This window comes from Alteromonas sp. BL110 (genome assembly GCF_003443615.1).
Classification (GTDB): domain Bacteria; phylum Pseudomonadota; class Gammaproteobacteria; order Enterobacterales; family Alteromonadaceae; genus Alteromonas.
In genome coordinates this window covers 2075903-2133573 of the sequence record NZ_CP031967.1, presented here as the reverse complement: position 1 = coordinate 2133573, position 57671 = coordinate 2075903, and the positions used below count along the sequence as shown (strand labels likewise).

Genomic DNA, 57671 nt, shown 5'->3' with positions numbered 1-57671 from the left:
TGGGAGGCAGTGAGTCGGGAGATGAACTGTACGTGTTAACTAACCATCGCAGCGATAAAATCAATTTAAGACGCTTTAATATTCAAAATAAACAGTTTGATGGCATTATATTTGAGCACCCTAGCTATGATCTAAAAAGCGTTATAAGACACCCTGAAACCAAAGAGATTATTGGCGTATCTTTCCTTGAAAAAGGAATGGGCAAGCAACTCTACTTTTCCGATAATTACAACGAGCTAACCACTCGCCTAAAAACCATGTCTCAAATTGATGGTATTTACGCTATAGACATGGACACTTCGGGAAATAATATCCTTTTTGTTGCAGATGACAGCGCTAATCCAGAGCAAATCTTCCATTACAATCGCCAAAGTGACACTTTTACTCACCTAGTCGATTTATATCCTTGGCTTTCGAACAAGAAACTTGGCAAAACAGCACTATTGAAACTTCAGTCGGAAGACGGAGTAGGGTTGGAAGCCTTTCTTACATTGCCAGAGGTTCAAAACCCACCATTAGTTGTTATCCCTCATGGCGGCCCTATTGGCGTAAATGATTCTCGTCACTACTCTGGCAGCATTCAAGTACTGGTTGATGCCGGTTTCGCAACTTTACAAGTCAACTATAGAGGGTCGTCAGGTTACGGAAAATCATTTAAACAACAAGGCATGCAACAGTGGGGACGCCTTATTGAAGATGATATTGAACAAGCATTGTCATACGCCAAGACGCACTATGAAGTCGATGCAAACAATGTTTGTATTATTGGAGGCAGCTACGGTGGTTACTCGGCATTGTACAGTATTATTCGCTCTCCTGAACTGTATCAGTGCGCTGCCTCATTTGCCGGAGTTACAGACCTTGCACTGCAGTTTCAGCGAAGTGACGTACAAAACGACGATATTATGACGATATTAACCGAGATCATTGGTAACCCTAATACGCAAAAAGAAGAGTTATTTAAATACTCGCCTTTGTATCAATTCAAAGGTATCACTAAGCCTGTTTTTATCGCACATGGTACCGATGACACTGTAGTTGATATAGAGCACGCTTATCGCCTGCACTTTGCCTTGAAAGATAACAATATTACGCATGAGTGGATGGTTTTTGACGACGTAGGGCATGGTTTCGACTATGTAGAAGACGAAGCAAAATACTACAATGCGCTTATCAAATTCCTGAGTAAACATCTTAAAAAAGCCAACGCTACTGCGACACAAAGCTAGGCTAAACTCCCTATAAAGTGGTAGCGGTCTCTTTTACGAGCGCTACCACTAATCGTCACAGTCAATTAATTTCATCGCCATTTGCCTTGGTCTCTCGTCGAGGCATGGCTATAATCCACTCCCTATTTTTTTAAGCGACTTGGAATTTTACTATGCTCGGCAACCGTATTATGGCGCCAGAATGGCACGACATTGATGCTGTGATGTTGGCATGGCCGCACGCACAAACTGATTGGGCTCCATGGTTGGAAGAAGCAAGAGCGACCTACCTGAACGTGATTTCAGCAGTAAATCGCAATAACGCGGGTGTCATTTTATTGTGCGCGCCGAGTGACGTTGACGACCTTACGCCCCGTTTACCCGAAAATGCTCAGGTGCTTATCGTCGCCGCGTCGTTTAATGATACATGGATGCGCGACTACGGCTTTATTACGTGTAAAGACAATGAAGGTAATGGCTCGCCTGTAGAGTTTCGTTTTAACGGTTGGGGTAACAAATTTGACGCTTCTGAAGATAACCTTGTCAATCAGCGTTACCTCGCCGCCATGTGCAAATCTGCGCTACGCAGCAGCCCGATTGTGGCAGAAGGCGGTGCGTTAGAGATTGATGAAAATGGCCACTTATTAAGTACGGCACAGTGCTTACTTAATCCTGAGCGAAATGGCGATATGTCGCTCAGTGCTTACGAAGATGCATTTAAAGACATGCTAGGTTGCAGCAAGGTTACTGTATTACAGCATGGTCATTTAGAAGGCGATGATACTGACGGCCACATCGACACTCTAGTGCGCTTTACCCCGAATAAAGGCTTAGTGATTCAGGCGTGTAACAACCGTCCTAACGACAGTCACTTCGAAGGTTTGAAGGCATTATGCGATGAGTGCGCCCTTGAATTGCCAGAGCATGAACAATTTCATTTACCGCTGCCTCATATAGTAAACGATGAAGGTGATCGCTTGCCGGCGTCGTATGCCAATTACTTAATTTGTAATAAGGCTATTTTGTTGCCCGTATACGGTGAAGAAGAAGATGCCGAAGCTATTGAGACGGTGCAAAAAGCACATCCCAATCATATTGTTGAACCAATTGATTGTAGTGTACTCGTAAGACAATACGGCAGCTTGCATTGTATTTCTATGCAAGTACCCACAAATACGTTAAAAGATTCGATTATCACCACCTTAAAGAAAGGAGTGTCATTACATGCGCCCAGTTAAGCTAAAAGTTGGTCTGGTACAACAGGCCGTTGCCGACAACGACAAAGCAACGAACTGGAATAAAAGTGCCGAGCAAGTTGCCAAATTAGCAGCTGAAGGTTGCGAGTGTATTTTGCTTCAAGAACTGCACAGCACCCTGTATTTTTGCCAGCAAGAAGATACTGACGCCTTTGACTTAGCTGAACCTATACCAGGTCCAGCAACAGACTTTTTTGGTGAGTTAGCCGAAAAGCACAACATCGTGTTAGTCACGTCTTTGTTTGAAAAACGCGGCTCAGGTTTGTATCACAACACCGCTGTTGTATTTGACCGCAGTAAAGAGATTGCGGGTAAGTACCGTAAAATGCATATTCCTGATGACCCTGGCTTTTACGAGAAGTTTTACTTTACGCCGGGCGATATGGGCTTCACACCAATTGAAACAAGCGTTGGTAAACTTGGTGTTTTAGTATGTTGGGATCAGTGGTATCCAGAAGCGGCTCGTCTAATGGCGATGGCTGGGGCAGACTTGTTGTTCTACCCTACAGCTATTGGCTGGGACTTAACTGACACAGAAGAAGAGCGTACTCGTCAACACGGCGCATGGGAAACCATACAGCGCTCTCATGCTGTGGCAAACTCAGTACCGGTAATCGTGGCGAACCGCACTGGTTTTGAAGCGTCACCAGTTGAAGGCGACCCAGGTATTCAGTTCTGGGGTCAGAGCTTTGTAGCAGGCCCGCAAGGTGAGATTTTGGCAAAAGCTGAGGCTGATGGTGAAACAACGCTATCAGTAAAGCTTGATATGGAACGTACCGAGCAGGTTAAGCGCATTTGGCCTTACTTTCGCGACCGTCGCATAGACGCCTACGACGAACTAACTAAACGCTGGCGCGACTAACCCAAACAAAGGGGTCAGAGTACATTTTTTCGAAGCAGCGATAACTGTGAAATGTACTCTGACCCCATCTCAATTCTGCTAAAGGGGAAATGTACTCTGACCCCATTTTTGGTGGGCTATATTTTGAAGATTATGCCGTCACAGAGCATGAAAACCTGACGGGGCAGCTTGGGAAGAAGCGTTAGCATTACATCTTCGTCTATGTCTAACCCGCCGGTGAACTGCCCGAAGGCGGGCATTACAAATAGACTGTTGTTGTTGGTAAAGCATTTGCCCGAGTAACGGCGTCGAGAAATGGTGGTGCGCTTTTTAGGGTGATAGTGACCGATAACTTGCTCTCGCTTTTCGTTTAATTCCGGCTCATGCCTGAATACCATATTATCTAGCACTACTTCAAAACATGGCGTGCCTGGAATGCCCTCAGGCAAATCTGGGTCATGGTTGCCTTCTACCCACATCCATTCATTGACGTTATCAACAAGCCTACATAAATGCTCACGGTCCTCATTGGTCATACGGGACATGCTATGCTTATCGTGAAAACTGTCACCTAAGCTGATTACCCGCTTAGGCTTATAATCATCAATAATACTTTCCAGGCGTTTGAGTGTAGCAGTGGAGTCTAAGCTGGGTAAGGGGTTAGCATAGCTGCGTAAATAGCTGCCTTTTTCTAAGTGAAGATCGGACACAATAAGCCAGTCGCATACGGGTAAATACGCCACACCACGTGCGTCTAATAACCACAAGTAGTCTGCGTATTTCGTGATAGTGATTTGGCGCTGGCTGACTTTTTCAGTTAGCCACGCGTCGGTTATTGCCAAATTATCCCCTTGTTCTTTTCATTTGTGAGTTCATATTACCTAGTCAACGTTAGCCCCTGATAGCAATGCGCGAACTTCGTCTAACATGGTTTCAGCTTCGGCGTATAAATTAGCTTGTTCAATAACAGCCTGTGCCCCAGCGCCTTTTACTTGCTCACTGCGTACATCAAGCACAATAGGTATGGCCATGGGAGACGGTTTTTCAAGGTTCACTAATGTTGCTGAATCTACATATCGAATCAGTAAGTTAGCGAGGCGGCGTAAGTCAAGCAGCTCGCGCTCAGCATCAGCCCGCGCCACTTTAAGTAATATGTGGTCGCGGTCGTGTTCACGCAATGTATCGTAAATGAGGTCGGTAGAAAACGTTACTTGTTTCATGGTTTTTTGACTGGCGTGATAACGCTGTTCGGTCAACCCGCTAACTACCGCTACTTGCCTGAACGAACGCTTTAGCATTGGCGCTTGTAGCATCCAATCTTCTAGTTCATCACCTAATATATCTGGCTGAAATAGCTGCTGAAGCTGTCCTTGGGTGATGGCGTTCACTGCAGCTACCGACAAGCCATAATCCGTCACGCTGAAGCTCAACGGCTTAATGCCCATTTTTTCCATCCGCCGCGTTAACAACATACCTAAGGTTTGGTTCGCTTTGCGTCCGTCGAAGGTGTAGTACAAGGTATAGTGCGCCTGCCTAAATGGAAACTGCTCCACCAGCACCTTTTCAAGGCTAGGTAGCTGAGAGAACGCCTGCTGAAGATTAAGCCACTCTTGAACCTGAGCGGGCAGTGCCTTCCACAACTTTTGATTGGCCAAGATAGCCCGTACCCCTTCCGCTAAATAAGTAGAAAGAGGCATTTGCCCGCCCGCGTAGCTTGGTATTTTAGGCTCTTTGGCTTTTGCCGGCTTAGCGTGAAGCTGCATGTCTCGAATAGCTTCAAAGCGCAGCACTTCTCCGCCAAAATAAAAGGTATCTCCAGGCGTTAATTGCTGAGCGAAGTACTCTTCAACCTCGCCAATGATCTTGCCTTGATTGCCTCTTCGAATGCGCTTTACTTTTAAACGCCCTGCTTCAACGATTGTACCTATGTTTTGCCTGTGTCTCTGTATAACCCGGCGATTAGCAGGCGAGTAAGTACCATCATCATTTCTTGCCAGGCGCTGATACCGTTCATACGCATTAAGTGCGCTACCACCGTCTTGCGTAAAGCGCCACAGCTTGTCGAAATCGTCTCTATCTAATCCTTGATAAGGTGTGGCGGTAAGTATCTCTTGATACAAGGCATCTGGGCTATCAGCTTTGCTGCATAAACAGTTCAAGATAAACTGCGGAATGATATCTAGCGCGCCTGGCTGAGGGCTTTCACCATCAAGCTCACCTTTTTCAATAGCGGAAATGGCCGCTTGGCATTCCAGTGCTTCAAAACGGTTTGCTGGTACAAGCAACGCTTCGCTAGGCTCATCTAACCTGTGGTTCGCTCGCCCTATCCTTTGCAGCAGCCTGCTTACGCCTTTAGGCGCCCCCACTTGTATGACCTTATCTACATCACCCCAGTCAATGCCTAGCTCTAACGCAGAGGTACACACTATTGCTCTTAGCATACCGCTTGCCATCATGGCTTCGGTTTTGCGCCTTTGCTCTTTGCTCAAACTGCCGTGATAAAGCGCAATGGGAAGCGCTGCCTTGTTTGCTTCCCACAACATTTGAAATAGAAGCTCGGACTGAGCGCGTGTATTTACAAAAACGAGTGTAGTCTTTGCATTTTCTATGGCTGTATAGATATCATCAATGGCGTAACGGGCCATAAAGCCGCCAAAAGGCATACGTGCTTTAGAGTGCAGCATCTCAACTTTTGGCTTCTCCCCCGCTTTTACTTTGATGATATTGGCAACACTGTCACTGCCAGCCAGCCAAGCACCCAAAGTTTCGGGGAACGCTACAGTGGCTGACAAACCTATGCGTTTACAGCTTGGAGAAAGCGCGTTTAATCGTGCCAAGGCGAGTGATAAAAAGTCGCCGCGCTTATTCGCCATTAAGCTGTGAGTTTCATCGATGATTACGCGTTTTAGTTTGCCGAAAAGCTTATCGGCATCGGCGTAGCTTAACATCAGCATGAGGGACTCAGGGGTAGTAAGTAGAATATTAGGCGGCTTTTTACGCTGTCGCTGACGCTTATGAGAAGGCGTATCGCCAGTACGGGTTTCTGCCGTTATAGGCAGCGACATTTCTTCAATAGGCTGTAACAGGTTGCGATGAATATCTTGGGTCAGCGCTTTAAGGGGTGAAATGTACAAGGTATGTAAACCATTAAACCCACTCTGCTTACTCTTGTTTTCAGCGGAAACATCACGCTCATTGAGTTCACTGAGCTCTACCAAACTCGGCAGAAAACCTGACAAGGTTTTACCCGCCCCTGTTGGTGCTATCAGTAAAGTACAGTCATGTTTATCTTTTTCCACCAACATGGTCTGTTGATAATCACGTAGTTGCCAGCCTTTTTGCTTAAACCACTTAGCGAAAGCGGAGGGGAGTAATGTCATTTACAGTATCTGTTATGCCTTTTCCGCTTTATACGCCAATTTCTTAGTTAAGTTTATTTATACCAATGCCCTACGTCGTGCCTTTTTGATAACGCTTGAGGCTCAATGCATTAAAACTGTCTTTAAAAAGTAAGCCTCTCCTGGTCTTTTTATTTATTAGTAATTTAAAGTTATTAGTGATAGTTAATATTCGGATACACTTTAAACATCGACACCCCAAAAGCGATTACACTACACTCGTTAAACTACAAACTATTGTTACAGGGAACGTAAATGCGAATTCAATCCATAGATGCCATTAGAGGTTTAGCGATCCTTGGCATATTGTTTTTAAATATTGCATACCATCAAAATTTTCACACCGGCTACGCGTTTTTTGAAGAGCCACTTTTATCTGATGAGATTATTTCGACAGTTAGCGCACTTTTCTTAGATGGAAGATTTCGCACCTTGTTTTGCCTGTTGTTTGGAGCAGGTTTAGCTATTCAATTCGATGCTTGTCAAAAGCGTGGGCACAACTTTTTAGACTTTTCTAAATCTCGACTTAAATGGCTATTTTTATTTGGTTTAATACATGGTGTGTTTATATTTGGCGGCGACATACTGCTTTATTACAGTTTTTGCGCCTACTTTGTACTAAAACACTTAACGCTAGACCAAGAAGAGCTTCGTGCGAAAAGCGTTAAATATCTAGCCGTAGGAAGTATTATTATGCTTGTTTTTGGCATAGTGCTTACGCTTTCATTCGACTACGGTGGCGCATTGCCTCTTAGGTCTAGCGAAGCCTACGCCGAAGAGGTTACGGAATGGCAAAGTAGCTATTTGTTCCAAATTGGCGTTCAAGCTTCTTTTGTTTTCGCTACCATTATTGCAGCACCTTTTACCATGCTTTGGCAGTCGATGGGTCTTATGATGTTTGGTGCCTACCTTTATAGAAGCGGTTTCTTTAGCGTTGGGTTTTCTTCTGCTGTCTTCAAGAAAGTGGCCATTATTGCCATAGCAACATCTGTTATTACTGTTATTCCTCAGATAATGTTTGAGCAAGTAACCTCAGATGTTATTCCCATGTTCACCAGTATCCCCGCTATTTTCTGTGCTTTTGCCTACGCTCATCTGTTAGTTAAAGTGAAAAATACAACCGCCTGGTGGTATCAGTCGCTCATTAACTGCGGCAAGGTGGCGTTTACTCTCTACCTAACACAATCTATTGTTTTAGCTGTGTTATTTCGTGTGATTATGCCCGCCTACTATCCCGAGTTTGCCTATACCGTGACGCTGCTCGATTTAATGTTAATTACGCTTGCGCTCACAGCAATTCAAATTTTGCTGGCGAATTTTATTACTAAACATTTTGTTCAAGGGCCATTTGAGGCGGCGTGGCGAAGACTATATCTGCGCAGCTTTTATAAGAAGCAACAGAGCATGCAAGATGACAGGTTAGTTGCAGGACAAGAATTGACGACTGAGGCGAACAAAACCTCGTAGCTAACATCTGAACTAAACGAAGTTATATGATTCCGATTTAAGTAAAAGGACCAGGTAAAACCTGGTCCTGCAGCATATTGGCGTAACTAGCTAGAATCTTATAGTGCCTAGCAAAGTAGCCGAGTCTAATTGATTTTCATCCGTATCATAGCCTAATCCAAATTCAATAGACGAATGCGGGTTGAACCAATAGTGAGTGCCTAATTCAAGTGGTCGATTCAGGGGATTAAATACGTAGTAACAAGCATTCTCTGATTTAACAGGACTATGAGTAGTGCACCCATCAACTTGGCTAAAAGCTGACGATACTGGCCTTTATTGCGAGCCGGGTGAGTTTTATATCGACCCAATGAATGAAGTCGCCACCGCCCTTGTCACACACGGTCACGCTGACCATGCACGTGCAGGTCATAACAGTGTGTACGCAAGCTCAGAAACACTGGCAATTATGCAAACCCGCTACGGTGAAGATATGGCTATTCATCAGCACACTGTAGCTATGGGTGAAAGTATTACTTTTAACGATGTAAAAGCCACGTTTTACCCTGCAGGCCATATTCTTGGCTCTACACAAATTCTCATTGAATATGCAGGCTACCGCGTTGTGGTTTCCGGCGATTACAAGCGCCGACACGACCCTACATGCCCGCCCTTTAAAGTTGTCCCTTGCGATGTTTTGATTACCGAAGCCACCTTCGGGCTTCCAGTCTTTAAGCACCCGCCTATTGAACATGAAATTGAAAAACTTCTTCATTCGTTACGGGTGTTTCCAGAACGATGCCATCTAGTAGGCGCTTATGCGCTAGGTAAATGCCAGCGGGTTATATTAGCGTTACGAGAAGCAGGCTACATGAAGCCAATTTACCTGCATGGCGCGCAGCTAAAGCTGTGTGACCTATACAAGCAATTAGGTATAGACTTGGGTGAGTTAATTCCAGTATCTGAGGTTGCGAATAAAAAAACATTAGCCGGCGAGATAGTCATTGCGCCCCCTTCTGCACTTGCCGACAGGTGGTCACGAAGCTTGCCTAACGTGCGACCTGTTGTGGCGTCTGGCTGGATGCAAATTCGCGCTCGCGCAAAACAAAAGAATGCCGAGCTACCGCTTATTATCTCTGATCATTGTGACTGGCCCGAATTGCTGCAAACCATAGAAGAAGTTAACCCGAAAGAAGTGTGGGTAACTCACGGCAGAGAAGATGCCCTGATGTATCAGGCAGAAAAAATGGGGTTTAAAGCCAGAGCGCTATCTCTCGTCGGTTATGATGAAGAAGAGCAAGGAGGCGATTAGTGGAAGCATTCAGTCACTTACTTGAGCAGCTATATTTCACGTCGGGAAACAAAGCTAAAGCGCAGCTTATTGCCGACTACATTGCCAATACACCGGACCCTGACCGAGGCTGGGCAATTGCTGCTATGGCAGGGACATTGCGGTTCGATTTTTTTAAGCGCAATACGGTAAAAAAGCTTATTACCGAACATACCGACCCTGAGCTTTTTGCCATGAGCTATGACTATGTGGGTGAGGTTAGTGAAACTGTAGCCCATTTATGGCCCCATAGTAAGCCAACAAACTCGCTACCCACGCTTAGCGAGGTGGTAGAAACTTTCGCTTCAGTCAGTAAGCAGAAAGTTTCTGAGACGCTTGCCCATTACCTAACAATAATGACGCCAGCTCAACGCTGGGCATTACTAAAGTTGGGCACGCGGGGGTTGCGTATAGGCGTGTCGGCACGCTCTATAAAACAAATATTGGCTGACTATGGTAATAAAGACATTAAAGAAGTCGAGACACTTTGGCATGCAGTTACCCCGCCTTATGTCGATATGCTTAGCTGGCTAGAAGGAAAAGCTGACAAGCCTGATATTGAAAATGCCGTTACCTTTCATCCAGTTATGCTTTCTCATCCTATTGAAGATAGCGATATCGACGATTTCACCAAAGACACTTGGCAAATTGAGAACAAGTACGACGGTATTCGTGTGCAGCTTGTCGTTAAGTCAAATAATACTGTTCTTGCAAGGCTTGAAAATAGTAGTGAGGCCGATAACGACAAGCCCGAAAAAGCCCTTTTTTCCCGCACTGGGGATGATATTAGTCACTCATTTCCGGACCTGCTTGAGTCTGTAAGCGGCAGCATGGTGCTAGATGGAGAACTGCTGGTTATCCATAATGCAGAATATGGCTTACATCAATCTGGAGAATCGACTGCCCAAAGTATGGCTAGTCAACGCACGAGTAGTGATAAGCGCGGTAAACAGGCTTCATACGCCGCACAGCCAGACGTGGATACCTTTAATGCCCTTCAGCAGCGCCTTAATAAAAAGAAACCAAGTAAAGCACTACAATCTTCCGCGCCAGTTGGACTTATCGTTTACGATGCATTGGTGCTTAATGGTAAAAATCTAACAGACAAGACACTAATAGCACGACGCCACGCCCTTGAAGAATGGTTTAGCAAGACGAATAACAGCCGATTATTCCTTTCTGAAACACTCAATGCCACTTCACCTGAAACCTTACGCCAGCTTCACGCCCAAGTATGCCAAAATCGTGCGGTAGAAGGACTGATGATAAAGCGCCTAGATAGTAAATATGTACCTGGCAGGCCTAAAGGTCAGTGGTTCAAATGGAAGCGCGATCCGCTGGTTGTGGATGCGGTTATGATGTATGCCCAACGTGGGCACGGAAAACGTTCGAGCTTTTATTCAGACTACACCTTTGGAGCTTGGGAAGGCAGTCAGCTTCTGCCTATCGGAAAAGCCTATTCCGGGTTCACCGATGAAGAACTCAAAAAACTAGATAATTGGGTAAGACGCAACGCCGTGGGACGGTTTGGCCCGGTGAGAGAAGTGAGAAAAGAACTGGTACTTGAAGTGGCTTTCGACGCTGTACATCCTTCATCTAGGCACAAATCAGGGGTCGCGCTGCGCTTTCCCCGTATACATAGAATTCGTTGGGACAAGCCCGCCAGTGAAGCTGATACCTTAGCGAATGTTAAAGCGCTGATAGAAGGCTAAGCCAGCAAAAACACTTTCTTAGTCGTGTAAAATCGCAGAGAATGGAGCGAGATAGAAACAAGGCTTGCACCTTAAGAAAATAAAACAATAGGAAATCGCCATGCCTAAGGCTAGTGAAATTAAAAAGAATAACACTGTAGTATTTGACGGAAAAACTTGCATCGTGCGAGATATTGAGCGTTCGGTCCCTCAAGGTCGTGCTGGTGGCAGCATCTATCGCATGCGCATGTACGATGTAGTAACGGGCACCAAATACGATGAAACGTTTAAAGACTCAGACACCCTAGATATGGCTGACCTAATTCGTCGCCCTGCCATGTTTTCGTATATTGATGGCGAAGAATATGTATTCATGGATAAGGAAGACTACACCCCTTATCACTTGAACAAAGAGAGTATTGAGAACGAAGCTCTGTTTATTAACGAAGAAACCGATGGCATTCAAGTTGTCATAGTTAGTGAAGTACCGGTTGCCTTGGACTTACCAATGAGCGTGGAACTTGAGGTAGTTGAAACCGACCCGTCTATTAAAGGTGCGTCTGCGACTTCTCGTACCAAACCAGCCACGCTTTCAACTGGCCTAGTAGTACAAGTGCCAGAGTACATCAGCACCGGTGAATGGATAAAGGTTAATACCGAAGAGCGTAAGTTCCAAAGCAGAGCCGATAAACACTAAGCCCACTTAACCTATTAGCCTAAGCTACCATCATCGCCTAAGGTTGCTCGCGTGACTTTTAAATGGCAAAAGTGTTTTTTTAATGCACAAAAGGGTTCATATGAACCCTTTTTTATTGCCTGCTACACATTTTTTAAAACGTTTTTTTAATGCTTCCTATTTAGCGATATTTTCCTGCGTAGGTAGCGCGCTGAATGCGCCGTATTGCGTAACCGTGTAAGCACCGCAACGAATAGCAAACTCAGTGGCTTCGCTTACATTTTCAAAGTTATCCGCCCATGCATCGAACTCATCGGCGTTCTTAACTTTGGTCGAAAGGAAATATAGGAACCCACCGATAAATGAATCACCGGCGGCAGTGGTATCTTTTACGTCCATCTTTGGCGACGCCAATGTGCCGCTGAACGCCTTAGTAATATAGTGAATTGGCTCACCACCGTCGGTTACCAATACAACCTTAACCCCACTATCAAGCCACTGTTGTACTTTTGCATCGGCATTTTCTTCGCCGTAAAGCTCTGCAAGTTCCTCGCGACTTGCCTTCAATACAGAGACTTTCTTTGCCGCCTCATCAATACGCGCTGGTGCATTAGCAGTATCATCCCAAAACGCTGGGCGATAGTTAATGTCTAAACACACCATCATTCCGTTCTCCTTCGCCTTGTTTAAAATAAACTCAGTGCCGGGAATAAGTTCAGGGCCAGAAATTGAACCCGAGCAGAAGTGAAGTACTGTATTTTTGTCGCAATCAATCGTCGACAAATCTTGTTCTGAAATGTGCTTATGCGCGGCATTATCTACGTAGAAGTCGAACGAACGCTCGCCGTCTTCATCTAAATTTACAAACGCCAGCGCCGTATTGCCTTCTTGAGTCGTCCACACAAAGTCAGTGTTCACTTTATAGTGTTCAAGCATTTCTTTAAGAAACGCCCCAAACGTATCGTCACCGACTTTAGACACCATTGCGCTCTCGCCACCCAGTTGGGCAACAGCAACTGCCACATTAGCAGGCGCGCCACCAGCGTAAGGTTGGAAAGGCTTCATGGCTGGTATGTTGCCATCTTTGGGGGCTGCACCTTGGCTTAACATATCAATAAGCACTTCACCTAAACACAAAATTTTCATACCAGCCTCGCTCAAAAAAATGTAAATAAAGGACGTTTACCTTGTGCGCACAATGCGCAAGGTTAACGAATCGTTAATTAATTGGGGCATAGTATTGACGAACAAAACCATTAAATCAACCTAATTGATTTATATTTTTTTCAAAGAATTGTAGGATGTGTAGTTATTGCATTAGAAACTATAGACATTATTGAACAGAAGTGGGCATTATCTATGCGGATTGGTTTTGTTAAACTCACTTCACTTTTAACGGTAGATAGTAATTACTTTGAATATTGAATCGGCATTTCACCTGCCTTCACAAAACGCACCAGAGTTAGTTGATAATCGCTCAGCGAACGAGCGCGCGATCTTAACCTTAATTCGGCAACGCATTGCATTACCTAAAGCTGAAATTGCACAATTGACTGGGCTGTCGGCGCAGTCTGCAACTGTCATTATCAAGAAGTTAGAAACCGATGGCTTAGTTAAGCGCTTAACGCCTATTAAAGGTGGCGTCGGCCAGCCTAAGGTACCTTTCGGTTTGAACGCTAACGGGGCATTCAGCATTGGCCTTAAAGTTGGTCGCCGTAGTTTTGATATGACTTTACTCGACTTAAAAGGCAATGTTAAAGCAACACTTCACGAAAAATTCGCCTACCCCACAGTAAGCAATTTACTTAACTTTGCCGAGCGTGCATTCAATGTTTTAACTAAAAATTTAGATGCAGCGCAGCAAAACCTGGTTAGAGGGTTAGGCGTAGCCATGCCTTTTGAAATTTGGAGCTGGGCAGAGGAAGCAGGGGCGCCGAAAAAAGAGTTAGAAGAGTGGAAAGAGTTCGACCCCCAAACCGCGCTTGAAAGCTTAATAAAGCTACCCGTTTTTATTAAAAATGATGCCGGAGCAGCGTGCAGTGCGGAAATGTCCTTCGGTAATCCGAAGCAATACGATAGCTTTTTGTACATTTTTGTTGGTACGTTTTTAGGTGGCGGCCTGGTACTTAACAACCAGCTTATCAATGGCAAATCAGGTAATGCTGGTGCTATTGGCTCACTACCTTTTTTTAGCCAAAATCAGCAGCGCCAGTTAATAACACAATCTTCGCTTTATCTATTGGAAAGAGAGTTGGAAAAAGCGGGTGAAGATGCCAAGCACATTTATGAGTCACCCTCTTACTGGAAGTGTAATGAATCACTTGTGAAAAATTGGGTGAGTGAGACAGCCAAAGGGCTGGCGTTGGCTTCACAGTGCGCTATGAGCCTTTTGGACTTAGACGGCGTAATTATTGACGGCGCCATACCTAGCAACATAAAAGAGTTATTAGTTAAAGCTACCCAAAGTGCGCTAAAAGACTTGGATATGCGAGGTATTACTCCTGCTCAAATTAGCCCCGGTCACGTGGGCGTAAAAGCACAATCGATTGGAAGTGCAAACTTGGCGCTTCAGGCTAACTATTTTTAACTATTCAGATGTGCAGTTAAGGTTTTCATGACAGTAAGTAGCAAAGTGATTCATATTTTAGACGGTGGTATGGGTCGTGAACTTGAAAAGATTGGCGCGCCTTTTAAACAGCCGGAATGGTCCGCACTGGCATTAATGCAAACCCCTGAACTAGTGCGTAAGGTCCATACCCACTTTTTAAATGCTGGTGCCACTGTTATTACTACAAATGCCTATGCCCTTGTTCCATTTCATATTGGAGAAACCGCCTTTAACGAACGAGCATTTTCGCTGGCCGAGTCAGCGGCTAAACTAGCAAGGGAAGCAGTCGCTAGCCAGCGGAGAGGTAAAAGCAATAACTCGTCCGTCGCGGGCTGTGTCCCACCTGCTTTTGGCTCGTACCGCCCAGATTTGTTCGATGCAGAACGTGTGGCCGAAATTTTAACACCACTGATTAAAGCACAAGCACCTTTTGTGGATGTTTGGCTTATTGAAACAGCGTGCTCCATCGAAGAAGCTGAAGCTGTAGTTTCGCTAATAAAAACAATCTCTTCTCATCCCATTTGGCTGTCATTTTCTTTGCAAAATAGAGCGTCATCCAACGAGCCTGTGACTCTTCGCTCAGGCGAGCCGCTAGAAAAAATCGCGCCTTTGCTGGAGCATGTTGAAAGCGTACTTTTTAATTGTTCACAGCCTGAAGAAATGGAAAGTGCACTGGCAATTACGCGACAGTTGAATGAAAGCATTACTACTGGTGCATACGCCAATAGCTTCTCAGAAAGGAAGCGTCAGCATGAAGCTAACGCCCTTTTATCAGAGCTGCGTGACGATATAACGCCAGAGCGCTATGCGGATTACGCTCAATCATGGATAGCGGCGGGTGCCAGTATTATCGGTGGCTGCTGCGGCATAGGCCCTGAGCATATCAAAGCTATTGACACGTTTGTCCATTCTGACTCTTCGGGCAACTAAACCGTTCAGTGAAGCAGCAAGCGCTGCTTCAACCGCTATTTAGTAACCACGTTTTTGGCGCCTTTAAGTAATGCCTCTTTATCAATCTTATTAGGCACTTCAACGCCTCGCCGTGCGGCAGGCCTTGCCTCGATACTGTTTTTCCAGCGAATAAGATTGTCTAGTCCTTCAATACTTACACCTGACCATTCATAAGTACGCACCCAGCACCAGTTGGCCATATCGGCAATACTGTAGTCGTCTACCAAATATTCGCGATTTTCTAGCCTGTCATCTAGTACGGTAAATAAACGTCGCACTTCATTTTGATAACGCGCTATCGCTACCGGAATTTTTTCTTCTAGATAACGATGGAACACATTGGCTTGTCCCATCATAGGGCCAATGCCGCCCATCTGAAACATAACCCATTGCATAACTTGGCTTTTGCGCTTAGCGTCACTTGGTAGAAACATACCTGTCTTGTCTGCCAGATAAACCATGATAGCCCCCGACTCGAAAACAACGTGACCGTCGGCTTCTTTATCCACAATAACAGGTATGCGTCCATTGGGGTTCATTGCCAGAAACTCAGGTGTTTTTTGTTCGCCTTTCATTAAGTTCACCGCATGTACGGTGTACTCAAGCCCCATTTCCTCAAGCGCTACCGACGCTTTCCAACCATTCGGTGTGGCTGCTGTGTATAAATCTATCATTAGGCTTTTGCACTCCCTCGGTTACTTACTGCTTCATACCAGCGCGCTAAATTCACGTGGTCGTCGGTCATGCGAATTTTTACTACCCGGGCAAAATCCATAGCACACAATGCGGTTATATCGGCGATAGAAAATGTATCGCCAGCAATGAACTCTTTAACCCCAAGTCGTCGTTCTAAAATGTTGAGATATTTAGACGCGTTAATACCCGCTTCCCTGCCATATTCAGGTACCGGCGTCATACGGTCTTTAAAGTAACCTGTGGTGTGCTGAAAACACATGCCAATTTGCATCATAAATGCAAACTCAACTTGGCGCTGCCACATGGATATTGTCGCTTTTTCAACGGGCGTTGCACCCATTAACGGTGGGTCGGGCTGCAATGCTTCAAAGTACGTACAGATGGCGTCTGTTTCGGCAATACATGTGCCGTCATCAAGCTCTAGGATGGGTATTTTCCCTAACGGATTTTTAGCGCGCATTTCTGCACTTAAGTTTTCGCCTTTTTGAATGTTGACCTGAACGTAATCAACATCAATGCCCTTTTCGGCTAAAAACATGCGTACTCGGCGTGGGTTAGGCGCGGTTTTCGTTTCGTAGATTTTCATAATGATTGCCACAGACCTTATGACAGATTGTTAAATATAGGGTTCGTTCTAGATTAGTAACTGCACAAACCGCTTTCAAATCACTCTGCCTATGCATAGAACTATTCAGTACTTTTATGGTTATACCTCTGTGGTACATTTCGCTGTCGAAAGACAATACTTAGCTTGAAACGCCTACCTTGCTAGCTAATCACTACTTATAAGCTGGTTATCACCTTAAGGCGTTTGATTTCATTATCGGTAAAGCGTGCAAGCTGATATTCGCGCAGGGCGTCCTCTGCCTCGCTCGACGAAAGCGCCTGTTTCGAAAGGCTTTCGCGAAACGTCTCATAGTCGGCAACTTTGCTTTCCCATTGGGCCTGCTTTTCCCAGGTTTTCGCGAAGCGCTCTGCCACGGTACTACCAAACTCTGCCGCCACAGCGTTATAACGGTCCGTAGTATTGCTATAACTGCGTTTTATCTCGTTTATGCGATGCATATTAAGCGTTGGCTGAAAAGCTTTGCGTTCGGCTTCATTACCCGCCTTGATAGAAGCGACGATTAACACTTTTCTTTCTTCTCTGGGTAGCGTGCTTTCTTGAGCCACACGCAAGCGCTCCAGTGCGGCCTCATCTACCTGCGCTTCTTGGCTAAATAGATAATGGTATTCGGTGTCATTGAAGTACGTGCGTCTTATCCCTTCGCGCTCATCAAGCTTGTAAGACACATCCTGCAAGCTATGACTAGCTAGGTCAACCTCTACCTCAATGGAAGAAAGCGCCACTTTATAATCGACATAACGAGTAAATAAGTCAGAGGCCCGCGCTTGGGTAGTTAGTGTAAATACGGTGCCAACGTAGGTGTTATAGGCTAACTTAACAGTTTGTGGGTCTTCTGTCGTACGCGCAAATATAAAGCGGTCGAAAGCGTCTTTGGTTGTGTAGTCGAGTTTGAAGGAAACAAGGCTTTTATTTGCACTTCTTGCTCCGCTTTTAAAATGATGTCTTGCGCCTGCCTCTTTATGCGTTGTTGCATTCTCACCCAGTTCAATTTCGCTGTTTTCTATTTGCCTGCTAAGTTCTGAGTATTCGGCGGAAGACCCTGCATCAATTTTTTTGTTGTCAGATGCAAGTTGAATATAAACAATAGTACCCAATACCAACAGAGCAACTAGCCCTGTGAGTATTGGATACGCATAGCGTACTTTATCTTTCGTCACTACAAACCCAATCTCTTAAGGCGGTTAGCCTGACGAACAAACACATCTACCGGGTCGGTTTCAAACCAATGGGTTATGCCAAAACTCTGGTTCACCTCATCCATGTGGTTCATTTTATAGTTGTCTTTAAGCACCTTACCTAAATGGGAACTACAGGTAGATACTAGACCGTCGTTCGGCTCTTTGAACGCAGTACCTGTAATAGCAAGGAAAGGGTCAATGACGTCGAGAGGGTTGGTATAAGTCCTACCGCCACTCCAAGAAAAATAATACACGCCATTTTCAGCTAACATTTTACCGTCGTTGCGACAATAAGCGGTAGGCATGCCTTCGGGGTATTTTTGATTGAAAGCCACTGAGCCTGCAGTTGACAGAGAATCAAGCGCAGCGATTGAGTCGGTGGGCTTGTCACGTGGGTCTGATCCAGACGCAATTTCAATAATATTGGCAAATGCGTTAACCACAACGCCTGCAGCGCCCTCGCCCACTGAGCCCTCAGCGAATGCATCACGTAATTCATCTGCGACTTTGCTGCCCCAATTAACACCGGCAACAGAACTTACCGAGGCAACTTTGTCTGGCGCAACACTTGCGGCATAACGCGCGGTAGGGCCACCGTGGCTGTGCCCAATAAGATTTACTTTGTCAGCACCTGATAGGGCGAGTACTTCGTCGATATACTCAAGCAACTGCTCGCCACGCACTTCTGTGGAATTTGCTGGTGAAACTTCAGCAATGTATACCACAGCGCCATTGCGGCTGAGTTTATGCGGAACCTTATAGAAGTAATCGACAAAAAGTATATCTTCAAAGCCGAAAAGGCCATGGACTAATACTATTGGGTGTTCAGTTTTTGCGTATGTTCCAGCGAAGGCTTGTCCTGCCCCTCCAACTAATGAACTAACACTTGCTGTTATGGCAAGCAGAGTGACAATGAGAGCGTTCCTTGCTCTATTATTTTTGGATATTCTCATCGTGTGTGTGCCTCATAATTATCACGTTACGGTCTGTGGTCAGACCTTTGTTATGATTATGTAAACACAGTGTAAAGATCAAGCTTGATTTTGAAACTTTAATGATGGCTGTGAAGAAGGGCGTATATTAATCTGCATAAGCAAACGCCGTTAGTGTATAAATTCAATAAGATAGTGTTTTTTTCCAGTATGTTTTCCCATACCATTTACATACAGTATATGGCAGATAACTAATATTTATAATGGTCTAGTTATTCTTGGAATATGTTTGGATAAAGTTTACAGCGAGACTTGAAGTAGTTAGCCACTTTCCCTTAAATGGGTTTAGCTTCATACCTATCTGATGCTCCAACGTAAAGTCTCCACCAACCCATTTTTCCAGTTCACCGGGCTTTACAAATTTTTGCCAATCATGGGTTCCCACGGGCAAATAGCGCATTACGTATTCAGCCCCAACAATGGCAATCACATAGCTTTTAACCGTACGATTTAAGGTGGCGAGAATTAGCATTCCACCCGGTTTGACTAAACTAGCACATTCATCAATTAACTGTTGCTGATCAGGCACATGCTCTACCACTTCAGCGTTTATAACAATGTCATATTGCCGCGCTTCTTTAACTAGTTCACTGGACAACATGTGTTTATAAGTTACCGATACACCACTTTTTTCAGCATGGTGTTTTGCCACTTCTACACTTACCGCACTTGCATCAATGCCCGTTACGTTCGCCCCTAGTTTAGCCAAAGGCTCGCTGATAAGCCCACCGCCGCTACCTATATCAACGATAGATAAAGATGAGTAATCGGGTGGGAGGTTACCTTTACCGAAATGATTTTCTATTTGCGCTTTAATGACATCTAAGCGCGCTCGATTAAACTCAAGGGCTGTTTTATATTTGCCGTTGGGGTCCCACCATGACTCTGCGAGTGAGTCAAAGCGCGAAATTTCTTCTTCAGAAAAGTTAGTTTCCCCGGTTTTTTTACTTTTATCGAGCACGATTTTTTACCTTTAAACGTAACGACACTAGTGCTTTTCTATTGACCCCGATCACTGAGGGTCATAAGGTGAATACATTAAGGTGAGCATTTAAGATGTACACCTTTATATTTCTAAATAGGCACGTAGATAAAGACACATTATAAGAATATACGTCGTGAAAGAGGGTTCTGATTTTGGCAAACGAAAAAAATGTATACGGTCGACCGCTACAGCTGTGCTGTGGGAATACGGGGTTTACCCGTGAAGGTTTTTGCTATGTACCTGATGCTGACGTGGGCAATCACAGTGTGTGTGCTGTGGTGAGCGATGAGTTTCTACAATTTTCCTTGCGACAGGGTAACGATTTAATCACCCCTTGGCCTAGCATGTCTTTTCCCGGTCTTCTTGATGGCGACCGATGGTGTCTGTGTGCTGCTCGTTGGTTAGAAGCTTACGAAGCCGGTGTTGCACCAAAAGTAAGATTGGAAGCTACCCATGAAAAAGCGCTAGATATTATTTCGCTTTCTTTGTTAGAAGAGTATGCGGCTGACAAAAACTAAAAGATGTGTAAGAAGCAGGAATGAGTAAGAGCAATGAGGTGAGAAGAATACCTTCCACTGACAAGAGCCGTGGCAATACTCAGAACTAAATACACATTGATAAAAAAATACAAATAATAAAAAAGGGCATGCTCGGTTTAGCATGCCCTTTTACTTTTGATAACTAGCTCGTTAAGTAAACACGACATAATTGATGTATGTTCACTGTCTTTGACATCGCTCCCCCACCCTATACTCGGTGAAAAGCATTCAATGAAAAACACTCAGTAAACAAGTGCTGAGGAAACAAAGCGCTAATAACTTACTGGGGCGTTCGAATAACCATAAGTCGGGTTTCAGACATATCCTCTATCGCGTAGCGAATACCTTCACGACCTAGCCCTGAATCTTTAACGCCGCCATAAGGCATGTTATCCACCCGCCAGCTAGGCACATCGCCAATGACAACGCCGCCCACTTCTAATACGTCCCACGCTTTATGCGCTTTGTAAATATCGCGTGTAAACACACCCGCTTGGAGTCCATACCGGCTGTTGTTTACCTCTTTAAGTGCATCGTCATAGTTGTCGAAAGGCACTAATATAGATAGTGGTCCAAACGCTTCTTCGGCACTGGCATCGCAGTCTTTAGGAACGTTTTCCATAACCGTAGCTTCAAGCATTGCGCCTTCGCGAGTACCGCCACATAAGATAGTTGCGCCCTTTTCTTTGGCCTCTGTAATCCAACCGTGCAAGCGTTCAGCCTCACCCTCAGAAATCATGGGGCCGATGAAAGTATCTTCGTTTGAAGGGTCACCAGACACCAATGCTTCTACTTTTTCTACATAGCGCGACTTAAATTCATCGTATATTTTGCTATGCACTAATAAGCGTTGGACACTGATACAGCTTTGACCAGACTGATAGTAAGCCCCAACAATCACGCGGTCGATAGCGTCTTCGATGTCAGCATCTTCATCAATTACGCAGGCTGCATTACCGCCTAGCTCCAGCACAACTGGCTTTTTACCTGCCTTTGCTTTAAGCGCCCAACCCACATCCGGAGACCCCGTGAAGCTTAGCAACTTAAGCCTTTCGTCTGTGGTAAATAGATCTGCGCCATCGCGGCTACAAGGCAGAATGGAAAACGCCCCTTTGGGTAAGTCTGTTTCTGCCAATACTTCGCCGATAATAAGCGCACCAATAGGAGTGCGCGAGGCCGGTTTAAGCACAAATGTACACCCCGCTGCGATGGCAGGTGCCACTTTATGGGCAGCCAAATTTAGCGGAAAGTTAAACGGTGATATAAACGAACACGGACCAATTGGGACCTTTTTGGTCATACCTTGATAACCTTTTGCCCGTGCTGATATTTCTAGATTTACTGTTTCACCATTAATACGAACCGATTCCTCTGCGGCAATCTTAAAGGTATCGATTAATCGAGTAACTTCACCTTTTGCGTCTTTGATTGGTTTTCCAGCCTCAATACACAAAGCTTGTGCGAGCTCATCTGCGCGCTCAGTGAAGCGTTTAACACAATGCTCTAACACTGCTTGTCTTTCGAAGGGTGCCATCGCGGCCATGGCCGGCTGAGCTTTCTCTGCTGCAGCTATCGCTTTATCGATGGTGTTAGCATCAGCCATAGCAACCTTGGTCGCTACATCGCCGGTATATTTATTCGTAACCTCTAGGTCGGTGTTCGCGTAGTCGGGTTCACTAGCTAAATAGTAGGGATAGCTTTCCTTCAACATTTTCTAACTCCTTACCTTTTCATTTCGGTGTTTTAAAGCTTGGCACTCAGCTCTTTAATAGTGTGGTTTAATGTTTCGTCATTCATGCTGTAATCAACAGGACAATCGATAATGTGCACACCTTTTGTGTTTAAACACTTATCAACCATGTGAATAAGTACGTCTGTATCGTCCACACGCCAACCTTGGGCACCATAGCTTTGTGCATACTTAACAAAATTCGGGTTGCCATAGTCCAAGCCAAACTCATCAAATTCCATGTTAGCTTGCTTCCACTTAATCATTCCGTACGCGTCGTCGCGCAAGATGATCACCACCAGGTCTAGTTTAAGCCTGACAGCGGTCTCAATTTCTTGGCTGTTCATCATAAAACCACCATCGCCACAAACACTGAGTACTGGCGCCTCTGGTTTAACTAATTTAGCCGCAATAGCAGAGGGTAAACCTGCCCCCATCGACGCTAGTGCATTATCTAAGAGCAGGGTGTTTGGGTGAAAAGCCGGATAGTTTCGAGCAAACCAAATTTTATAAATGCCGTTATCTAGGGTAACAATGCCGTTATCTGGCATGACCTTGCGTATATCCCTAACCAATCTCTCGGGTAAAATAGGAAAGCGATTATCATCTTCCGCTACAGCACGGTGCTCTACATAAGCCTGATGCACATCTTTATAAAAATCTAACTTCCAAGCGTCTTGAGGTGTAATGCCCTCTTTAATTTGCCAAATGCTGTTAGCAATATCACCCACTACCTCTAGTTGGGGAAAGTAGACGGGGTCGACGGCTGCTGAATCGAAGTTAACGTGAATAACTTTTTTGTCGTTGTGATGCATAAAAAACGGCGGTTTCTCTACCACATCATGACCCACATTAATGATAAGGTCAGCCCGTTCTATCGCTCGGTGCACAAAGTCGCCATCAGATAATGCCGTATTACCGGCAAAGCGGGGATCGCTTTCATTAAGCACGCCCTTACCCATTTGTGTAGTTACAAAGGGGATACAGGTTTTATCAACGAACTCCCTGAGCATTTTGGCGGTCAGCTTTCTATTCGCCCCTGCGCCAATCAATAATAGCGGTGACTGAGCTTCTTCAATCATCGTAATCGCCGAAGCAATCGCTTTGTATTCAGCTATCGGTCTTCGCGTACTGCTTGGCGTTAATATCTGTGCATTAGTTTGCTCTGCTGCTATATCTTCGGGTAACTCAATATGTACCGCGCCAGGGCGCTCTTCCGCAGCAAGACGGAAAGCTTCTCGAACCGTTGAAGGAATTCTGTCTCCACTGACAACCTGATTGGTAAATTTGGTGATGGGTCGCATCATGTCGACGATATCGATGACTTGGAAACGACCTTGCTTGCTGGTTTTTATCGGCTTTTGCCCCGTGATCATCAGCATAGGCATAGCACCTAACTGAGCGTAGGCCGCAGGAGTCACTAGATTAGTGGCGCCGGGCCCTAAGGTTGATAGACAAACCCCTACTTTTCCCGTAAGCCTGCCATAGGTGGCAGCCATAAAACCTGCGCCCTGTTCATGGCGAGTCAGCACCAGTTTTATGGAAGAATCTCGCAACGATTCAAGTAAGTCGAGGTTTTCTTCACCAGGGATACCAAAGACATATTCAACGCCTTCAGCCTCTAATGCTTTGACAAATAAGTCGGACGCTTTCATTTACTGCACGCTCCTTGTAAAGAGGTATTTCGATGGATTGTGACTGTTTGCTACGACTTCAGCATAAAAAACGATTGGTAATTTTTTATGACGTGTTTAACTTACCTTCGATACTCGCTACTGCCAATGAATATCTTTTCTAGTACCTTTAAACCAGCTATAGGGTATGTTGTTGGGAAATCAGCGTAGGTTTCCCGTTCGAAAACGTGATTTAAAGAAATGACTTTTGTGCAAATTCTTACTGATACTTAGAGGTTTTCTTTTTCCCATTGAGCGAGCTTTTCCTGTGTAGCTGCATCAACATTGCCTTTGTTTTCACTTACCCACCAACGCTCCATAATACGAACATTTTTTTGGTTGGCTTTGTAAAACACATCCACAATGTCACCAACAAAAGGAATAAAGCCTAGTCCGAAGTCGATAGCAGAATTCTTCACCATTTGAGCAACAAGCGCTTTGGGCATACCCAAACTTTTTCCTAGCCAAACAATACGCAAAGAAACAAATAACATAATGGCGTCACCAGCACCGGGAATAAGGCCCACGATTGAGTCCAAACCTATTTTTATGGGGAAAAAAGGGAGCTTAACAGCAGTATCCAACAAGTTCGCAAGTCTCTGCGCTTTAAGTAGTGCTTTTGGTGCTTTTACGTCCACGTCGTGCTCTCCTTTTCTTTCCTTGGGCGCGAGAAGCGCGAGTTCCTCACTCCCACTCCTCACAATCAATTTATGCGTCGCTACGAATTAACGTTCTGCGCCTAATGCTCTAGCCAACCCTGCACGCAAACCATTGTCAGATTCTACCGTCCAGCCATGTAGGTTTTCTTGCACTATGTTAAACAACACGTCAATGTGTTCTTCATCACTGTTTAACGCAGCTATATATTCATAACGCTCGCCGCCTGCTTCCATAAAGTATTCGCGATTCTCTTCACCAATTTCTTCAATGGTTTCTAAGCAATCGGCTGAAAAACCAGGGCACATAACCTGAATCGATTTAACGCCTTTTCCAGGTAATGATTTCAATGTTTCATCTGTATACGGTGTTAACCACTCCTCACGACCAAAACGAGACTGAAAAGTTGTCATGTACTCGTCGTGTGACAGCCCAAGCTTTTCGGCAAGCAAACGTGAGGTTTTATGGCATTCACAGTGATAAGGGTCGCCATTCATCAAGTAGCGCTTTGGTATACCGTGATAAGACAAAATAAGTTTGTCAGCACGTCCATGAACTTCCCAATGCGCTTTCACCTTATTGGCAAGGGCGGTGATAAAGTTGTCGCGGTCGTGGTAGTGATTCACGAAACGAAGCTCGGGAAGCCAGCGGCGCGACGTAAAGTCTTTTGCTATAGCATCAAAGGTAGAGCCCGTTGTTGACGCGCTATATTGGGGATATAGTGGAAGTACCACAAGCTTGCGTACGCCTTTTGCTAACATGGTATCGATAGTATCGCTTATAGCGGGTTTACCGTAGCGCATCGCAAAGTCCACAATAACATCATCGCCGTATTGCGCTTTACAACGTTCTGCAATCGCTGATGCTTGCGCTTTCGTAATTGCCATTAGCGGTGAACCCTCTTCGGTCCACACGGTAGAGTAAGCCTCTGCCGAGCGCTTAGGGCGAAAGTTTAGAATGACGCCGTTTAATACAAACCACCAAATCGCTTTAGGTACTTCCACCACGCGAGGGTCTGACAGAAATTCTTTCAAATATGGGCGTAGTGCCTGTTTAGTTGGCGCTTCTGGCGTCCCCAGATTCGTTACAAGTACACCAATTTTATCTGGTTGCCCGTGGGTAAAGCCTTTGTTTGATTTGTATTTCATGTATTTATAGTCCGAGAAGTACTGCGCTATATCCGTATTATACTGAATTACCTTAGATTATGATCTGCGATAACGCCAAAAAACTACGATTGCACTAATAGATTTTAGGCATTAAAAAAGCGGCATATGTTTAAAAATAATATTCAAAAACACATACCGCTTTTTTAGTTTGCTGCCGCATAAAGCGTGTGGCAGCGCGTAAAGCTATCTATTTAAGGCTGATAGTAAGTCGCTGCGCCCGGGCCCTACCGGCATGCCAAGTAAAAATACCCAGATGTAGAATAAAATAGTCCAGCCTACTATAAAGACCATAGAGTAAGGCAACATCATTGCGATGAGCGTGCCCATTCCCAAGTCTTTCTTGTATCTAGCTGCCATAGCAAGGATAAGCCCAAAGTAGCTCATCATAGGTGCTATGACGTTAGTTACTGAATCACCGATACGATAAGCCGCCTGAATAACTTCTGGCGCGTAACCAATTAGCATAAGCATAGGTACGAAAATAGGCGCTGTTACCGCCCACTGCGCAGATGCACTACCTAACGATAAGTTAACCACACCACACATCAATATGAATAGGATGAAGACGGCTGGGCCGTCTAATCCAGCAGCTTGCAAAAGAGCTGCGCCTTTAACGGCTAGCACAGTGCCTAAATTAGTCCATTTAAAGAAAGCAACAAACTGCGCGGCGAAAAATACTAACGTTATGTAAAGCCCCATGGCTCCCATACTCTTCGCCATAGCATCAATGACATCTTTGTCGTTTTTCATCGACTTGGTTACTTTGCCGTACACAAAACCCGGAATAGCAAAGGTGATGAAGATAAAAGCAACGATGCCTTTAAGGAACGGGGAGCCCGCCACTTCACCCGTTTCAGGGTGGCGCAAAATACCGTTTTCAGGAACTACTGTTAACGCAAGTATTGCGCAAACCACAACAAAAGATATTCCTGCCCAACGCAGACCTTTCTTTTCTAAGTCTGTAGGTGCATCCATAGATTGTTTGCCTAGGTCAATTGATGCCTCAGATGGATCAAACTTACCTAGTCTTGGCTCTACCACTTTTTCGGTAACTAGCGCCCCCATAGTGGCTACCACAAAAGTACTGATAAACATAAAGTACCAGTTCACTTCTGGCCCTACCATGTAGTCAGGGTCAATCATATGCGCTGCTGCTTCTGTTATGCCAGACAACAGGGGGTCCACCGTACCTAACAATAGGTTTGCACTATAACCTGCAGAAACACCAGCAAAGGCCGCAGCAAGACCGGCTAGCGGGTGGCGTCCTAGGGAGTGGAAAATCATTGCTGCCAGTGGAATAAGTACCACGTAGCCGAGCTCAGAGGCAGTGTTTGAAATAATGCCGGCAAAAACAATAGCAAAGGTTACAGCGCGTTTTGAGGCGTTCATAACCAATGCGCGCATTGCTGCCGACAAGAGGCCCGAATGTTCCGCTACCGATACACCAAGAAGGGCAACAAGCACGGTGCCAAGTGGCGCAAACCCGGTGAAGTTAGTGACAAGCCCAGTCACTATTCGCTGTAAGCCTTCAGCACTCATCAAGGATATGACTTCAATCATGCCGTCTTCTTCACGGCCCTTAGCACCGACAGGGCGAGGGTCAGCAACAGCTAGATCGAAGTACCCTAATATGCCACTTAGTACCACTATGAAAAGTGAAAGCAGCGCAAATAATGTTACTGGGTGCGGAAGTAGATTTCCTAACCATTCCACTGTAGCGAGAAATCGCGAGAATAACCCACCTTGTCCGCCGTTATGATCGGCAGACGCTGTATTTTTATTTTCCGTTGTCAAAATCTTCCCTCTGTCGTTTATTTACGCCTACTACATCAAAGTTAACGCTGGGACGGCGCTAACTTTGTACTTAATAAGTGGCGTGTTTTAATAATATTCAGGCGGTATTTTACCCGATTTAGTGAAAATTTGGCAGTGGATAGGGAAAATGAGAGGTAAACTGGCTGTACACTTAGCGAAATTAGCTTCGTATTTTATAGAAATAATCTTATTAATTCAGCAGGTTACTTTTAGAATGAACGTAAAAAAGCCAGTCTAAAAGACTGGCCTTCATATTTACAAAAACATCTAGTTTTTAATTGCCGTTAGACTGATTCATGTACTTAAAGAAGTCACTATCAGGGGCAATAACCATAACGTCTTGCTTACTGTTAAAGCTCGCTTTATACGCATCCATACTACGTAAGAAGCTGTAGAAATCTGCATTCTTGGAGTAAGCGTCAGCGTAAATTTGCGCTGCAATTGCATCACCTTCACCGCGCAACTGACGAGCATTACGCTCGGCATCAGCCAGCATTACGGTAACTTTAGCGTCAATGTTAGCTTTAATTACTTCAGCTTGTTCCTGACCTTCTGAGCGATGCTCACGAGCAACTGCCGCTCGCTCTGCGCGCATACGTTGGAAGATAGAGTTACTAACTTCAGTCGGCAAATTGATCTGCTTAACGCGTACGTCAACAATTTCAATACCCAGCTCATCTGATGACGTAGATGCCTGCTCCATCGCTTGATTCATTAGTGCTGAACGCTCGCCAGAAACGATTTGCGCAATAGTACGTGTACCAAACTCTGAACGTAGACCGTTGTTTACTTTTTGCTTAAGTAGTGCTTCTGCTTGAAGCTTGTTACCGCCTGTTGATAAGTAGTAACGGGCAAAGTCGTCAATGCGCCATTTTACATAAGAGTCTACGATAAGGTCTTTCTTCTCGCTTGTTACAAAGCGGTCTGGTGAACCATCTAACGTTTGAATACGAGCATCGAGCACACGTACTGAATCAATAAACGGAAGTTTAAAGTGAAGACCCGGTTCGAACACTTTTGTGTCGCCAGTCGCGTCGTCTCTTTGTACTTTACCGAACTGAATAACAATGGCGCGCTCGCCTTCTTTAACTGCAAACAGTGAGCCTGATGCAAGCAATACAAGAAGAACAAATACTGCAATTAACAAATTCTTCATTGTGCTTATCTCCCCTCTCTGTAGCTATCGCCGCGCAAGCCTGAACTTGGCGAACTGTTGCGGCTGCGGCCGTTAGCATCGGTTACTGGTGCTTGTAAGCCTTCTAGCGTGTTGCGCGTATTTTTATTGTTCGTAGATTGCTGGCGTTCCATGATTTTATCAAGCGGAAGATACATCATGTTGTTGCCACCTTTGCTATCAACCATGATTTTACTGGTACTGCTAAGTACCTCTTCCATAGTTTCAAGATAAATACGTTCGCGAGTAACCTTAGGTGCGCGTTCATATTGAGGAAGTAACTCTTCAAAGCGAGCCACTTCACCTTGCGCTTCTAACGTCACACGCTCTTTGTAGGCTTGAGCTTCTTCGTTCATACGGTTTACTTGACCACGTGCACGAGGCTCAATTTCTCTTGCATAAGCCTCTGCTTCACGAATGAAACGCTGTTCATCTTCCTGAGCAGCAATAGCATCATCAAATGCATCTTTAACTTGCTCAGGTGGACGGGCATCACGGAAGTTCATATCAATGATAGACACACCCATGTTATATGGTTCGATAATAGCTTGTAGCTCTTCCCATACTCGCTGACGAGTTACTTCACGACCGTCAGTCAACACGTCATCCATCTTAGAATGACCTACAACATATCGGATAGCACTATCAAGAGACTGACTTAAGCTTTGCTCAGGGCTTTCAACGGCGAACGTCCAACGGTATGGATCAACAACGCGAAATTGCATTTCCATTTGAACGCTCACTACGTTCTCATCTTCAGTAAGCATAGAGCCTGATGATGACTGATCGCGTATTGACTGAACATCAACAGGAATAACAGAATCAATGAACGTAGGCGCCCAGCGAAGACCTGGCTCTACTTGCTGGTGATACTCACCAAAGCGAAGTACTACACCGCGCTCAGCTTCACGAATGGTATAAAAACCACTAATGAACCAGATCACGACCAGTAAACCTACTAGAATACCAGCACCAATGCCGCCTAGGCTTTTGCCCGAGCCACCACCGTTGCCACCTGACTTTCCAAACTTACCAAATAAGTTCTTAAAAACATCGTCCAAATCTGGGGGACCTTGCTCTTTCCCACCGCGATTCTTCCACGGGTCGTTATTATTGCCACCCGGCTCATTCCAAGCCATGCTGATACTCCATAGATTACTGTTATATTTTTGAATTTTGCATGCTCAATACAGTGTCTAGCACTGCTTAATGTCGCACAACATACTCTGATATTCCGTTTTCCAGACGTTTTTCAAGCCTGTTCCAGTCGGCAGTGGGCATTCTTACATCAACTACCCAGTCTCCCTGACTGTCGTATTCTTCACTTGCAATACAGTTTAGCTCGTACAACACGCCGCGCAATTGACTTTGTGCAGGGGGAATCTTCAACGTATAGTTCACCATGCTTTTAGCTAAACACTCGGTCAAAGCTTGGCTTAACAATTCCGTTCCTTCACCCGTTTGTGCAGACAACCACACTCTAACGGGCACGCCCTCGTCATTTCTTTCTATACGCGGCTGAACGTCGTCTAGTTTATCAATCTTATTACAGATTAGTAATTGTTGAATGTCATCTGCTTCAATTTCTTCAAGTACATCATTCACCTCGTCCATGGTTTCACGATATTTTGCATCGGCAATGTCAACAACATGAAGCAGTAAATCAGCCTCTTGCGTTTCTTGAAGCGTTGCTTTAAATGCGGCAACAAGGTCGTGGGGAAGATGACGAATAAAACCAACGGTATCGGCCAAAATTGCGGGGCCAACATCTTTTAACTCGATTTTACGTAACGTAGGATCTAGCGTTGCGAACAACTGGTCAGCAGCGTAAACGTGTGAGTCGGTAATGGTGTTAAATAGCGTCGATTTTCCCGCATTCGTATAGCCAACTAAGGATACCGTTGGAATTTCAGCGCGTTTGCGCGAGCGACGACCCTGCTCGCGTTGCTTTTGCACTTTTTCCAAGCGACGAAGAATGGCTTTAATACGACCACGAAGCAATCGACGGTCAGTTTCTAGCTGTGTCTCACCCGGACCGCGAAGACCAATACCACCTTTTTGACGCTCAAGGTGAGTCCATCCTCTGATGAGACGGGTTGAGATATGTCTCAACTGGGCTAGTTCAACCTGAAGCTTACCCTCGTGCGTTCGCGCGCGCTGCGCGAAAATATCGAGAATAAGCCCGGTTCTATCTAACACCCGGCATTTACACACCGCTTCTAAATTACGCTCCTGAGAAGGAGAAAGCGCGTGGTTAAAAATAACAACGTTAGCATCGTGTGCTTTTACCGCTGCTGCTATTTCCTCTGCCTTACCCGATCCGACAAAAAACTTGGCATGAGGCGCACTGCGGGACGTCGTGATGACTTCGACCGCATTTACCCCTGCTGAAGACACAAGTAATTCAAGCTCACTTAAGTCTTCTTTACTGTTCTCGTCGGAAAAATTAACATGAACAAGTACAGCCTGTTCACCGGCTTCATAACGGTCAAACAAGCGCGTTACCTTTTAAATTATTCACCTTTAGTATTTTCAGAATCTCCTGCGCTAGGCATAGTGATAGCGCGTGCTGGAACAACAGTAGAAATCGCGTGCTTATACACCATTTGGCTTACTGTGTTCTTCAGTAAAATAACGAACTGGTCGAATGATTCAACCTGTCCCTGAAGTTTAATACCGTTTACCAGATAAATTGATACTGGAATACGTTCCTTACGCAAAGCGTTCAAGAATGGGTCTTGTAAAGATTGCCCTTTAGCCATTTGATATCCTTAGTTTTTATTATTCATGATAGAAATTTCACTATCACTGCACGTCTAATGTATACCACACTCAAACATTTAAAGTGTGACTTTCGCTGTAATTTTAATCAAATTATCGTTAGCAAATGTGTCAAGCCATGAAACCTGCTCCCAGCCCCGTAACCACGTAAGCTGGCGCTTGGCAAGCTGCCTTGTAGCGATAATACCTCTTTCACGCATTTCTGCGTAACTCAATTGGCCGTCTAGGTACTGCCACATTTGTCGATACCCTACCGAACGTATAGAAGGTAATTCTTCATGTAGATCACTGCGTTCATAGAGTTTCAATACTTCTTTTTCGAACCCTTGCTCTAGCATCATATCGAACCGTGTCGCGATTCGTTCGTGCAACACTGCCCTATCTGCGGGCGCTATGGCAAATTGTGCAATGTTATAAGGGCACTTTTCACCCTCTTGTTGTTGCCAATATGTCAACGTCTTGCCGGTACTTCTATACACTTCCAGTGCACGAGTAATACGCTGTGGGTCATTAGGGTGGATTCTCTCACCACTGATTGGGTCTACACCACGCAGTTCATCGTGTAATTTAGACCAACCCAAGCGTTGTGCCTGCTGTGTTATATCATCTCGTATCTTTTCATCTGACTTAGGTAGTGGCGAAATTCCATTTATCAAGGCATTAAAGTACATCATTGTACCTCCAGCCAAAATTGGCACCTTGCCTCGAGCTAAAATATCGCCGATAAGCCCATTCGTATCGTTTACAAATTGCGACACTGAATAACTGTCTGCAGGGTCAATAATATCAATTAGGTGGTGCTTCACCCCCGCTCGCTCTTCCTGCGTCGGCTTCGCTGTGCCAATATCCATGCCTTTGTATACAAGGGCTGAATCTACACTAATTACTTCACTATCAACCTGAGCTGCTATGTCTAGCGCTAAACCAGTCTTACCAGACGCCGTGGGGCCCATAATTGCTATTACAGGCAATGCAGAATTTATGCCATTGGACACGTTATTCTCCCCACATATCTAGCACTGAATTTAAGGGGCGCACTTTAGCAAATTGCTCAATAATTTCCCATTGTTTCGCTTCGCTTTGCTGATCCAACCAGTACCAGAGCATATTTGATACGTCATTGTCGAACACTTGCTCACTTAAAACGAGCGATCGCATTGCTCCTTCGAGAGAATCTACTTCACCGCCCCCCTTGATGGATAAAAAGGACTCAAACCATTTTAGCCAAGGTAAATGTCTTGTTCCGGCAGGCACCTGCTGCAAGCGGTATTTGCCGGCTATTTTATTAATTTCAAAATGCGATGCGTTTAATAATTCGACAAGCTTTTCATCGACGTTTTCAAGAGAAACGGCTACCGGCATTAGTAGCGGTTGTCCATGCTCCGCTTTTAAAAATAGTTCGCTTAACCAGATACTTGCAACTTTAGTTGCAAAAAGAAGGTAAATTTTTTCTTCCTGTGGGTAAATTCTACACAATGGAGTAAGGTTAACGTGTGTATTAGCGCGCTGTGCGCCGTTATCACTATCGGTGATGTCACTATTTGGCGTCATTAAAGCGTTATAGCTAGATTGATAAGCAGCGCCTGGCCCTCGACTTTGCCCTCGACTTTGCCCTCTGCCTTGCAAAAGCTTAGCGCCACCACCCCCACCAAAGCTTCCCGCTGACGACGGTTTAGCATCACCAGGATATCGGCCGTGACTCTGCGTCGCGTTTTGCGAATAAGCCCCCGATGGATAACGAGAGGTTTCATTAAGGGCGCGTGAGTTATCAGGCGTTTGTTCTTGTAGGGGCCTAATGTAGTCGTGTTCTACCTGTGTACTCATGAAATCAGAGCCTGCAGCGCGATTTGTGCCCATTCCTGTCAAGGGCTGCTCGTCGGTCATGGCGTGTAATGCATCACTCACCGTTTTACAGATAAAGTCGTGCACCAGTCTGCCTTGTTGAAACCTAACTTCGTGCTTCGCAGGATGCACATTCACATCAACATCTTTAGGGTTAACATCTAAATACACTACAAAGCTCGGTTGCTCGATAACCCCCCAAACACTTTCATACGCTTGCCGGATAGCATGCATAATAAGCTTGTCGCGCATGCCTCTACCGTTCACAAAACTAAACTGGCAATCGTTGCTGCTGCGCAGCATAGCTTCGTTGCCTAGCCATGCGTCTATGCGAAGACCTTCATACTCCGTATTTATGTGCACAGCATTTTGAACAAACTTCTGCCCCACTACGGCGCCAATCCGCGTTGATAAGCTGCCTTCTTTGTCTGCGATAAAGCGCTTTATCACTTTGTCATTATGCTTTAAAACGAAAGAAACCTTAGGGTAACTTAATGCAATACGCTTAATAACGTCTTCGATATGCTGAAATTCGGTTTTTTCTGTGCGTAAGAACTTGCGCCTTGCAGGCGTATTATAAAAAAGGTCTGCCACATCAATTGTGGTTCCCACTGGATGAGCCGCTGGCTGAATATTTACCGCCATTTCTCTACCCTCACAATACGCCTGCCACGCCTCACCTTGAGATTCAGTGCGTGACGTCAGAGTCAATCTACTCACCGAGCTAATACTAGCTAGCGCTTCGCCGCGAAAACCAAGGGATAGAATTTGCTCTAAGTCATCGAGGGTAGTAATTTTACTTGTCGCATGTCGGCTCAAGGCTAACTGCAGTTCGCTTTTGACAATGCCTGAACCGTTGTCTTTTATACGAATACGTTTATGGCCGCCTTTTTCAATATCGACCTCTATTCTGGTAGCGCCTGCATCGAGGCTGTTTTCTAGCAGCTCTTTCACGACAGATGCCGGACGTTCAACCACTTCACCAGCGGCAATTTGGTTAGCAAGTTGGGGAGATAAAAGCTGTATAGGCAAAGGGCTACCCTATGATATTCAATGTATAGTATTCACTATATGAATTCGTGATGATTTTATATGTAAGCGCGTAGTCGCACTGGCAAAAGCCGATAAAACAAAACTTCGGTTTATGTTCTTGGAATATTTAATACCTGCCCTACGCGAACAACATCGCTTGAAAGATCGTTAGCGGCTTTAATACTGCTTACTTTCACATTATAACGTTGTGCTAATAATGAAAGCGATTCACCACTTCTTACTTTGTGCGTTCGGTTGTTCACTCTTTCTTTGGCCCACAGTGTACCATCAGGGGGTACTTGCTTGAAGTAGCGCTTAGCAGCATTGAACATAGCGTTCGCCAAACGCTCGCGATGTTTAGACCAGTTTAGGTTTTTCTCTTCTTGCGGGTTAGAAATAAAACCAACTTCAACCAAAATTGAAGGGATATCGGGTGCAGTTAACACTGCGAAGCTGGCAGCTTGTGGCTTTCTTTTATGTAGGCTGGTCACTTGCTTTAATTCTTCTACCACCTTGTTTCCTAAGTCATGGCTAGTCGCCATGCTGTGGTCCATAGATAAGCCTAAAATGGTTTCAGTGAGGTACCGTTCACTAGATTTATCATTAATAACTTCAGCGGCACCGCCTAACAGTTCAGAGTGACGCTCTGATTTTTCTAACCAACGGCCTAGTTCAGTATCGGCTCTACGTGTTGATAGTACCCATACTGAGCCACCTCGCGGCTGTGGTTGACTAAACGCATCCGCGTGAATGGAGATAAGTAAGTCGGCTTTTTTCTCTCTGGCAATTTCCGGGCGACGATTAGGAGAAATATAATAGTCACCGCTGCGTGTCATTATGGCACGCATACCGGGTTCCCGGTTGATTTTGCTTTCAAGCTTTTTGGCTATACTAAGCGTGATGTGCTTTTCGTACGTTCCTGCGGGACCAACTGAGCCCGGGTCGTGTCCACCGTGTCCGGCATCAATGGCAACGATAATATCTCTATCACGTGCACTACTTGTATCGTCAATCACCACAGAACCTGTTGGTGTCGAGGCCGATTGCGTTGACGATGATCTACGGGCACTGTCGGGTAGGTCAACCACAAGCCTGTGACCCAGAGACCCGCTAGGTGTTACAGCAAACAATGAGGGTTTTGTATTTCTGTTAAGTTCAACAACTACCCTAGCCGATGACTTACTTTTAGGGGTTGAGTAACGCAGCTTTTTGATTAAATCACCGCTATTTTCTACGCCTGACAGCTTTGCCGAATCACTAGTATTTTTAAAATCGATAACCAGTCGAAGGGGGTTTTTGAGGGTAAAGTAGGTGAATTCTGGCGCAGCCTTCATATCAAAAACGACACGTGTATTGTCCGGCGACGGCCATATTCTCACTCCGTCGATGTTATTTTGTGCGCCGTATGCAAACTGCACCACGAAACACAAGAATAATACCGAAACTATACTGCGCACCATAATTAGCCTTTATGTTATTGTCATGCCGCTCTCGTAAACATCGGAGCCGCTAATTGTTCAATGTCTCTTTCAATTCAATGTTCGCTACACGCGTTTACATTGCTGAAGCAATTTAGCACCGTGAGCATTTTTCGCTTCCAAATTGAACTGCCTACCCGCTGGTGTAATATTTATACTAATCACTAAGTCTGGGGATGCCAAGTATTCGCCGCCTTTTTCCGACCATTCAATAAGCGCGATTGCCCCGGAGCCGAAGTAATCTCGAATTCCCATGAACTCTAGTTCTTCCGGGTCGGCCAAGCGATACAGGTCGAAGTGATAAATATTGACGCTATCCAACTCATAAGGTTCAACCAATGTATAGGTTGGACTTTTAACGCTACCTGAATGACCAAAAGACTGAATAAAATAACGGCTAAATGTCGTTTTCCCTGCCCCTAAGTCGCCGTCAAGATAAATAACAGTATCGGTAGGGAGTTGACTTGAAACCGCTCGCGCTAAGTCCTTGGCAAGCTGAGCGGTATCATCTACTTCATTAGAAAAAAAAGAGGTATGCGGGTAAGACATCAACAATATTCCACAGTAATACTAAGAAACACAGTAGATGCCTGCCCGTTTAAGGCAAAACCAACCTATTTAGTGGTTGATAAGCGCACGTACTGCGTCGAACAAATCACTCGCTATCATACCACGTTGACCATACAGTTGGGCAATATCATCACCTGCCTTTGCATGAAGTACTACGCCATATTTTGCCGCAAGATCCGTTTCTACACCTTGCGCAAGCAGTGCGCCTAAAATTCCGCTTAGCACATCACCACTTCCTGCCGTGGCCATACCGGGATTACCGTGACGGCAAACCCAAGTTTTCTTTTCGTTGTCGATAAGCGTGCCCGCTCCTTTAAGTACGCAGACGGCGTGGTATCGCTGTGAGCACTGTCTAGCATAGTTAAAGCGATCACTTTCTACATCGTCAATAGAAACACCCAGTAAGCGCGCTGCTTCACCGGCGTGAGGCGTTAAGATACTGTCCGACAAGGTGTACGCTGTGGACTGCTGACACAAAAGGTTAAGCGCATCAGCATCAATAACCACAGGCTTATTTTGGTTTTGGCAATGCTTTAATGTGGTTTCAAATGCTTCTTCAGCCCATTTATCTTGCCCAAGGCCTGGGCCAATAACCACGCAGGTTGCCCAAGCTAATGCATCTTCCAAATTGAAGTCGGTAACCATAAGTTCAGGTCTGCCTGCGCTTACCTGCACCACCGACGATTCATGGGTATACACTCGCACCATACCCGCGCCACTTCGAAGCGCCGCTTCGCTGGCAAGTCGAATAGCCCCTGCAGTACCTCGGTTTCCACCAATGCACAACAGTCGCCCGTAAGTCCCTTTATGACTATTGACTTCCCGAGGTCCCATCCCCTTAAAGTGCTCGATATTCAGCATGGTCGCACTAGCTTTGGCTAATGCTTGGAAGGCTTTACCTATACCTAGGTCTGCATACACTAACTTACCACATGATTGTTTGCCCGCACCTGTGACAAGCCCGGGCTTTATACCCACAAAGGTCACCGTTATATCAGCCTGAACACAGCGTCCTAGACTCTGACCTGTATTAGCATCTAGTCCTGAAGGCACGTCCACGCTCACCACGGGGGTCGATGATGAGTTAACGGCATCGATAACATCAGCAAACTCATTACGAATATAGCTATTGATACCTGTACCAAGAAGCGCGTCAATCACTACGTCAGACTTCTCGAGGAGTGCAGCATCAAACCCATTAATACTACCGCCGGCATCAAGCCAACGCTGCTGTGCTTTACCAGCATCGCCCTCTAGGGTACGTTCAGGCTCAACCGCACATAAATGCACTTGTTTACCCGCAAGTTTTGCGTTTATTGCTGCAATATAGCCGTCGCCCGCATTATTACCTTGGCCCACTAATACTAAATAAACGTCTGAATTGGGCATTAGCTCTAAGCATTGTTTAAATACTACGTCGCCGGCTCGTTGCATCAAAGTGAACATATCGCAGCCCGAATCCGCGGCGGCTTGTCCCTCATTTTCCCTAACCTGATCGGCCCGAAATAGTTTGTATGATAAACTTGACGTTAATTGAGTATCTAGCATAAGCAAATGTCCGAAATTAGTTCTATCGACCTTGTTGAATTGACCAACAATATCAAGGCTTGGGGTACAGCGCTAGGCTTTCAACAGGTTGGCATCAGCGATATTGATCTACATCAGCACGAGTCACACCTGCAGGAATGGTTAGACAATGGCTACCACGGTGATATGGCTTTCATGGAGAGCCATGGGATGAAGCGTGCCCGGCCAGATGAATTGGTCCCAGGTACACTGCGTGTAATCAGCGTTCGCATGAATTACTTACCTCCTGATGCCTCATTTGCTAAGCATTTGAAAAAGCGAGAAATAGGCTATATCAGCCGTTATGCGTTAGGCCGAGACTACCACAAAGTGTTGCGTAAGCGCTTAAAGCAGCTAGGCGAAAAAATAACCGATTCCCTTGCGCATACCCAATACCGCCCGTTTGTCGATTCAGCACCTGTGCTGGAACACGCTATTGCTGAAAAAGCGGGGATTGGGTGGACCGGTAAGCACAGTCTGACACTCAATAAAGAAGCGGGCTCTTGGTTTTTCTTAGGTGAGCTTTTTATTAATTTACCGCTGCCAGTGGATGCCCCTATCGAAGAAGGCTGTGGAAGCTGCACGGCGTGTTTAACTATATGCCCGACAGGCGCGATTGTAGCCCCCTACAAAGTGGATGGTCGCCGCTGTATATCATACCTCACCATTGAATCGGATAAGGACATTCCTGAAGAGTTACGACCAATGATGGGCAATCGCATCTACGGCTGTGATGATTGTCAGCTTGTCTGCCCTTGGAATCGTTTCGCCGATATAACCAGTGAAGAAGACTTTCATCCTAGGCAGGTATTGCATGGTCAACGTCTTAATGATTTGTTTAGTTGGTCTGAAGAAACCTATTTACGCAATACCGAGGGCTCACCTATCAGGCGTATCGGCTTTGAGAAGTGGCAGAGAAATATCGCCGTGGCGTTAGGCAACGCTCCTTATAATGAAGAAAGCATTCAGCTTTTGGAAGAAAGACGGGGCTGGGTAAGCGACTTAGTAGATAGGCACATTGATTGGGCTATTGCGCAACAGCAACGCAAACAACAGTCTTCTAGCGGTGACAGTAGACAGCAAGCTCGACTTATTCGCGTTGTTGAAAAAGGCTTACCCAGAGACGCATAAGATTTACGTGTAACCCCAAGCAATAAACTTAAGGTTAAAAGCTATCCCGCAGATGTTATTTGGGCTGATGCAATTTGGTTGTCCGAATCGCTCTGCACACTATTTTGATTTGGCTCTTGGGCACGGGTTCGATTTTGTACGCTAGCGCTTGGCAACTGTGAAGCAACAAAAGAAACATTGAGTCTCAAGCCGCGCTGTGCAACTTCAGTGGTAATGGTTGGAGAGCCAAATTGCCACCATGGTTCTTTCTCTAAGGCTTCTATAACCAAAGATAGTTCGGTTTCAGAGCCATCGTACTGTCCGGTTATTTCGCAACGCCCATTTCCACATTTTACCGTTTCCAACACAAAGCGCTCTTTGTTAGGAGGTAAAGCAAAAAAGGTATTAAGTGACCCCTCTGTTTTCGTATAAAACGGGTCAGAAGTTGCAGGTTGCACGCTATCAACTGCTTGAACGCTAGCTTGCTCTTCACCAGCAACGCTGATTGCGGAGAGAGTTGTTTCGACGTCGTTTTTTACGAGCTTAGCGGCAGGCTTCATGACTTTAAGTTCACTCGTTTCCGTGGCACGAGAGCGCGCTAACACATTGGTTAGGCGCTCCTTCTCCGCATTGGATTCACTGAGCTGGTGTTGATAGCCAGAGAATTTATACCCCGCTACCAGTGCAAACGCTATCAGCAACAACACAAGCCACGTTTTCATTCCACTTCCTTTATTGAAGTCGCTTACTTGTGATATTGCTTACTAAGTTCGTGCACCGCGTTTACAAACACACCGGCGTTCTCAGGTGGTACGTCTAGGTGGATACCGTGCCCTAGATTAAACACGTGACCACTTCCCTCGCCGTAGCCTTCTAAAATAGACGCTACTTCCTGCTCAATCCTTTGCGGCTGCGCATACAGCATAGATGGGTCCATATTGCCTTGAAGTGCTACCTTATCGCCGATACGCGCACGCGCTTCTTTGATGTCGATAGTCCAATCTAAACCTACTGCGTCACAGCCTGTTGCCGCAATTGATTCTAGCCACATTCCACCGTTTTTCGTAAACAGGGTTACAGGCACTTTACGACCTTCATTTTCACGGGTTAGCCCACTTACAATGCGCTCCATGTATTGAAGCGAGAACTCTTTATAGTCACGAGGAGACAATACGCCGCCCCAGGTATCGAATACCATGACAGATTGTGCACCCGCTGCGATTTGGGCATTGAGATATTCTGTTACCGAGTCAGCTAATTTTGCGAGCAGCGCGTGAAGCGTAGCGGGCTCAGCAAATGCCATCTTTTTGATTTTGGTAAAAGCTTTACTCGAGCCTCCTTCGATCATATAGGTGGCTAATGTCCAAGGGCTTCCGGAAAAGCCAATTAATGGTACTTCACCTTTAAGCTCTCGGCGAATGGTGCGAACCGCATTCATTACATATTGCAACTCACCTTCTGGATCCGGTAGGCCAATTTTATCTACATCCGCTTTACACGTAATTGGATTTTTAAAACGTGGGCCTTCACCTGTCTCGAAGTAAAGACCAAACCCCATAGCATCTGGGATAGTCAAAATATCAGAGAAAAGAATAGCGGCATCGAGAGGAAAGCGGCGTAAAGGCTGCAGCGTTACTTCACAGGCAAGTTCGGCATTTTTGCATAAAGACATAAAATCGCCTGCTACTGCGCGGGTCGCCTTATACTCTGGAAGGTAACGCCCTGCTTGTCGCATCATCCATACAGGTGTCATATCTACCGGCTGCTTAAGTAACGCACGTAAGTAACGATCATTCTTCAACGCGGGCTTATCAACACTGGGGAAATTTTGCGACATATAACTCACCTAAATAACTGTATATATTTGAATCGCGAAGTATACCAGCATTCTGAACAAGGTGTGCCAAAACCTGTATTAAAAAGTCGGTGTTCTAATGACAAATCGACGTAGTGTCGATAATTAAAGACGAATATTCCTTGCACATTGTTCAAAAAGTAACTTGCACTTGAAGTGAGTGTTTGCTATTACTATAGTCGTTAACTAAAAGAAGCCCTTTATGGGACCGTGCTAAACGTATTGAAACCCTGCCTCGGCAGGGTTTTTTATTTGTTGCCAATCAGAGACACTGTTTTATCAATTAGCTGTCCTGCGATAGACACCTTAGGTGGAATAGTCGGCAGCGCATCTACGTCAAACCACTGCGCGTCATCTATCTCATTCTCTTGGCAACGAATTTCTCCTCCATCATATTCGGCAATAAAACCTACCATTAGAGAGTGAGGGAATGGCCAAGGTTGGCTGTTGTAATAACGTAGGTTTTTAACTTTAACGCCAACTTCTTCAAATACTTCTCGGTGAACGGCTTGCTCTAGGCTTTCTCCGCTCTCGACAAAGCCGGCGAGGGTCGAATACATATTAGATTCCTTGTGGCGTACCCCTTTTGCTAATAGTATTTTCTCATTGTCGTGAATAGAGACGATAATACAAGGAGATACCCTTGGGTAAGTGCGGTGGTTACAGCGGTGACACTGCATAGCCATTTCCCAATCTACACGCTCGGTTTTCGCACCACACTGGCCACAAAACTGGTGTGTTCGTAAAAAGTGAATGTATTGCCATGCTCTACCAATAACAGAAAAAGCAATATCGTATTCAGCAAAAAGAAGTTGTCTAAGCGATACTTTTTCCCATCCGGGTTCTTCTACGTGTTCAGCGCCTAAATCTACAACAAAGACAGGTAATTCTCTGTGTGCGGTTTCGTTTAGCGGCGGAAGTTGATGTATTTCATTTACGTATGACGCTAGGAAAGGAATTTCACTCAGATAAGCAACGGGAATAGACTCAGATGATTCTTGTACTAGAACTTTTCCCCGGCTGAAAACTACCCACATTGCCTGCTGGGAAGTCAATTTCCTCTCATCTAATTTTATCATCATTTAGTGTTACTCCTGCGCTTCTGTACTTCATAATACACTAGCGCTGATAAAAGGTTACTGTCCATTCTGACCAAAATTTGTAAATTCGAGGCCAATAACCCGCCCAATACTTATTGGTCTGCCTTAGCACTATGTTTTTACTACAAACTTTTTCGTGCAAAATTTGTGTCGCTAGTGCACGGTGTTATACTGAAACTTATTGTCGCTAAACGGGTAGCACATACAATGTTGCAACAGTTGGAAAGCGTAAAATCAAAATGGGGTGGCAAAAGCCAGGTCATAGACCGCTGGCTGTTAGCCAGGCAAGCCTTATTAGTCTCGTACTGCGAACTCGCTGGCATTAACAACCATAGCGAATGCTTGCCCGATGCCGATGAAATCGCAAACTTTTGTGGTGCTTTACTCGATTATCTTTCTGCAGGCCATTTCGAAGTTTTCGATATTTTAGTTGAAAGCGATAGCGAAGGTATAAAACTGCGGGATAAACTTTACCCTAGATTGACAAAAACCACTGACGCCGCACTGGAATTCAATGATACGTTTGCGCAAGCAGTGACGCCAGAGCAGGCTGCAGGCTTCGATTCTGCCTTAGCCAAGCTTGGAGAAATATTAGAAGAGCGTTTTGCCTTGGAAGATGAGTTAATTGCTCACGTTCACACAAACAAACGTGATCCAGAAGTAGCGCTTTAATATAACAATGAAAGTCGAGTTTACGGTTACCATCAATGAACAAAACCACACTTATCCATAAGGCACGCGCATATTGTGAACAGCGCGGCGCCAGATTTACACCGCTAAGAGAAAAGGTGTACGAGATTCTTGTATCAAAGCACGGCCCCATGGGTGCTTATGAACTACTCGACTCATTAAAAGAAACAGAATCCAGTGCGAAACCTGCAACAGTGTATCGCGCTTTGGATTTTCTTCTCGATTTTGGTTTCATTCATCGCTTGGAGTCTACCAATGCGTTTGTAGCCTGTTACCATTTTGGATGTAACCACCCCGTTCAGTTCTTAATTTGTGACAGTTGCGGTGATGTTGCTGAGATTCAATCTGAAGGTCTTCAAGATACCCTCGATAACCAAGCTAAACAACACGGCTTTAAAGTCTCGAAACAAACCATTGAGGCTCATGGATTGTGTGCCGACTGTCAACAAACCGAAGAGCACACTGCCCAGGAGAGTGTACATGAATGCTGATTTTGTGAATCCTTTTATTGCTGGTCTGCTGAACGTGCTAGAGACGATGGCACAGACAAAATTGACACCGGGCAAGCCTAAACGCAAGCAAAGTGATATCGCTAAAGGTGACGTTTCTGGCTTGATAGGCATGGTGGGACCAGATGTTCGCGGTTCTATGTCTATCACGTTCGATGAATCACTTGCCCTTACTATTATGGAACGAATGGTTGGAGAGCGTCCTGAAAAACTTGATGCTGAAGTGGGGGACATGGTTGGGGAGGTCACCAACATGATTTGCGGAAACGCAAAACGAGACCTTGCAGAACGCGGATTTGAGTTCGGTATGGCAACACCTATCGTTGTATCGGGAAAGCAACATACTATTAGCCATCAGGTCGATGGCGCTAAAATCATTCTCCCTTTTATGTGCGACGAAGGGTTAGCGCATTTGGAAATCTGTTTTGACAAATAATTTCTGGCACTCTGAAAAAATTACACTCGACTGTTTCCCAAGAGGATTTCATTTAATTACAGACCAAGTGGAATCTGCTATCCCAAGTATTCGCCAAGTTGAAGTTGGATTGCTACATCTTTGGCTTCAGCATACTAGTGCGAGCTTAACGATAAACGAAAATGCTGACCCTACGGTGAGGCATGATATGGAAGCTTTCTTCAACCATAGTGTAAAAGAAGAACTTTCTTTTTTCAGGCATACTTATGAAGGTAAAGATGATATGCCTGCTCACTTAAAATCGAGTATACTAGGCTGTCAACTTACCATTCCTGTCCAACAAGGCAAACTTGCACTTGGTACATGGCAGGGTATCATGCTCGGTGAACACCGAGATCATGGTGGAAGACGAACAATTATTGCCACATTACAAGGGATCGCAGCCTAACCCATATTATAAATGGCACAATTTGTGCTTGCCTATGTAGCTAAGCACAACACAAATTATCTAAAATCGATAATCACTCAACGTTAAACAGGATGTGACTATGAAACAACACTTTAAAATGGCAGCGCTATCTCTAGCTGTACTTTCATCTACTAGTGTATTTGCTCAAGACTCTTCTGAGCCAGAATATAAAAACTGGTTTGGCCTATCTGGCATGTACTACAATACTGATGACTCACGCCCACTAGACCTTACTGAAGGTGAACTTTACGACGACGGTCGTGGTGTAGCTTTTGAGTACGGTTTCCGTTTCACTCAAAGCTGGGCTGCTCGTGTTGAATTTACTGCGCTAGATCTTGACTATGCCGGTGGCGGTGATGATAGCGGCGAGATGGTTGGTGTTGACGCACTTTACTTCATGCCTAACGATGCATGGTTTGTATTTGGTGGTGTTAAGCGCCAAGCAGTGGGTGAGTCAACTACGCTAGGTAATATCGGTATCGGTAAACACTGGGACATTCATGAGAGCGTTAAGCTTGTTACTGAAGTCGCGGCATACCACGACTTTGGTGAAGATTATAATGACTACAGCATCAAGCTAGGTATTGCTGTTCCATTTGGTAAATCTACACCTGCTGCTCCTAAAGATAGCGATAACGACGGCGTTGTAGATGGCAAAGATCAGTGCCCAATGACTCCAGCTGGTGTTCGCGTTGATGCGACAGGCTGTAGCGTTGATAACGACAACGATGGTGTCCTAAACAGTGTTGACCAGTGTCCTAACACTCCAGCTGGCACTAAAGTAGATGCAACTGGTTGTGCGCTTAAAGATGCTGACAACGATGGCGTTGTAGACAGCAAAGACATGTGCCCTGATACACCAGCTGGCGTAAAAGTAGACGCTAAAGGTTGTACAGTATTTGACGAAGAAACAGTAGAAATCACACTACGCGTTCTATTCGACAACGAAAGTGCTGTTGTTAAAATGCCTAAAGATCCAGAAATCTCTGAATTTGCTGAGTTCATGAAGCAGTATCCTTCAACAACTGCAGTAGTAGAAGGTCACACTTCTGCACCAGGTTCTGAAGCATACAACATGGACCTTTCTAAGCGTCGTGCTGCTAACTTCAAAGAAGTAATGGTAGACATGTACGGTATCGACAGCTCTCGCCTTGAGACTATCGGTTACGGCGAAACACAGCTTCTAGACGAAGGCAACAATGCTGAAGCACACCGTGTTAACCGTCGCATTTCAGTGACAGTTAAAGATACAGTGAAAGTAGCTGAAGAAAAATAATTCATTTCCTATGAATTGAAAAAGGCGCCGGAAGGCGCCTTTTTTGTTTCTGTCGCTTTTTGCTAAATGAGAAAGTTAAGTGCTAACTACCTATCACCAATCAATTATAGCCAGTGAGCTTACTAGCTATTAAACCAGCGAGAAACCTTAATACTCATCAGCAATGGCAGGGCCTGCGTAGTTATCAAAACGAGAAAACTGGCCTTGGAAGGTAAGTCGACAGGTACCGATTGGACCGTTACGCTGCTTACCAATAATAATCTCAGCAATGCCTTTATATTCACTGTTTTCGTGATAAACCTCATCACGATAGATAAACATGATAAGGTCGGCGTCCTGCTCGATTGAACCAGATTCACGAAGGTCAGAGTTAACTGGGCGTTTATCCGCACGTTGCTCTAGCGTACGGTTAAGCTGCGAGAGTGCGACTACGGGCACTTCAAGCTCTTTAGCCAGCGCTTTTAATGACCGTGAAATTTCGGCAATTTCCAATGTACGATTATCGCTTAGCGACGGTACACGCATTAGCTGAAGGTAATCCACCATGATAAGGCTAATCCCACCCCGCTCCCGCGCAAGTTTACGGGCTCGACTTCGCACATCCATAGGGGTTAGACCCGACGAGTCATCAACAAACAAGCTATCTTTATCTTTAAGCATAGCCATAGTGTTAGATATGCGCGCCCAGTCTTCATCGTCTAACTGAGCGGTACGAATTTTCGTTTGATCAACACGGCTTAATGACGCCAACATACGCATCATGATTTGTTCTGAAGGCATCTCGAGACTGAAAACAAGCACTGGCTTTTCTTCTGCCATCATGGCGTTTTCAATCAAGTTCATGGCAAAGGTGGTTTTACCCATTGATGGACGAGCTGCGACAATAATAAGGTCGGAAGGCTGCATACCACTGGTCATTTTGTCTAGATCGGTAAAGCCAGTCGTTACACCCGTTACTTCTTTATTGGTTTTGACCAGCTCTTCTAAACGGTCAATGGTCTTACCTAGAACAGACTCGACATCGCGAGGACCTTCGTTTTCACCGGTTCTTCGTTCTGCGATTTCGAAAACTTTACTTTCAGCTAAATCAAGAATGTCGGCGCTATCGCGACCTTCAGGGTTATAGCCTACTTCGGCAATTTCGTGGGCTACGCCAATAAGCTCACGGGTGATAGCGCGCTCGCTTATAATTTGCGCATAAGAGACTACATTTGCAGAACTGGGTGTATTTTTAGCTAGCTCGCCTAAATAGGCAAAGCCCCCCGCATCTTCTAGTTCATCATGTTTTTCGAGCTCTTCTGATACCGTGATTAAGTCGATGGGTTGGCTACTATTGAGTAGGCGAGTGATAGCACGAAAGATTATTTGATGTGATCGATTGTAAAAGTCGTTATCGGTAACGAGTTCCGCGACCTTATCCCAGCTTTCAGGGTCGATAAGCATGCTGCCTAAAACAGACTGCTCGGCCTCAATGCTATGAGGTGGAACCTTCAATTTATCAACATTTTTATCGTTATTAGACGCAGACGCCACAAGTAAAGCCTATTCCAATGCACAAAAGTCAGTTGGATATTATGCGCTTTTAACGCACATCTCTCAACAAAGGAAGCTGGTCTTTTATTACGAGAACCTAAAAAGACAGCTTAGGCTAGAGTGTTTTTTCTAGTTTCAAAAAAGTACCATCTACCAAGGTGTAAGTATTGATATTCTCCTGAAAAATCAGCGTCGACCCAATAATTGCTTCGTTATCTGAACAAGCTAAGCTTACTTGGGTGATCTTATCATCGCTGAAGTCTAGCGACGACGGCGACGTGCCGAAAGTAGCATAAAAGTCACTCGCGCTCATCTCTTGAGATGTATAAACAGGCGACTCACAAAGGTCTTGGTCGAGCTTCGCTGTCTCTTTATCGTAGGTTACAGAACGCCCAAGAAACTGTTCCGAGTCGGCTGTTGAGTGAGCGCTAATGCCCACGTTGTAAGCCTTAGTAACAACCCAGGTTCCCTCGTAATAAGAGGGCTCTTGAACAGCACAACCTAAGGTAAGCGCACATATCCCAAACGCACCGATAATTAGGCTATGAAATCGCCAAAACCTTTTGACGTGTCCAACAATACTCAATTTACTCTCCGTACATAAAATTTATTAAAATCAGGTAGTTTAACGTAAAAGCTATATAAAAAGTTCACTTGAAGTCACTTGAGTATAGAGCTTTAAACTTTATTTATAGTTCTAACTAAGCGTCCAAATATCACCATTTAGCGACTAAACAAAAAAAGCTGCGTTTATACGCAGCTTTTCTGGCATCACCACATACTCTAATTAATAAATGTGGTCTAAATTGATTTTTTCAAGCTAAAGTCCCTATCAAGCTGACTATAGCTTATTCATTTTTGGTCTATTTCTATACGTCCGTGTACCGTTGAAATATCGACGTTCGCAGCACCACCATTGTGTATAAAGCGCAACCAGCTTCCAGGTCCATACTTTGGCTTTTGTGCTTTTTCACCGCTAACATTATTCACGATATTTCCACCTGCATGTGTCTCTATATCAAACTGAGCTGACACATCATCCTGAAAAATAAATTCCATCGCGCCACCAACCGAATTAGCTTTAATACTGCCGTTCGCGTTCAGCCCCAATTTTGCAAAGGTTCGACCGTTAACGGTATTTATCTGCAGGCTATCAATATTTTGCAACGAAAGATCAATACGTCCGTTTACTGTCTCAACGGATACGTCAGGGCTGCTCGATGCTATATCAAGCTTTCCATTTACCGCCGTAAAACTCACAGGCGTGGTGCCTTCGTGAGTAGCTTCTATATCGCCGTTAACCGTGCCAGCCTCTAACCTGCCTTTGACGTTCTTTAATAGAATATCGCCGTTCACAGATTCAACCTCGACGCGCTCACCAATGCTTTCCAGTGTCACATTACCGTTGACGACCTCTACATCTACCGCTTTTGTTATTCCTTTAGCTATCACATCTGCATTAACTGCAGTGTAATGAAGATCGCTTGCCGATGGCACGTAAATGATCAGGTCATCACCATCCCGACTCTTCTGATACCAACTCTTAGAGTGGTGCTCCACCTCTACGTGAATAACAACAACATCGCCGCGCTTTTCGAAAATAAATTCTTCGGTTTGATCACCAAGCTCTCCTGTTACCCGAACCTGAGCTTTATCCCATACTCGGATATCAGCCTTTCCATCAATATGTTCAATATCAACTTTAGGAGAGGAAGATGTATCAATGGTTTTATCAACTTTTTCACCGGCAAAGGCGGCAGTAGCGATGCTTAATAATGCCGTAGTTAGCACAGCTCTAACCCCGTTAGATGTGCTGAACGTGTGCGTTACCTTATCCGATATTCTGTTTTTCATATTCATATTCATTTTGAAGCCCTTATTAAATTTGCTGCCACTTTGGCGCGTGCACTCGCTCAATTAAGGCAATTTGCTGTTGGTATACGTGATGCAGCATTTTTATCAATGCTGAGTTGTCTGGATCGTCTTTTAACGCCGCCTTAATAACATCCGCTGCGTCATCTAATTCTTTCAGTTGTTCCTGCCAGTCTTGGGTTAGCGCAGGTGTACTTTCATAACTTGCTAGCAGGCTGCTAACCTGCTGCTGCTGTTGGCTGCTCATTGCATCAATCAAAGCGTATCCACTGCTTCTACTTTCGTCAGCCTCAAACGCAAAGGGTGCTGCGAACCATAAGACAGTCACCAAGCAAACACTGGCAGCTATAGCCATCCACTGTCTTGAAGTTACCGTAGAAGGTAAGCTCTCTTCATTTGAAGCTTCGCTCTGCTGAGACGCTATGCCTAACTCAATCCCACGCCATAAATCCCGTTCTGGATGCTTCTCTTCCGATAACCTAGAAACATGCTGAGCAAGCTTGTCATCAAAATCACTCATCATCGACTCCCATAAAATCTTTCAATAATTGCTTAGCGCGGAAAAATTGCGCTTTACTTGAGCCCACTGCCATGTTCAACATGTTGGCAATATCTTCGTGGCGGTATCCTTCAAGTGCGTGAAGTACAAAAACCATTCTTGCGCGCTCTGGTAGGCGAATAATCAATGCTTCTAAATCCACATCGGTGCTATTCTCTTGAGCCGGCATTTCATTAATGCCGCTATTTTCCAAGTTAAACATGCGCTGCACCCAGCCTTTCTGTTTGCGCATGTAGGAAATAGTAATGTTGGCCGTTACGCTATGTAGCCACGTAGAAAACTGGCTTTGCCCATCGAAGTTATAGAGCTTTTTCCACAGCTGAATAAAAACTTCCTGAGACGCATCTTCTGCCATTCCTTTTTCACCAGTAAGCCGATAACACAGTGCGTAGACCCGGCCAATATGTTCGTCGTAAAGAGTTCTAAACGCCTGTTTGTCGCCCTCTTTCGCCTTAGATATAAGCTCGTGCTCGCTTTTGTTACCAAACACCACATTGGCGTGTACAACACGTTGTTGTGTGTGTTCCATTCTTTTCTCTTTGTTATTTGTGATGCTGATTAGCATTATTAGTGTTATAAGGTTAGTCGTACCCTATAGTAGAAAGGTTTAAATACACAAAAATATTTTTTGGAGTTGCCATGTCAGCCACCTTTACTGTTAACGCTTTGTTTGCTGGAAAACCTCAGCCGCTTGGCCCTCGTGGGGCGCCAAGTAGTATTGTTAAAACACCTGTTAAAACGTTAACAATACATATGGACAGAACCGAAGAGGACGAACAAGCCAACAAACGCCTTCACGGTGGACCGGAAAAAGTGCTGCATCAGTTCAATCCGACCAACTACCTGACGTTAAGAAAGCACTTTCCTGAAGGCGAATTTTCGCTAGGCAGTATTGGCGAAAACATCAGTGTAGAAGGTATGGACGATGCCACCGTTTATATCGGAGATATCTGGAAGTTCGGCGATGTAGAGCTACAAGTAAGTGCACCGCGCGCCCCTTGCAATAAAATATCTCAACGCTTTGGCATTCCAAATTTAGATAGATTTGTTGGAGAGCGGGGCATTACTGGCTGGTACTACCGCGTCATTAAAACCGGCACCATTAACGTTGGTGACGAAGTAACATTACTGCACCGTGAGAACGATACCGTTAATGTCCACATCTTAATGCAGTGCGCCCATACGAAAGCCGACAAAGTGCTTGCTCAAAAGCTAGCTAAGCTGGAACCGCTTGATGATGAGTGGCGTGGGAAATGCCAAAAGATTGCTGGTAAAGTTGTGGATAAATAGAATCATTTGCGTAGATAGCTTTACCATCTCCATCTTGAAAAAGGGGTGATTCATTGAAAAAAAACGGAGAAACTTCATTTTCTAGGCGGCGAAGTATGGGAGGCAATTTTGACGGTGTATTTACATAAACCCAAAGTGCACACCGCTTTGAGTTACAGGAAATGTAATAACCCACCTCTTCTTCAGCGTACGGTTTGAAAATTTGATTAAGTGCGTTATGCATAAAAGCGTACTGATAATTCTCGGAACCAGAAAGCAGGTACTCCATATTCGCCCTGCATTTGTCTATGCAGCTTTTATAAGGCGCTGAGAGTTGAGCAGGTCGCTCGTTTATCAGATAGGAACAAATACCAAGATAACCGCAGAGAACAATAGATAAAGTAATAAAAGCACTACTTCTTAATTCAGACACCTTCAATCCTTGAAAATAACACTAGTTTGTTTTTATTTGATTAAAGAATAACCACAAAGGTGAGCTAGGGCAAGTTTATTAGTGATAAGACCTGAATGATAGACAACTATTAAAAAGAGACTTCCTCACCTTCGTTCAAAATAATCCAAGACATTGAAGGATTGAGCTGCTTCTTCATTTTTACTAAACGAAACAGCGCAGAATGTGAGGTTTTGTCACCCATCATCCAGCTGGCATTTCCATAACCCCAAGGCACTACGGCTTTGCAGCCTAGGTCCTGAGCCGCAACAATGGCATCTTCTGGCGTGGTATGTACCTTGCGATACCATTTAGGTGAGGTTTCGCTGAAATAAGATGCTATGGGTAATAGGCAAACATCTATATCACCAAAGCGGGCGTTGATATCTTTGAAGTGGGGGGAGTACCCTGTATCCCCCGCAAAAAATAGGGTGTTGCCTTCATGTTCAAAGACCCAACCGTTCCACAATGTTGTATTGTCGTCCTCGTATAAATACGGCACCCAAATTCGGTTACTGAAGTGATGAGCAGGCACAAAATGTATTGAGGTTTCGCCTATTTTTTTACTCGTATACCATGCCATTTCGTTGATGGTATAGCCTTTGGCAGGAAAATGCGCTGCGAAACCTAACGGGACGAGGTATTCGGGCTTTGTGCCTAAATCGGCAATATCGGCTTTATTAAAATGGTCATAGTGAATATGGGAATACACCACAGCATCGGTTTGCGCTCGTTTTTCTTCGCTCATAGAGGCTGGCGCGCTGCGGCTGAACCCTTCTGCCAGTCGAAAAGCCCAGTTAACTGGCCAATCAAACTGACCAAACACCGGATCTATAAGTATTTGCTCACTACCTGCTATATTAAGTACAAAGCTTGCGTGCCCTAACCAAGTAACAGTAAAGCCTGTATGTGAATTGACCGGCGGGTTACTGCCCACATACTGACAGTTTTGCATGTCGCTTTCGCATTCAATGACATTAGACGCAGGATAGCAATCATCAGTGCACGTGACGGGGTAAGTCTCAAAACGGCCGTAAATATTGCTAAATCTATCCTCAAAGCCCGGTGTACCTGAGTACTTAATAACTGCTTCGTCACTATCAAACTGAGTAACCTTATTCGGCGTTGCACACCCTGTTACAACAATTGAAATTAAAACAGTGGCGGCAACAGTCGCTAAAAATGTCCACTGCTTTGGTAGCTTAATCAAACAACTCATCATTTTTAGCATTCCGTCCTTGTAATTCCATTCTTGCAGATAAAGGCTTTAATTGGTCGCTATATCTATATTTTATTAACTCCCTTATGTGAAAGGCGCTTTTGAAAAGCTCGCGCTAGAACACAGTAGGATAATGGTCACCATTGTAAGACGAGAAAGCATTTGCTTAACAGGAAATTTGTAACAAGATAAATAGATGAAGAAAGCAAAACCGGGTAGTTGCAAATGATAATTATTATTAATAATATAAACTAAAATTTATTTCTTAAGTCGTTATGTGTAAAACCCGAATACTCATTATTGAAGATGACGCCACGTTAAGTGAACAAATTACGCAACTACTGCAGGCACGAGGATTTGACACTCGCCATGAAAGCGATGGTCATGCCGGATTACATGCAGCACTTGAGGAAAACTTTGATCTTGTATTACTCGACATACGCCTTCCCTCATTGAATGGTCTCTCACTACTGCATCAACTTAGGCAAATTAAACAAACACCTGTGATGATGATTACGGCTTCTGGTGCCGAGCAAGAGCGAATTGAAGGCTACCGTAAAGGCGCAGATGACTACTTACCTAAACCCTTCAATTTTACTGAAATGATGCTTCGCATCGACGCAATACTAAGGCGTAGCAAAGCAATGAATAGTTCGGGTACGCAAAAGTCAGAAATATTGGTTGATATGCTTTATCTAAACCGCATTCAACAAGTGACTAAATACCACGCAAAATTACTCGAATTTACACCTATACAATTTAAGCTTCTTTGGATGCTTGTAGAAAACAAGGGTGAAACCTTGAGCAAAGCATTTCTTTACCACAGTGTGCTCAATAAACCCTTTTCTCGATATGATCGAAGCCTAGATATGCACCTTTCTAGAGTACGCAAAAAGTTAGTAGAGACGGGTATGCCCCCTGAACGCCTTGCCACTATTCATGGACAAGGATACCGCTTTTCGTGAAGAATAAACTGCTTTGGCGGCTATGTGCATTCATAGCTGTTGGTACTGTTCTGCTGTTTTGGGCCATTGCTTGGCTTACTAATCACACCGAAACTAGCATGAGCTTTCTAGATAAGGCTCATCAAGAAACCCTTTACGCTTATGGGAAGGAAGCGGAAAAAATCTATCTGGAAAAGGGAGAAGAGGCGTTAGCCGTTTTTTTAAAAGAGGTAAGGACCAAAGAGAACACTTGGCTTGCTGTTATTAATTCTGAAATGACAACACTCGCTGATACTAAGATGTTAGATGAGTTTGCTGATAGGTTTCAAATTGGGCGCAGTCCTGAATGGAAAGTACATTTGTATTTCTCTGAAAACCCTGTAATGGAAGTGCCTTTTGTAGACGACAACACGCACTTTTTGATTCAGCTTCCACAACGGATGCGCCCAGGCTCGTTATTACTCGCCACCCGTCTAGCTCTACAAATTGCGTTGCCTTTGATCATATTAAGCCTATTGAGCTTTATGCTTTATCGTCATGTTATGACACCACTTAAGCAGTTAGAGAGGGCAACAAAAGACTTTGCTGATGGCAACTTAGAAGCCCGAGCAATGGCTACGATGCCCGAGCGAAATGATGAACTTACTACACTTGCTCAAACCTTCGATAAAATGGCCCAGAGAACGAGCAGTCTCATTTATAACCAAAGAAGTTTACTTGCAGACCTTTCTCACGAGCTTCGCACGCCTCTAGCGCGCATCGATATGGCTATAGACTTTGTTGAACAAGACATTAATCGTGAACAAGCTCTTTCCCGCCTGCGCTATGAAGCCAGCACAATGAGAGAGCTTGTTGAAGATACCTTAACCTTTGCCTGGCTAAATACAGAATCTCCCCAATTAAACAGCGATGACTTTGACTTGGTAGAGCTTATTAATGTTATTTGTGAAGATGCGCGCTTTGAATACCCTGATAGAACCTTATGTGTAAGCACGCCGGAATGTGCGAGTATAGAAAAAAGCAGTCAGCTTGCTTTAGGGCAGGCATTAGAGAATATTATTCGCAATGCTTTGCGCCATACCCCGCAGCAAAGCAAAGTAAGCGTAACCTTGGTCAGCGATAATAATAACTACGTTATCACTGTTACAGACGAGGGCACTGGCGTCCCTGAATCAATGCTAGACGCCATATTTGAACCTTTTTTCAGGGTAGACAAGGCGCGTGCAGCGAAAAACTATGTTCATGCTGCGAAGCGCTCTGGGTTTGGGCTTGGGCTTGCATTGGCGAAACGTCAAATTGCCGCTGTCGGCGGCGATATATCTGCGTGCAATCGCGTAAACAAAGACGATGAGCAGAGTAATAACGCTTATCTAAATAAAGATGCTAGCGCAACAAAGCAGACAGGGCTGATGGTAACTATCACCCTGCCTAAGTTTTCTAATGTTGCTTTCGCAAATTGAGAAGCCTTTTCACACCGAGTAGTGTGCCAGTATAAACTAAGATACAGCAAAGCAAGCTAACCGCTCCAGCTATAGTCTGACCTACAAAGCCGAAATATTCTCCCGTATGTAAAAAGCGAGAAGTACCCCAAGCCTGACTTCCTTTGGGCCAATCGGTTTTATGTAGGACCCTGACAATATCACCGCTTCCTGTGTCGAAATACAGTGAATACGCTAACTCTTGTCGATGCCCGATGCTTTTATCAATATAAAATCGGGCAACGCCCTCACTTTTACCAATCTCCATCCACATGGAGTACCAATTCTGATAGCCATGCTCATCGGCGTGTCGCTGCGCTTTATTAAATAACGTGTGGTAACTGACGACGTCGGCGTTTAGCGTTTCGGGCATTACCTTCTTTTCGCGAACAGGTACTTGTTCACCATACATGCCATACAGTGCTTTGTTAGCCCATTCAAAATAAAACAGGGTAGCCGTCGTTCCAATTACAAGTAAAAAAGGCAGTGACCACATACCAAAAACGAAATGCCAATGTCGGCGTCGATGTTGTTTGTTTGTGTACTTTTGCCGCAACAACATTTGCTGCTTTAAGGATTTTTTCGATATGTGTTTAGGCAACCAGATAATGACACCCGATAACAACAAAAAGATAAAAATAAGGTTGCTATAAGCCGTTATAGTTTTGCCAATTAATTGGTAATCTCCTTCAAACAATAAGTATCGATGCAGGTCGGTTATGACATGAAATGCTTCTTCAACGAACCCTTCTCCCTCTCTTAATATGTCACCAGTATAGGGGTGAATAAGATAACTATGTTCGCCCGCCCACGCGGGAATTGCCGCTCCCTCACTGTTTACCCACCGAACAAATATATGTGCTTCGTTAGGGTGCAGTTCGCGAAGTATTGAAACCACTTCATCCGTTGAGACAACAGATTTTTCAATATCAATGGTTTGCGCATAAGCCATTTCACTTAGCTCTTTAAACTGGCGCTCGTAAGTAAGCAATACACCAGTGAAAGCCATAATAAAAACAACTACGCTCGCCAGTAAGCCAGCAAAGAGGTGGGCCCAAAAGACCCACCTTTTAAATGTGGAAAAGTTCATTTAAAGGCGTTGCTTAGAAATCGTAAGTCACTGACAAACGAATATCTCGCCCTGCTTCTTGTGGACCAACTACGCTTGGGAATACTTCGCTGTAGTCACCCACACTAGAATGGTCGATATAGGCTTCATCAAACAGGTTAGTAACCGCTAAATTTACGCGCAGGTCGTTGGTGACTTCCCATTCGCCATAAATATCCACTAGGGTATAGTCTGCTTTGTTAAGTGAATAAAGCGAGTCGGTCCAACCATTTTCTAGGGCTTGATGTAGTGTATCTATGTTGATGTCGTCAACCATAGTGATATTAAAGCCAACGCTGATATCTGCAGTAACCGTGTAATCGGCTCCCAGTACCCAGGTATCGCCGCGGCTATTACCTAAGCCAACAAACTCGTACCCATTAATATCAATGGTGTTATAAGGTACGCTGTATAGACCTTCACGCGGCATCAACTCAACATCAACGCTCGAAAAACCAAAATATACGTCAACAGAATCCCAGCGATACGCCAGGTTAAACTCCACGCCAGATGATTCTAGGTCGCCGATATTATTAAATACCGAGTTACCTTGATAACCACTAAATAGCACATCATCAATGGTAGATTCATAAGCGCTTAAACGCGCATTTAGATTATTGGCACTGTATTCGATTGACGCTTCGATATTGGTGACTGTTTCGGGCACAACGTCGCTAGCAACGACAGGAATGTCTTCACCATCGTATAAGTACTCATCTAGGGTAAAGCCATCCCCAATTTGTTTGCCACGAGCCGCTTCTGCGTAGCCAAGACCAAGGGACCAAGCTTCGGTAAGCTGATACTCGAGACCTACGTTAAAGCTAAGTTCGTTGTCGTCTAACCCAGATGGCTCATCGGTAACAGGCGTTCCATAATAGTCATCAATAAGAATTTCTTGCTGGAAGTCAAAATTGTCATAACGAACACCATAACTCAACAATAACTCTGGCGTGATATTGCTGTGTGCTTGCGCGTAGATACCCATTACGCTACCTTCTTCCGCGTTCTGTACAGGACCTACGCCTGGGCCGCTTTCGACCTCATCTTTGCGATAGTCGATACCATAGGTAAATACATGATTGGTAACTTCGCTGGTGTTTCTAATATCAAAACCATAGGTATCAATATCAGATAAAAAATCAAAACGACCACCGCGGAACGACGATGAGGTTTGATATGCGGTAGCTTCTAAAAATACTAACTCACTATGGTCAAAACGGTAGTTCGCAACATAGGTATCGCGCTCTGCTTCACTAGGGTAAAGCGGAGCTCCTTCTAGCACTACCCAGTTTGGTCTTGCTGAGAATTCACCCTCTTCATCGCGCTGCTCTGCACTTATCGAAAGGTATTGATTATCCGCAATATAACCACTGGCTTTGAGGAACATGAGGTCTTGATCTGCGGCAGTACCTAGTACTTCGTTACCATCACCATCTTCAAAGTTATCTCTGTCTACCGTGCTGTAATAACCTAGTAAGCCCCAAGAGTCACTTAACTTTCCATATAGGCTTCCGCTATATCGGGTACCATCGTTTGAGAAATAACTCGCCTTTACCCGACCGCCAAATTGTTCGTCGTCTTTTAATAAATCCTGTGCATCTTTGGTCTTAAAGCGAATTGAACCGCCTATAGCACCTGGGCCGCTTGTCGCTTCTCCGGCACCAGCCTGCACATCAATTTGCTTTAAAAGATCAGGGTCTAAAGTAACGCGACCAATGTGGTGAAATAGCGTTGAGGTTTGCTGTGCGCCATCTACGGTTACATTCAAATACGCGTCTTCTAGTCCGCGGATAAAGATTTTTTGTGCTACCCCCACTGAACCGCCAACACTGACCGACGGCGACTCTCTGAAGATATCCGCTAAATCATTTGCCTGAAACTGGTCAATATCTTCAGCAGTAATGC

The 57671-nt window shown here is 44.8% G+C and carries 51 protein-coding genes and 1 pseudogene (2 of these 52 running past the window's edge); 19 read left to right on the top strand and 33 right to left on the bottom strand.

Going from position 1 to position 57671, the window contains the following annotated elements:
• The 3 genes from D1814_RS09345 to D1814_RS09335 all read left to right on the top strand — a co-directional run.
• Positions 1 to 1229, top strand: partial view of an alpha/beta hydrolase family protein gene (locus D1814_RS09345; protein WP_118491649.1) — the 3' portion only. The gene continues 790 nt to the left of window position 1, outside the view; 1229 of the gene's 2019 nt are visible here — the last part of the coding sequence; its start codon lies beyond the left edge, outside the window; the stop codon is at positions 1227 to 1229.
• Positions 1230 to 1381: 152 nt separating this feature from the next.
• On the top strand, positions 1382 to 2446 hold the full coding sequence (locus D1814_RS09340; RefSeq protein ID WP_118491647.1) for an agmatine deiminase family protein: 1065 nt from the start codon (positions 1382 to 1384) through the stop codon (positions 2444 to 2446).
• On the top strand, positions 2433 to 3326 hold the full coding sequence (locus D1814_RS09335; protein ID WP_118491645.1) for a carbon-nitrogen hydrolase: 894 nt from the start codon (positions 2433 to 2435) through the stop codon (positions 3324 to 3326). The genes D1814_RS09340 and D1814_RS09335 overlap by 14 nt, the downstream gene beginning before the upstream one ends.
• A gap of 116 nt (positions 3327 to 3442) precedes the next feature.
• On the opposite strand, the gene pdeM is transcribed toward D1814_RS09335, so the two are convergent.
• Entirely contained in the window at positions 3443 to 4147 is a 705-nt protein-coding gene (pdeM, locus tag D1814_RS09330) for a ligase-associated DNA damage response endonuclease PdeM (protein ID WP_118491643.1), read from the bottom strand.
• A 39-nt stretch (positions 4148 to 4186) separates the two neighbouring features.
• Positions 4187 to 6685 (bottom strand): ligase-associated DNA damage response DEXH box helicase, encoded by a 2499-nt coding sequence (locus tag D1814_RS09325; RefSeq protein ID WP_118491641.1) that lies wholly within the window; start codon positions 6683 to 6685, stop codon positions 4187 to 4189.
• Positions 6686 to 6958: 273 nt separating this feature from the next.
• On the opposite strand from D1814_RS09325, the gene D1814_RS09320 reads away from it, so the two are divergent.
• The 4 genes from D1814_RS09320 (at position 6959) to efpL (ending at position 11867) form a co-directional block, all read left to right on the top strand.
• The gene (locus D1814_RS09320) at positions 6959 to 8170 is read left to right on the top strand and encodes a DUF418 domain-containing protein (RefSeq protein WP_118491639.1); all 1212 of its coding nucleotides are present in this window, start codon (positions 6959 to 6961) and stop codon (positions 8168 to 8170) included.
• Positions 8171 to 8444: 274 nt separating this feature from the next.
• Positions 8445 to 9461, top strand: coding sequence for a ligase-associated DNA damage response exonuclease (locus D1814_RS09315; RefSeq protein ID WP_118491637.1), 1017 nt, complete (start codon positions 8445 to 8447; stop codon positions 9459 to 9461).
• Positions 9461 to 11191, top strand: a complete 1731-nt coding sequence (locus tag D1814_RS09310) for a cisplatin damage response ATP-dependent DNA ligase (RefSeq protein ID WP_118491635.1) — start codon at positions 9461 to 9463, stop codon at positions 11189 to 11191. The genes D1814_RS09315 and D1814_RS09310 overlap by 1 nt, the downstream gene beginning before the upstream one ends.
• 100 nt (positions 11192 to 11291) lie before the next feature.
• The gene (gene efpL / locus D1814_RS09305; RefSeq protein ID WP_118491632.1) at positions 11292 to 11867 is read left to right on the top strand and encodes an elongation factor P-like protein EfpL; all 576 of its coding nucleotides are present in this window, start codon (positions 11292 to 11294) and stop codon (positions 11865 to 11867) included.
• Between the two features lie 156 nt (positions 11868 to 12023).
• Here the strand turns inward: efpL and D1814_RS09300 are convergent, their stop codons facing one another.
• Complete coding sequence (locus D1814_RS09300) at positions 12024 to 12992, bottom strand: carbohydrate kinase family protein (protein WP_118495358.1); 969 nt, start codon at positions 12990 to 12992, stop codon at positions 12024 to 12026.
• Between the two features lie 268 nt (positions 12993 to 13260).
• Between D1814_RS09300 and D1814_RS09295 the strand changes: the two genes are divergently transcribed.
• Positions 13261 to 14433, top strand: a complete 1173-nt coding sequence (locus tag D1814_RS09295) for an ROK family transcriptional regulator (protein WP_118491630.1) — start codon at positions 13261 to 13263, stop codon at positions 14431 to 14433.
• A 27-nt stretch (positions 14434 to 14460) separates the two neighbouring features.
• On the top strand, positions 14461 to 15384 hold the full coding sequence (locus D1814_RS09290; RefSeq protein ID WP_118491628.1) for a homocysteine S-methyltransferase family protein: 924 nt from the start codon (positions 14461 to 14463) through the stop codon (positions 15382 to 15384).
• 35 nt (positions 15385 to 15419) lie between these two features.
• Here the strand turns inward: D1814_RS09290 and D1814_RS09285 are convergent, their stop codons facing one another.
• The 5 genes from D1814_RS09285 to ubiG form a co-directional block, all read right to left on the bottom strand.
• Positions 15420 to 16079 (bottom strand): glutathione S-transferase family protein, encoded by a 660-nt coding sequence (locus tag D1814_RS09285; protein WP_118491626.1) that lies wholly within the window; start codon positions 16077 to 16079, stop codon positions 15420 to 15422.
• Positions 16079 to 16687, bottom strand: coding sequence for a glutathione S-transferase family protein (locus D1814_RS09280; protein WP_118491624.1), 609 nt, complete (start codon positions 16685 to 16687; stop codon positions 16079 to 16081). The genes D1814_RS09285 and D1814_RS09280 overlap by 1 nt, the downstream gene beginning before the upstream one ends.
• A 197-nt stretch (positions 16688 to 16884) precedes the next feature.
• On the bottom strand, positions 16885 to 17886 hold the full coding sequence (locus D1814_RS09275; protein WP_118491622.1) for a lipase secretion chaperone: 1002 nt from the start codon (positions 17884 to 17886) through the stop codon (positions 16885 to 16887).
• Entirely contained in the window at positions 17886 to 18860 is a 975-nt protein-coding gene (locus D1814_RS09270; protein WP_205422073.1) for an esterase/lipase family protein, read from the bottom strand. Before D1814_RS09270 ends, D1814_RS09275 begins: the two co-directional genes overlap by 1 nt.
• A 247-nt stretch (positions 18861 to 19107) precedes the next feature.
• On the bottom strand, positions 19108 to 19860 hold the full coding sequence (ubiG, locus tag D1814_RS09265) for a bifunctional 2-polyprenyl-6-hydroxyphenol methylase/3-demethylubiquinol 3-O-methyltransferase UbiG (protein ID WP_118491620.1): 753 nt from the start codon (positions 19858 to 19860) through the stop codon (positions 19108 to 19110).
• Between the two features lie 176 nt (positions 19861 to 20036).
• Here ubiG and D1814_RS09260 point away from each other — a divergent pair, with 176 nt between their 5' ends.
• Complete coding sequence (locus tag D1814_RS09260; RefSeq protein WP_118491618.1) at positions 20037 to 20402, top strand: DUF2237 family protein; 366 nt, start codon at positions 20037 to 20039, stop codon at positions 20400 to 20402.
• Between the two features lie 301 nt (positions 20403 to 20703).
• Here the strand turns inward: D1814_RS09260 and D1814_RS09255 are convergent, their stop codons facing one another.
• The 14 genes and pseudogenes from D1814_RS09255 to D1814_RS09190 form a co-directional block, all read right to left on the bottom strand.
• A complete protein-coding gene (locus D1814_RS09255; protein WP_118491616.1) occupies positions 20704 to 22134 on the bottom strand; it encodes an aldehyde dehydrogenase family protein in 1431 nt (476 codons plus the stop codon).
• A gap of 32 nt (positions 22135 to 22166) precedes the next feature.
• Positions 22167 to 23807, bottom strand: coding sequence for an acetolactate synthase large subunit (locus tag D1814_RS09250; protein WP_118491614.1), 1641 nt, complete (start codon positions 23805 to 23807; stop codon positions 22167 to 22169).
• 248 nt (positions 23808 to 24055) lie between these two features.
• On the bottom strand, positions 24056 to 24463 hold the full coding sequence (locus D1814_RS09245) for a DUF4112 domain-containing protein (RefSeq protein WP_118491612.1): 408 nt from the start codon (positions 24461 to 24463) through the stop codon (positions 24056 to 24058).
• Positions 24464 to 24550: 87 nt separating this feature from the next.
• Complete coding sequence (hemH, locus tag D1814_RS09240) at positions 24551 to 25630, bottom strand: ferrochelatase (protein ID WP_118491610.1); 1080 nt, start codon at positions 25628 to 25630, stop codon at positions 24551 to 24553.
• Between the two features lie 212 nt (positions 25631 to 25842).
• A pseudogene (locus tag D1814_RS09235) lies at positions 25843 to 27445 on the bottom strand (AbgT family transporter).
• A 295-nt stretch (positions 27446 to 27740) separates the two neighbouring features.
• On the bottom strand, positions 27741 to 28622 hold the full coding sequence (gene hflC, locus D1814_RS09230; protein ID WP_118491606.1) for a protease modulator HflC: 882 nt from the start codon (positions 28620 to 28622) through the stop codon (positions 27741 to 27743).
• A 5-nt stretch (positions 28623 to 28627) separates the two neighbouring features.
• Positions 28628 to 29779: an FtsH protease activity modulator HflK gene (hflK, locus tag D1814_RS09225; protein WP_118491604.1), complete on the bottom strand. Its 1152-nt coding sequence runs from the start codon at positions 29777 to 29779 to the stop codon at positions 28628 to 28630.
• A gap of 67 nt (positions 29780 to 29846) precedes the next feature.
• Entirely contained in the window at positions 29847 to 31136 is a 1290-nt protein-coding gene (gene hflX / locus D1814_RS09220; RefSeq protein WP_118491602.1) for a ribosome rescue GTPase HflX, read from the bottom strand.
• Between the two features lie 17 nt (positions 31137 to 31153).
• Positions 31154 to 31402 carry an RNA chaperone Hfq gene (gene hfq, locus D1814_RS09215; protein ID WP_014951092.1) on the bottom strand — a complete coding sequence of 83 codons (249 nt, stop codon included), beginning with the start codon at positions 31400 to 31402 and terminating at the stop codon, positions 31154 to 31156.
• Positions 31403 to 31480: 78 nt separating this feature from the next.
• The gene (gene miaA, locus D1814_RS09210; protein WP_220667656.1) at positions 31481 to 32374 is read right to left on the bottom strand and encodes a tRNA (adenosine(37)-N6)-dimethylallyltransferase MiaA; all 894 of its coding nucleotides are present in this window, start codon (positions 32372 to 32374) and stop codon (positions 31481 to 31483) included.
• A gap of 43 nt (positions 32375 to 32417) precedes the next feature.
• Positions 32418 to 34295: a DNA mismatch repair endonuclease MutL gene (gene mutL / locus D1814_RS09205; protein ID WP_118491598.1), complete on the bottom strand. Its 1878-nt coding sequence runs from the start codon at positions 34293 to 34295 to the stop codon at positions 32418 to 32420.
• Between the two features lie 110 nt (positions 34296 to 34405).
• Entirely contained in the window at positions 34406 to 35755 is a 1350-nt protein-coding gene (locus D1814_RS09200) for an N-acetylmuramoyl-L-alanine amidase (RefSeq protein WP_118491596.1), read from the bottom strand.
• An 84-nt stretch (positions 35756 to 35839) separates the two neighbouring features.
• Positions 35840 to 36322, bottom strand: coding sequence for a tRNA (adenosine(37)-N6)-threonylcarbamoyltransferase complex ATPase subunit type 1 TsaE (tsaE, locus tag D1814_RS09195; RefSeq protein ID WP_118491594.1), 483 nt, complete (start codon positions 36320 to 36322; stop codon positions 35840 to 35842).
• A 69-nt stretch (positions 36323 to 36391) separates the two neighbouring features.
• Positions 36392 to 37891 (bottom strand): NAD(P)H-hydrate dehydratase, encoded by a 1500-nt coding sequence (locus D1814_RS09190; RefSeq protein WP_118491592.1) that lies wholly within the window; start codon positions 37889 to 37891, stop codon positions 36392 to 36394.
• Between the two features lie 6 nt (positions 37892 to 37897).
• On the opposite strand from D1814_RS09190, the gene queG reads away from it, so the two are divergent.
• Positions 37898 to 39040: a tRNA epoxyqueuosine(34) reductase QueG gene (gene queG / locus D1814_RS09185; RefSeq protein ID WP_118491590.1), complete on the top strand. Its 1143-nt coding sequence runs from the start codon at positions 37898 to 37900 to the stop codon at positions 39038 to 39040.
• Between the two features lie 41 nt (positions 39041 to 39081).
• On the opposite strand, the gene D1814_RS09180 is transcribed toward queG, so the two are convergent.
• From D1814_RS09180 to nudC, 3 genes are all read right to left on the bottom strand, one after another.
• Positions 39082 to 39741, bottom strand: a complete 660-nt coding sequence (locus D1814_RS09180; protein ID WP_118491588.1) for a hypothetical protein — start codon at positions 39739 to 39741, stop codon at positions 39082 to 39084.
• 23 nt (positions 39742 to 39764) lie between these two features.
• Complete coding sequence (hemE, locus tag D1814_RS09175; protein WP_118491586.1) at positions 39765 to 40856, bottom strand: uroporphyrinogen decarboxylase; 1092 nt, start codon at positions 40854 to 40856, stop codon at positions 39765 to 39767.
• 266 nt (positions 40857 to 41122) lie between these two features.
• The gene (nudC, locus tag D1814_RS09170) at positions 41123 to 41956 is read right to left on the bottom strand and encodes an NAD(+) diphosphatase (RefSeq protein WP_118491584.1); all 834 of its coding nucleotides are present in this window, start codon (positions 41954 to 41956) and stop codon (positions 41123 to 41125) included.
• A gap of 225 nt (positions 41957 to 42181) precedes the next feature.
• Between nudC and rsd the strand changes: the two genes are divergently transcribed.
• The 5 genes from rsd to D1814_RS09145 all read left to right on the top strand — a co-directional run bounded on the left by rsd (position 42182) and on the right by D1814_RS09145 (position 45333).
• Positions 42182 to 42646 carry a sigma D regulator gene (gene rsd, locus D1814_RS09165; RefSeq protein ID WP_118491582.1) on the top strand — a complete coding sequence of 155 codons (465 nt, stop codon included), beginning with the start codon at positions 42182 to 42184 and terminating at the stop codon, positions 42644 to 42646.
• Between the two features lie 35 nt (positions 42647 to 42681).
• A complete protein-coding gene (locus D1814_RS09160) occupies positions 42682 to 43155 on the top strand; it encodes a transcriptional repressor (RefSeq protein WP_118491580.1) in 474 nt (157 codons plus the stop codon).
• Positions 43145 to 43609 (top strand): chemotaxis protein CheX, encoded by a 465-nt coding sequence (locus D1814_RS09155; protein WP_118491578.1) that lies wholly within the window; start codon positions 43145 to 43147, stop codon positions 43607 to 43609. The genes D1814_RS09160 and D1814_RS09155 overlap by 11 nt, the downstream gene beginning before the upstream one ends.
• Positions 43599 to 44036, top strand: a complete 438-nt coding sequence (locus D1814_RS09150; RefSeq protein WP_118491576.1) for a secondary thiamine-phosphate synthase enzyme YjbQ — start codon at positions 43599 to 43601, stop codon at positions 44034 to 44036. Before D1814_RS09155 ends, D1814_RS09150 begins: the two co-directional genes overlap by 11 nt.
• Positions 44037 to 44136: 100 nt before the next feature.
• On the top strand, positions 44137 to 45333 hold the full coding sequence (locus D1814_RS09145; RefSeq protein WP_118491574.1) for an OmpA family protein: 1197 nt from the start codon (positions 44137 to 44139) through the stop codon (positions 45331 to 45333).
• A gap of 147 nt (positions 45334 to 45480) precedes the next feature.
• On the opposite strand, the gene dnaB is transcribed toward D1814_RS09145, so the two are convergent.
• The 5 genes from dnaB to D1814_RS09120 all read right to left on the bottom strand — a co-directional run bounded on the left by dnaB (position 45481) and on the right by D1814_RS09120 (position 49826).
• Positions 45481 to 46866: a replicative DNA helicase gene (dnaB, locus tag D1814_RS09140; protein WP_118491572.1), complete on the bottom strand. Its 1386-nt coding sequence runs from the start codon at positions 46864 to 46866 to the stop codon at positions 45481 to 45483.
• 115 nt (positions 46867 to 46981) lie between these two features.
• On the bottom strand, positions 46982 to 47452 hold the full coding sequence (locus tag D1814_RS09135; protein ID WP_118491569.1) for a hypothetical protein: 471 nt from the start codon (positions 47450 to 47452) through the stop codon (positions 46982 to 46984).
• Positions 47453 to 47718: 266 nt separating this feature from the next.
• Positions 47719 to 48732, bottom strand: coding sequence for a DUF4097 family beta strand repeat-containing protein (locus D1814_RS09130; protein ID WP_118491567.1), 1014 nt, complete (start codon positions 48730 to 48732; stop codon positions 47719 to 47721).
• A 13-nt stretch (positions 48733 to 48745) separates the two neighbouring features.
• Positions 48746 to 49258: a hypothetical protein gene (locus D1814_RS09125; protein ID WP_118491565.1), complete on the bottom strand. Its 513-nt coding sequence runs from the start codon at positions 49256 to 49258 to the stop codon at positions 48746 to 48748.
• On the bottom strand, positions 49251 to 49826 hold the full coding sequence (locus D1814_RS09120) for an RNA polymerase sigma factor (protein WP_118491563.1): 576 nt from the start codon (positions 49824 to 49826) through the stop codon (positions 49251 to 49253). The genes D1814_RS09125 and D1814_RS09120 overlap by 8 nt, the downstream gene beginning before the upstream one ends.
• 110 nt (positions 49827 to 49936) lie before the next feature.
• Here D1814_RS09120 and D1814_RS09115 point away from each other — a divergent pair, with 110 nt between their 5' ends.
• Positions 49937 to 50587 carry an MOSC domain-containing protein gene (locus tag D1814_RS09115; RefSeq protein WP_118491561.1) on the top strand — a complete coding sequence of 217 codons (651 nt, stop codon included), beginning with the start codon at positions 49937 to 49939 and terminating at the stop codon, positions 50585 to 50587.
• 521 nt (positions 50588 to 51108) lie between these two features.
• On the opposite strand, the gene D1814_RS09110 is transcribed toward D1814_RS09115, so the two are convergent.
• A complete protein-coding gene (locus tag D1814_RS09110) occupies positions 51109 to 52236 on the bottom strand; it encodes an MBL fold metallo-hydrolase (RefSeq protein WP_409049184.1) in 1128 nt (375 codons plus the stop codon).
• 275 nt (positions 52237 to 52511) lie between these two features.
• Between D1814_RS09110 and D1814_RS09105 the strand changes: the two genes are divergently transcribed.
• Both D1814_RS09105 and D1814_RS09100 read left to right on the top strand, forming a co-directional pair.
• Positions 52512 to 53201, top strand: a complete 690-nt coding sequence (locus D1814_RS09105) for a response regulator transcription factor (RefSeq protein ID WP_118491559.1) — start codon at positions 52512 to 52514, stop codon at positions 53199 to 53201.
• On the top strand, positions 53198 to 54640 hold the full coding sequence (locus tag D1814_RS09100; RefSeq protein ID WP_118491557.1) for a sensor histidine kinase: 1443 nt from the start codon (positions 53198 to 53200) through the stop codon (positions 54638 to 54640). The genes D1814_RS09105 and D1814_RS09100 overlap by 4 nt, the downstream gene beginning before the upstream one ends.
• Here the strand turns inward: D1814_RS09100 and D1814_RS09095 are convergent.
• Positions 54618 to 55748, bottom strand: coding sequence for a PepSY-associated TM helix domain-containing protein (locus D1814_RS09095; RefSeq protein WP_118491555.1), 1131 nt, complete (start codon positions 55746 to 55748; stop codon positions 54618 to 54620). The genes D1814_RS09100 and D1814_RS09095 overlap by 23 nt on opposite strands.
• Before the next feature lie 13 nt (positions 55749 to 55761).
• Positions 55762 to 57671 carry the 3' portion of a TonB-dependent receptor gene (locus D1814_RS09090; RefSeq protein ID WP_118491553.1) on the bottom strand. It continues 136 nt past the right edge of the window, so the window shows 1910 of its 2046 coding nt (coding positions 137–2046); its start codon lies off the right edge, out of view — the gene reads right to left on this strand; it ends in the stop codon at positions 55762 to 55764.

What these genes read in the sequence shown, in the direction of transcription:
- hflK (WP_118491604.1), bottom strand. Translation starts at nt 29,779, where the DNA reads ATGGCTTGGAATGAGCCGGGTGGCAATAATAACGACCCGTGGAAGAAT.
- hemH (WP_118491610.1), bottom strand. Translation starts at nt 25,630, where the DNA reads ATGAAATACAAATCAAACAAAGGCTTTACCCACGGGCAACCAGATAAA.
- D1814_RS09320 (WP_118491639.1), top strand. Translation starts at nt 6,959, where the DNA reads ATGCGAATTCAATCCATAGATGCCATTAGAGGTTTAGCGATCCTTGGC.
- D1814_RS09110 (WP_409049184.1), bottom strand. Translation starts at nt 52,236, where the DNA reads ATGAGTTGTTTGATTAAGCTACCAAAGCAGTGGACATTTTTAGCGACT.
- queG (WP_118491590.1), top strand. Translation starts at nt 37,898, where the DNA reads ATGTCCGAAATTAGTTCTATCGACCTTGTTGAATTGACCAACAATATC.
- D1814_RS09155 (WP_118491578.1), top strand. Translation starts at nt 43,145, where the DNA reads ATGAATGCTGATTTTGTGAATCCTTTTATTGCTGGTCTGCTGAACGTG.
- D1814_RS09115 (WP_118491561.1), top strand. Translation starts at nt 49,937, where the DNA reads ATGTCAGCCACCTTTACTGTTAACGCTTTGTTTGCTGGAAAACCTCAG.
- D1814_RS09340 (WP_118491647.1), top strand. Translation starts at nt 1,382, where the DNA reads ATGCTCGGCAACCGTATTATGGCGCCAGAATGGCACGACATTGATGCT.
- D1814_RS09160 (WP_118491580.1), top strand. Translation starts at nt 42,682, where the DNA reads ATGAACAAAACCACACTTATCCATAAGGCACGCGCATATTGTGAACAG.
- D1814_RS09190 (WP_118491592.1), bottom strand. Translation starts at nt 37,891, where the DNA reads ATGCTAGATACTCAATTAACGTCAAGTTTATCATACAAACTATTTCGG.
- miaA (WP_220667656.1), bottom strand. Translation starts at nt 32,374, where the DNA reads ATGGGCCCCACGGCGTCTGGTAAGACTGGTTTAGCGCTAGACATAGCA.
- D1814_RS09280 (WP_118491624.1), bottom strand. Translation starts at nt 16,687, where the DNA reads ATGAAAATCTACGAAACGAAAACCGCGCCTAACCCACGCCGAGTACGC.
- efpL (WP_118491632.1), top strand. Translation starts at nt 11,292, where the DNA reads ATGCCTAAGGCTAGTGAAATTAAAAAGAATAACACTGTAGTATTTGAC.
- D1814_RS09285 (WP_118491626.1), bottom strand. Translation starts at nt 16,079, where the DNA reads ATGATAGATTTATACACAGCAGCCACACCGAATGGTTGGAAAGCGTCG.
- rsd (WP_118491582.1), top strand. Translation starts at nt 42,182, where the DNA reads ATGTTGCAACAGTTGGAAAGCGTAAAATCAAAATGGGGTGGCAAAAGC.
- D1814_RS09120 (WP_118491563.1), bottom strand. Translation starts at nt 49,826, where the DNA reads ATGGAACACACACAACAACGTGTTGTACACGCCAATGTGGTGTTTGGT.
- D1814_RS09095 (WP_118491555.1), bottom strand. Translation starts at nt 55,748, where the DNA reads ATGAACTTTTCCACATTTAAAAGGTGGGTCTTTTGGGCCCACCTCTTT.
- D1814_RS09200 (WP_118491596.1), bottom strand. Translation starts at nt 35,755, where the DNA reads ATGGTGCGCAGTATAGTTTCGGTATTATTCTTGTGTTTCGTGGTGCAG.
- D1814_RS09250 (WP_118491614.1), bottom strand. Translation starts at nt 23,807, where the DNA reads ATGAAAGCGTCCGACTTATTTGTCAAAGCATTAGAGGCTGAAGGCGTT.
- D1814_RS09270 (WP_205422073.1), bottom strand. Translation starts at nt 18,860, where the DNA reads ATGAGAATATCCAAAAATAATAGAGCAAGGAACGCTCTCATTGTCACT.
- D1814_RS09300 (WP_118495358.1), bottom strand. Translation starts at nt 12,992, where the DNA reads ATGAAAATTTTGTGTTTAGGTGAAGTGCTTATTGATATGTTAAGCCAA.
- D1814_RS09145 (WP_118491574.1), top strand. Translation starts at nt 44,137, where the DNA reads ATGAAACAACACTTTAAAATGGCAGCGCTATCTCTAGCTGTACTTTCA.
- hemE (WP_118491586.1), bottom strand. Translation starts at nt 40,856, where the DNA reads ATGTCGCAAAATTTCCCCAGTGTTGATAAGCCCGCGTTGAAGAATGAT.
- D1814_RS09290 (WP_118491628.1), top strand. Translation starts at nt 14,461, where the DNA reads ATGACAGTAAGTAGCAAAGTGATTCATATTTTAGACGGTGGTATGGGT.
- D1814_RS09130 (WP_118491567.1), bottom strand. Translation starts at nt 48,732, where the DNA reads ATGAATATGAATATGAAAAACAGAATATCGGATAAGGTAACGCACACG.
- D1814_RS09125 (WP_118491565.1), bottom strand. Translation starts at nt 49,258, where the DNA reads ATGAGTGATTTTGATGACAAGCTTGCTCAGCATGTTTCTAGGTTATCG.
- D1814_RS09180 (WP_118491588.1), bottom strand. Translation starts at nt 39,741, where the DNA reads ATGAAAACGTGGCTTGTGTTGTTGCTGATAGCGTTTGCACTGGTAGCG.
- tsaE (WP_118491594.1), bottom strand. Translation starts at nt 36,322, where the DNA reads ATGTCTTACCCGCATACCTCTTTTTTTTCTAATGAAGTAGATGATACC.
- hfq (WP_014951092.1), bottom strand. Translation starts at nt 31,402, where the DNA reads ATGGCTAAAGGGCAATCTTTACAAGACCCATTCTTGAACGCTTTGCGT.
- D1814_RS09325 (WP_118491641.1), bottom strand. Translation starts at nt 6,685, where the DNA reads ATGACATTACTCCCCTCCGCTTTCGCTAAGTGGTTTAAGCAAAAAGGC.
- nudC (WP_118491584.1), bottom strand. Translation starts at nt 41,956, where the DNA reads ATGATGATAAAATTAGATGAGAGGAAATTGACTTCCCAGCAGGCAATG.
- D1814_RS09335 (WP_118491645.1), top strand. Translation starts at nt 2,433, where the DNA reads ATGCGCCCAGTTAAGCTAAAAGTTGGTCTGGTACAACAGGCCGTTGCC.
- D1814_RS09255 (WP_118491616.1), bottom strand. Translation starts at nt 22,134, where the DNA reads ATGTTGAAGGAAAGCTATCCCTACTATTTAGCTAGTGAACCCGACTAC.
- D1814_RS09105 (WP_118491559.1), top strand. Translation starts at nt 52,512, where the DNA reads ATGTGTAAAACCCGAATACTCATTATTGAAGATGACGCCACGTTAAGT.
- hflC (WP_118491606.1), bottom strand. Translation starts at nt 28,622, where the DNA reads ATGAAGAATTTGTTAATTGCAGTATTTGTTCTTCTTGTATTGCTTGCA.